Genomic DNA, 57,671 nt, shown 5'->3' with positions numbered 1-57,671 from the left:
TCCACCCCGTCGGCGGCCAGCCAGCGCGGGACCAGGAGCCGGGCGGCGCGCACGTGCGCCATCACGTTCACCTCGAGGGCGGTGGCCCAGGCGGACTCCGGAGTGTCGAGGCCCCGGCCGACGTCGGTGCCGGCGTTCGCGAAGAAGACGTCCACCCGGTCCAGCGCGTTCATCGCGGTCTCGACGAGGAGGGTGACCCCGGCTTCGGAGGCGCAGTCGCCGACGACCGCGACGGCTCCCAGCCCGGTCGCGACCTCCTCGACGGTGGGGTCGAGGTCGGCGAGCACCAGCCGGAACCCCTCGGCCGCCAGGCGGGTCGCGATGGCCCGGCCGATCCCCCCGGCCGCGCCGGTCACGACGGCGGTCGAGCCCGACGCATACACCTCAGACGCCGCCCGTCATGGTGAGGCCGCCATCCAGGACGAGGGTCTGTCCGGTGACCCAGGAGGCGTCCGAGGACAGGAGGTAGGCGACGGCGCCGGCCACGTCAGCGGGCACGCCGAGGCGCTTGAGCGGGTACGTCGCCGAGACCTGTTCCTCGCGCCCCTCGTAGAGCGCGGTGGCGAACGCCGTCTTGACCACGGCGGGGGCGACCGCGTTCACCCGGATCGTCGGGCCGAGCTCGACCGCCAGCTCCTCGGTGAGGTGGATGAGCATCGCCTTGCTGGCGCCGTAGAACCCGATGCCGGGGGCGGGCTTGAGCCCGGCGATCGAGGCGACGTTGACCACCGCGCCGCCGTGCTCGCCCAGCCACGCCGCATACGCCTGCTGCACCCACGAGAGCGCGGCGATGCAGTTGACCTCGACGATCTTGCGAGCCGCGCCGAGGTCGAGCTGCATGAGCGGTCCGTATGCGGGGTTGATGCCGGTGTTGTTGACGAGCAGGTCGAGGCGCCCGAACGTCTCGACGGTGCGGGCCACGGTGTCGCGCTGGTGCTCGACATCGTCGGCCTTGCCGGCGACGGCCATCGCGTGCTCGGGTCCGCCGAGCTGCTCGACCGCCGCGTCGAGCGCGTCCTGGCGGCGCGCGGTGACGCAGACCCTGGCGCCCTCGTCGACCAGTCGCTGGGCGATGCCCAGGCCGATGCCCCGGCTCGCGCCGGTGACGAGCGCCACCGACCCGTCGAACCGTCCCATCCGGGCCTCCTCCGTCGACGTCACTCAGGTAAGCGCTTGCTTACCTTGGCTTACCCGAACCGTCCCGTCAACCGCGTGCGTGCCGTCCCCGAGGGCGTCCGCCGGGCAGCCGCCGCAGGAGCTGCGCGAGCAGGTCGCCGACCTCCGGGACCCGCATCAGGAGGGTGAGCCCGAAGTAGACGAGGGAGAACACCACACCTCCGAGGGCGAGCTCGACGAAGGCCGACCATCGACTCGTCGGCCCGTCGCGCAGCGGCGTGGTGGCGAGGTAGGCCAGCGCCGAGGCGGCCAGGCAGGCGGCGATCATCCGGACCCAGCTGGACCCCACCTCGCCGAGCCCGATCCGCCCGACCCGCCGCCGGACGAACCACATCCCGAAGGCGGCGCTGCAGACATTGCTGAGGACCAGGCCGATCGACACCACCGCCACGGTGATCTCCGGACGGAAGGTGAGTGCGAGCAGCGCAACTCCCGACGCGACGACGGTCAGCACGACCTGCTCGAAGAAGACCATCCGGCCGTCGTCGTGGGCGTAGAAGAACCGCTGGTTCAGCACGTCGATGCCGAACGGAACGATGCCCGGCGCCATGACGGCGAGGACCAGGGCCATGGCGGGAAGCTCGCGAGGGTCGCGGGAGGAGAAGAGCAGGGTCACGACGGGGAGCGCGAAGACGACGAGGGCGAACGTCGCGGGGATGGTGAGGACCGTGGGAAAGACGAGCCCGCGGCGGTACTCGGTGCGCAGCAGGTCCACGTCGTGGTCCTGGGCCGCCCGGGAGAGCCGCGGGTAGATCGCCGTGATGATCGAGAGGGTCACGAACCCGTGCGGCACCATGAAGATGAAGAAGGCTGAGGCGTACACCGAGATGCCGGCGACGAAGTCGGTGCTCGGCTGCTTGGAGGCGTGCCAGATGACCTGTGACGCGACGAGGTAGCTCAGCTGCGAGACCAGCAGCGCGATGAACGCCCAGCCCGCCACCTTCGAGGTCGTGCGGAGGCCGACTCCCCGGATCCCGAACCGGGGCTGCCACCGGAACCCGGTGCGCCACAGCGCGACGACGAGCACGAGCGCCTGCGCGACGATGCTGAGCGTCGCGCTGCCGGCGAACAGCCACACCATCGGCGCGGTCCACTCACCCGGGCTGACGTGGCCGTCGTAGAGCGCCATGAACGACAGCAGGCCGGCGATCGCGAAGACGTTGGCGACCGCCGGTGCCCACGCGAAGGCGGCGAACTGGCTCCGCGCGTTCAGCACCTGCCCGAGCACGGCGTAGAGGCCGTAGAAGAAGATCTGCGGCATGGTCAGGACGGCGAAGAAGGTGGCGAGCGCCCGGTCGTCCGGGGCGAGGTTCCCGGCGTAGAGGAAGACGAACCAGCCGGCCGCTGCGGTGCATGCGGCGGTCACGACGAGCATGCCGGCCGTGGAGAGGGTGATGATCCGGTCGGTGTACTCGCGACCACCGTCCGGCAGCCGCATGGCCTTGACGATCTGCGGGACGAGGACGGAGTTGAGGACCCCGCCGGCGATGAGCATGTAGATGACGTTCGGCAGGTTGTTCGCCGTCTGGAAGGCGTTCCCGACCAGGCCCTGGCCGATCGCGAGCACGATGAGCGACTGGCGCACGACGCCGAGGAGGCGCGAGGCCATCGTGCCGGCGGCGAGCGTCAGGCTCGACCGGGTGAGGCTCGGCGTGGAGGTGCTCATCGGCTCGATTGTCCCTGCGCCGTGGCCAGCGCGGTGATCGCCGCCGCCGTGGCGCGCCGCCGTGACCGGTCGACCCGGGCCTCGACCACTCGCATACCCCGTGGTTCGTCGGCCAGTGCTCGGCGCAGGCTCGACACGCTGTCGACTCGCGTGTATGCCGTGCCAGTCGCCCGGCAGAGGGCCCCGAGGTCGACGCCGTGGGGGGTGCCGAAGACCCGCTCGAACGCCGCGCCGTAGGGGTCGGAGCCCTGCTCCAGGGTCGCGAAGATCGAGCCGCCGTCGTCGTTGACGACGACCAGGGTCAGGTCGGGGCGAGGCTCGTCCGGTCCGAGGACCAGGCCGTTGGCGTCGTGGAGGAAGGTCACGTCGCCGAGCAGGGCCAGGGTGCGGGACGCGTCGCGGCGGCCGAGGGCGATCCCGACGGCGGTCGAGACGGTGCCGTCGATGCCGGACAGCCCACGGTTCCCGACGACGAACCGGTGCCCGTGCGGGGGGTACGGCGTGGTCATGAGGTCGAGGTCGCGGACGGGGTTCGACGAGCCGGCGACGAGGGTGGCGTGGGGGCCGACCGACGCGGCGACCTCGCGCGCGACGTGGAGGCCGTCGAGCTCGGGCAGCTCGTCGACGAGGAGGTCGAGTCGCGCCGAGAGGTGGCGGTCGGCGGCGCGCCATTCCTCGAGCCAGGCGGTGTCGTCCGCGGTGGGCCCGGCGTCGTCGACGGTGGGGAGGTCGCCGAGGTGGCGAGCCACCCGGCCCGGGTCGGTGACCACCCCGCCGGGTCCGGGGGCGGCGAGGACCTCGACGTCCTGGCTCGAGATGAGGCGGGCCACCGGGCGGGAGAGGGTCGGGTGGCCGAGGACGACGACGCGCTCGACCTCGTCGGCGAGCGGGCCGCCCAGGAGCAGCCGGTAGGTCCGGATCGCGTTGGCTCCGACCCGCGCCCCGGACGTCGGTTCCGCGAGCAGTGGCCAGCCGGCGCGCTCGGCGAGGATCCGGGCCTCCGAGCCGGCGTCGTCGCCCGCGACCACGACCGTGCGCTTCCCGCGCCGGAGCACCTCCACGCCCGCCCTCCGCCGGAGCACCTCGCCCCCCCGCCGGGCCCCGATGTCTGCGCTGGCGGAGGTGGCGTCGGAAAAGGTGGCGGGGGTGGTGTCGGAGGAGGTGGCGGAGGAGGTGGCGGGGGGCCACCACGGCTCGGACTCGGGCAGCAGCGGTTCTTCGAGCTGGACGTTGAGATGGGTCGGTCCGCGGCGCCGGGTCGCGACCGCCGCCGCCGCGGCGAGCTCCTCCGACGACGCGTCGACGCCGAGGTCGAAACAGGGGGCGAAGACCCCGAAGATGCCGTCCTGGCGGGTGGTCTGGTTGGCCCCGCTACCGCGCATCGCCGCCGGCCGGTCGGCGGCGAGGACGACGAGGCGTCGACCCGAGTGGGACGCCTCCATCACCGCCGGCAGCAGGTTCCCGACCGCTGTACCGGAAGTCGTCACCACCGCGACCGGCGTCCGCGACCCCGCGGCCAGCCCGAGCGCCAGGAACCCCGCCGTCCGCTCGTCGACCCGTACATGGAGCCGAACGTCACCGGCGGCGTCCGCCGCATACAGCGCCAAGGCCAGGCCGGCGGAGCGTGAACCGGGTGCGAGGACGACCTCACGGACCCCACCGGAGACGAGCGCGGCGAGTAGGTGTGCCGCGCGCTCCGAAGACCTCACGGCGCCATCACGACGCCGAGTATGCCTGCCGCCCACCTCCCGGACCGGACCACGGCCACGCTCCGACGCGTCGATAGCGTGGGTGGTGTGACCTCGGCGACCTCGACGACCTCGACATCGGTGACCTCCGACCGCGACTGGTGGCGGCAGGCGGTCGTCTACCAGATCTACCCGCGCAGCTTCGCCGACGCGAACGGCGACGGCATCGGCGACCTGCGCGGGATCATCGACCACGCCGGCCACCTGGTCCGGCTCGGTGTGGACGCCGTGTGGCTCAGCCCGTTCTACCCGTCGGCCCTGGCTGACGGCGGCTACGACGTCGACGACTACCGAGCCGTGGCGCCGGAGCTGGGCACCCTCGACGACTTCGACGAGCTGGTCTCCGTCCTCCACGGCGCCGGGATCAGGCTCATCGTCGACATCGTCCCGAACCACACGTCGAACCGGCACGCCTGGTTCCGTGAGGCCCTCGCGTCGCCGCCCGGGTCCGCCGCGCGGAACCGCTACGTGATCCGGCGCGGCACCGGTCCCGACGGGGCGGAGCCGCCGACCGACTGGCGGTCGTTCTTCGGCGGCCCCGCGTGGGAGCCGATCGGCGACGGCGACTGGTACCTCCACCTCTTCGCCCCGGAGCAGCCGGACCTCAACTGGGCGTTGGACGAGGTCCGGGAGGACTTCCTCACGACGCTGCGGTTCTGGTCGGACCGTGGCGTCGACGGGTTCCGGATCGACGTTGCGCACCTGCTCGTCAAGGACGCGTCCGTGATCGGTGGCGCGGCCGCCGACCTGCCCACGCAGGAGCGGATCCAGGCCGGGTTCCCGGACGGACAGCACCCGTTCGAGGGCCGCGACGAGGTCCACGAGATCTACCGGACCTGGCGCGCCCTGTTCGACGAGTACGACCCGCCTCGGATGGCCGTGGCCGAGGCCTGGGTCGCCGCCCACCGTCGGGTCGCGTTCGCGCGACCGGAGGGTCTCGGGCAGGCGTTCAACTTCGACCTGCTCCTCACGCCGTGGGACGCGGCGGCGTTCACCAAGGTCATCACCGAGAACCTGGCGCTGTCGGCCGAGGCGGGCGCGTCGTCGACGTGGGTGTTCTCGAACCACGACATGGTCCGCCACGTCACGCGCTACGCCGTGCCGAACGGCACCGACCTCGTGGCCTGGCTGCGCGCGGGTGGTCACGACCCGGAGCCGGACCTCGAGCGCGGCCTGCGTCGAGCTCGGGCGGCGACGCTCCTGGCGCTCGCGCTCCCGGGCTCGACCTACGTGTACCAGGGCGAGGAGCTGGGCCTGCCCGAGGTGACCGACCTGCCCGCGGACGTGCTCCAGGACCCGACGTTTGTCCGGACGGAGGGCGCCGAGAAGGGCCGCGACGGCTGCCGGGTCCCGCTGCCCTGGACCGAGACGGGTGAGTCGTTCGGGTTCGGCCCCGGTACCGCCTCCCATCTGCCCCAGCCGGAATGGTTCGGCGCCTACGCCGTCGAGCGGGAGCTGAACGAGCCGGCGTCGACGCTGCACTTCTACATCGACGCGCTCGCCGCTCGCCGCTCCCTGCAGGGCGCCGAGGAGCTGTCGTGGCGCACCTCGACCGCCGACGTGGTCGCGTTCGAGCGGCCCGGCGGGTGGGTGTCGGTGACGAACTTCGGTGAGCACCCGGTGCCGATGCCTGAGGGGCGCGTGGTGATCGCCAGCCGCGCCGTCGACGCCCTCGAGCTCCCCGCCGAGACCACCGTGTGGCTGCAGACCACGGGGGCGTGATGGACCTCCGGATCTTCACCGAGCCGCAGCAGGGGGCGAGCTATGACGAGCTCCTGACCGTGGCGCGGCGTACCGAGGAGTGCGGCTTCTCGGCGTTCTTCCGCTCCGACCACTACCTGGCCATGGGCGGTGACGGCCTGCCCGGACCGACCGACTCGTGGGTGACGCTCGCGGGACTCGCGCGTGAGACGTCGACGATCCGCCTCGGAACCCTGGTCTCGTCGGCGACGTTCCGGCACCCCGGCCCGCTCGCCATCAGCGTCGCCCAGGTCGACGCGATGAGCGGCGGTCGGGTCGACCTGGGGCTGGGCGCCGGCTGGTTCGAGGAGGAGCACGCCGCATACGGGCTGCCCTTCCCGGACACCAAGGAGCGCTTCGACCGGTTCGAGGAGCAGCTGGCGGTTATCACCGGGTTGTGGCGTACGCCGGTCGGGGAGCGGTTCTCGTTCGATGGCGAGCACTACACGGTCACCGACTCGCCGGCACTGCCCAAGCCGATGGCACCGGACGGGCCGCCGATCATCGTCGGCGGCCACGGCAAGCGCCGCACCCCGAGGCTCGCGGCGACGTATGCGGCGGAGTTCAACGTCGGGTTCTCCTCGGCCGACGTCGTCGGGGCGCAGTTCGTGCGGGCGCAGGAGGCCTGCGACACGGTCGGGCGCGCGGCGGACACGCTGGTCTACTCGGCGGCGCTCACTGTCTGCTGCGGCCGCGACGAGGCCGAGGTCCGGCGTCGGGCCGAGGCCATCGGGCGCGACGTCGACGACCTGCGGGCCAGCGGGATCGTCGGTACGCCCGCCGAGTGCGTCGAGACGATCGGCCGGTATGCGTCGGTCGGCACCGGGCGCCTCTACCTCCAGGTCCTCGACCTGGCCGACCTCGACCACCTCGATCTGCTGGCCGCCGAGGTCCTGCCCCGGGTGTGACCCCGGCGGCACCGTGTCGACCCGCCCGCCGCGACCTTGCCTTCCGAGGACGGGATCGTGGGAACACGTCGACCCCAGGGGGTCAGCTTCTTCCCACGATCAGCTCCCGCGACCGCTCCGGGAACCCGTCAGGTCGCCGTCAGGGCGTCGCGCATCGGGAGGAACTTGGCCTCGGCCTCGGCCGCCTCGGCCTCCGGGTCCGAACCGGCGACGATCCCGCACCCAGCGAACAGCCGCATCGCGCTCGGGTCGGCCTGGTCGAACCGGCCGCAGCGCAGCGCGATCCCCCACTCGCCGTCGCCGGACGCGTCCATCCATCCCACCGGCCCGGCGTACCGGCCGCGGTCCATGCCCTCGAGCTCGCCGATGAGGGGGACCGCCACGTCGGCCGGCGTCCCACCGACCGCCGCGGTCGGGTGCAGCGACGCGGCGAGAGCCAGTGACGTGGCGTGGTCGGCCGCGACCCCCGCGATGTCGGTCGCCAGGTGCATGACGTTGCTGAGGTGCAGCACGAACGGCGTCTCGGGCACGTTCACCGAGGAGCAGTGCGGGGCGAGCGCCTCGGCGACGGAGCGAACCGCATACTCGTGCTCCTCGAGGTCCTTGCTGGACCGCGCGAGTGACGCCGCCAGGGCCAGGTCTCGCGCGTCGTCGCCGCTGCGCCGAATGGTGCCGGCGAGCACCCGGGAGAGGACGAGTCCCTGGTCGCGGCGGACCAACAGCTCGGGAGTGGCCCCGACCAGCCCGCCGACCGCGAACGTCCACGTGCGGTCGTACCTCTCGGCCAGCTGCCGCAGCAGCCACCTCGGGTCGATCGGCGCGTCCGCCTGCACGCGCAGGTCGCGGGCCAGCACCACCTTGTCGAGCTCGCCCCGGCTGATCCGCTCGACCGCCTTGCTCACGGCCCGCTTCCAGTCGCCCGGCGTGAGCGCTCCGTCGGTGAAGCGCACGTCGGCCGGAGCGTCGCCCGGCACCGACGGACCCAGCGAGGGGATCGGCGGGAGGTGCGAGTCGTGGCCGATCGTCGTGACCCACCAGCGGTCGGCACGCCGGCCGACGACCACCTCGGGGACCACCATGAGTCCCTGTTCGGTGGAGTCGTCGGCGAACGGTAGAGAGCCGAAAACCACCGGCCCAGAACCCGGTTGGCGCACCTCGTCACGAACCACCGCGTGCGTCACCACGTCCCGCCACCACTGGTCGGCGAGCGCGAACCGGTCCGGTCCCGACACCTCGAACGTCGCCGCACGGCCCCAGCCGACCAGGCCCTCGCCGTGTCGGACCCACGACACCAGCTCAGCCGGCTCGGTATGCGGCAACAGCTCCAGCAGCGCTCCCGGGTCCGGGATGGCGTGTGTACGGACCACCAACGGCGACCCGCTGGGCAGGGGGGTCGGCGTGGCGGCGGTCCCGGGGAGGGTGGACATCGCGGTTCACTCTACGGCCGCGTGTGGGGGTCCCCGCGACTCGGGACCCCGACGGCGCTGCGACACAATGGCGCCGTGAACCGCGCCAGCCTCGACAAGGACCCGTCCGACGTGGCGCTGATGTTCGACGACGTGGCCGCGCGCTACGACCTCACCAACGACGTGCTCTCGCTCGGCCAGGACCGCCTCTGGCGCAAGGCGACGATCACGGCGCTCGGCAGCAAGCCCGGGGACCGCGTCCTCGACATCGCCGCCGGCACGGGGACCAGCTCGGAGCCGCTGGCCGACGCCGGCGTCGACGTCGTGCCGGCCGACTTCTCGCTCGGCATGCTGCGGGTGGGCCGCCGCCGTCGTCCCGATATGCCGTTCACGGCGGCCGACGCGATGCACCTGCCGTTCGCCGACGCGTCCTTCGACGCCGTCACGATGTCGTTCGGGCTGCGCAACGTCGCCGACCCTGCCGTTGCCCTCGCCGAGTTCCGTCGGGTCACCAGACCCGGTGGCACCCTGGTCGTCTGCGAGTTCAGCCGCCCGGTGAACGGCGCGTTCCGCGAGGTCTACCTCCGCTACCTCATGGCCGCGCTGCCCCGGGTCGCCCGCCGCGTCTCGTCGAACCCCGACTCCTACGTCTACCTCGCCGAGTCGATCCAGGCGTGGCCCGCGCAGCGCGACCTCGCCCGGACCATCCAGGGCTCCGGTTGGCATGACGTCGCCTGGCGGAACCTCAGCGGCGGCATCGTCGCGCTGCACCGCGCGACCGCCTGAGAGCGTTTCGGCAGGCCTCCGCCGGGTTAGGTATGCCTCAGCAGACAGGTCTCTGTACGCGGGCATAGAGTGTCGCGGAGTTCGTGAACATCTTCACAAGCACTCTGACGGACGGAATGATGGGCCCCATGGACGCAGCCGCGCAGTCGGCCGCTGAGCCGGTCGCCGGGTCGGTCACCGCCACCGCCGACGTCATCGTCGTGGGGGCCGGACCGGGTGGTTCGGCGACCGCCGCGTACCTGGCGATGGCCGGTCTCGACGTCCTGCTCCTGGAGAAGACGACGTTCCCCCGCGAGAAGGTCTGCGGCGACGGACTGACCCCCCGGGCGGTCCGCGAGCTCATCACCTTGGGCATCCCGCACCCCGAGAACGACGGCTGGGTCCGCAACAAGGGGCTGCGGATCATCGGTGGCGGGCTGACGCTCGCTCTCGACTGGCCCGAGACCTCCGAGTTCCCGCCCTACGGGCTGGTCCGCACCCGGATGGACTTCGACGACATCCTCGCCCGCCACGCCGTGAAGCACGGCGCCCGCCTGCTCGAGGCCACCAACGTCACCGGACCGGTGGTCGACGGCTCGGGCCGGATCGTCGGCGTCACGGCGCGAACCGTGGACGAGAACGGCCGTAGCGCCGGACCGGTGCTGACCTACCGAGCCCCGCTCGTCGTCGCGGCCGACGGCAACTCCTCGCGGCTCTCGCTCTCGATGGGCCGCCAGAAGCGTGACGACCGACCCATGGGCGTCGCCGTGCGCACCTACTACACGTCGCCCCGCACGAACGACGACTACCTGGAGTCCTGGCTCGAGCTCTGGGTGAACGACCCGAAGAACCCCGGTGAGCGCGTCCTCCTCCCCGGCTACGGATGGGTGTTCGGGGTCGGCGACGGCACCTCCAACCTCGGCCTCGGGATCCTCAACACCTCCAAGGCGTTCGGCAACGTCGACTACAAGGACGTCATGCGCCGGTGGGTCGCGACGATGCCGGAGGAGTGGACCTACAACGACGACACGATGGTCGGCCCGATCCGCGGCGCCGCCCTCCCGATGGGCTTCAACCGCCAGCCACACTACGCCGACGGGCTGCTGCTCGTGGGCGACGCCGGCGGCATGGTCAACCCGTTCAACGGCGAGGGCATCGCGTATGCGATGGAGTCCGGCCGGCTCGCGGCGGAGGTCGTGGCGCAGGCCTTCGCGCGACCGGACGACGCCGGGCGTGAACGGGTCCTTTCCTCCTACCCCACGGTCATGAAGGATGCCCTCGGCGGCTACTACACCCTGGGCCGCTGGTTCGCCCGAGCCATCGGCAACCCCGAGGTGATGCGGCTCGCCACCACGTACGGACTGCCCCGCACGACCCTGATGCGGTTCCTGCTCAAGATCATGGCCAACCTGCCCGAACAGCACGGTGGGCGCGCCGGCGACCGGATCATCCAGGCCCTGTCCACGATGGCTCCGGACGCCTGATCGAGGCCGACCCTAGGATGGGAAAGACCTGCTACGTGAGAGCTGCGGGACGCCACCGCAGTGACCATCGGAAGGGGTACGCGCCATGACCAACTCTTACGTCCCGCTGCTGTTCCTCCTCGCTCTCGGTCTGGCGTTCGCGCTGCTCTCCGTGGGCACGAGCCTCGTCGTCGGCCCCAAGCGCTACAACCGCGCCAAGATGGAGGCCTACGAGTGCGGGATCCAGCCGACGCCGCGCCCCGAGGGCGGCGGTCGCTTCCCGATCAAGTACTACCTCGTGGCGATGCTCTTCATCGTCTTCGACGTGGAGAGCCTCTTCCTCTATCCCTTCGCGGTGGCCTTCAACCAGCTCGGCCTGTTCGCCCTCGTCGAGATGGTCCTGTTCATCGTCACCGTCTTCGTCGCCTACTCCTACGTGTGGCAACGCGGCGGGCTCGAGTGGGACTAGCCGCTAAATCTTCTAGCATCCGGTAACGAACGCGAGGCATACGACATGGGGATCGAAGAGAAGCTGCCGGCAGGCTTCCTGCTGTCGACGGTCGAGGGTCTGGCCGGCTACATGCGCAAGAGCTCCATGTGGCCCGCGACCTTCGGCCTGGCCTGCTGTGCGATCGAGATGATGGCGGTCGGCACCCCCGACTACGACATCGCGCGGTTCGGGATGGAACGGTTCTCGGCGACGCCGCGGCAGGCCGACCTGATGATCGTCGCGGGTCGGGTCAGCCAGAAGATGGCGCCGGTCGTCCGTCAGGTCTACGACCAGATGCCGAACCCCAAGTGGGTCATCTCGATGGGCGTCTGCGCGAGCTCCGGCGGGATGTTCAACAACTACGCGATCGTCCAGGGCGTCGACCACATCATCCCGGTCGACATCTACCTACCCGGCTGTCCGCCGCGACCCGAGATGCTCCTCAACGCGATCATCACGCTGCACAAGGAGATCCAGGCGATGCCGCTCGGGGTCAACCGCGACAACGCCGCCCGCGCAGCGGAGATCGCGGCCCTGAACGCCACCCCGACGCACGCGATGAAGGGCCTGCTGGCGTGAGCGACGCGACGACTCCGGGAGGCAAGACCCCCGAGGGGGAGGGACAGCAGGGCGGCCAGCAGGCGACCGAACAGTATGCGGCGAACCTTCCGGCCCCACCCGGCACCAACCCCGACCCCGTCGTCATCGGTGAGCGGTTCGGCATGTTCGGGGCCTCGAACGGTCAGGACACGACGGGCTACGGCGGTCTGCGCAGCCCGATCCTGCTGCCCGGCGCGTCGCAGCGGCCCTACGGCGGCTACTTCGACGACCTGGCCGACGCTCTCGAGCGCGCCCTGGTCGGCGGCTCCGCCTCCTACTACGAGGCCGTCGAGCGGGTCACCATCGACCGTGGCGAGATGACGGTGTTCGTCCGCCGCGAGCACCTGCTCGCCGTGGCGCGGGCCCTGCGGGACGACCCCGACCTGCGGTTCGAGCTGTGCCTCGGCGTCTCCGGCGTCCACTACCCGCACGAGACCGGCCGCGAGCTGCACGCCGTCTACCACTTTCTGTCGATCACCAACGACTACAACCGGATCCGCATCGAGGTCACGTGTCCTGACGCCGACCCGCACGTCCCGTCGATCGTTGCGGTCTACCCCGCGAACGACTGGCACGAGCGGGAGACGTGGGACATGTTCGGGCTCCAGTTCGACGGCCACCCGGCCCTCACGCGGATCCTCATGCCGGACGACTGGCCCGGCCACCCGCAGCGCAAGGACTACCCGCTCGGCGGCATCCCCGTCGAGTACAAGGGCGCGACGATCCCGCCGCCCGACCAGCGCAGGAGCTACAACTGATGAGCACAACCCAGCGCGCCAGCGACCCGTACGCGACGTCCGGAGCCGACGAGTCGGCCGCCGAGGGGGCCTTCGTCCTCAACACCTCCGGCGGTGACTGGGACGACCTCATCGACGAGGCGACGTCCCTCCACGAGGAGCGCATCGTCGTCAACATGGGGCCGCAGCACCCGTCGACGCACGGCGTGCTCCGCCTCATCCTCGAGCTCGACGGCGAGACGGTGACGGAGACCCGCGCGGGCATCGGCTACCTGCACACCGGCATCGAGAAGAACATGGAGTTCCGCAACTGGACGCAGGGCGTGACGTTCTGCACCCGGATGGACTACCTCACGCCGATGATGCAGGAGGCGGCCTACTGCCTCGCCGTCGAGAAGCTGCTCGACATCACCGACCAGATCCCAGAGCGCGCCTCCACCATCCGCGTCCTCATGATGGAGCTGACCCGGATCAGCTCCCACCTCGTCGCGCTCGGCACCGGCGGCATGGAGATGGGCGCCACGACGGTGATGACCGTCGGGTTCCGCGAGCGCGAGCGGGTGCTGCGGATCATCGAGATGATCACCGGCCTGCGGATGAACAACGCCTACATCCGACCCGGTGGCGTGGCGCAGGACCTGCCTCGCGGCGTCTACAACGACATCCGCGACATGGTCCCCCAGGTACACCGCGGTCTGAAGGAGCTCGAGGCGCTCCTCAACGAGAACCCGATCCTCAAGGGCCGCACCGTGGGTGTCGGCTATCTCGACCTCACCGGCTGCATGGCCCTGGGGATGACCGGCCCGGTGCTCCGGTCGGCCGGGCTCCCCCACGACCTGCGCAAGGCCCAGCCCTACTGCGGCTATGAGAACTACGACTTCGACGTCCCCACTCGCGACACCTGCGACGCCTACGGGCGCATCCGGGTGCGGATCGACGAGATGTACCAGTCGCTGCGGATCATCGAACAGGCCACCGACCGCCTCCAGGCCGACGAGCCGGGCTCCCCGGTCATGGTGGCCGACAAGAAGATCGCGTGGCCGGCTCAGCTGGCCATCAGCGGCGACGGCATGGGCAACAGCCTCGACCACATCCGCGAGATCATGGGCGAGTCGATGGAGGGCCTGATCCACCACTTCAAGCTGGTCACCGAGGGTTTCCGGGTCCCGCCGGGCCAGGCCTACATCGCGGTGGAGAGCGCCAAGGGCGAGCTCGGCTGCCACGTCGTGTCCGACGGCGGCACTCGGCCCTACCGGGCACACTTCCGGGACCCGTCGTTCAACAACCTGCAAGCCGTGGCGGCGATGTGCGAGGGCGGCCAGGTCGCCGACGTCATCGTCGCCGTGGCCTCGATCGACCCCGTCATGGGAGGTGTCGACCGCTGATGTCCGGCGACTTCGCGACCGCTGGCGCGCACGCCTCCGGCCACTTCACGGTGAGCCAGGAGAGCAAGACGCCCTACCCCGACGACGTTCTCTCCCAGCTGCACACCGACGCCGACGCCGTCATCGCGCGCTACCCGCAGGCGCAGTCCGCCCTGCTGCCGCTGCTGCACCTCGTCCAGAGCGTCGACGGCTTCGTCTCGGGCCGCGGGATCGCCTTCTGCGCGGAGAAGCTCGACCTCGAGACGGCCGAGGTCAGTGGCGTCGCGACGTTCTACACGCAGTACAAGCGGCACCCCAACGGCGAGTACACCGTCGGCGTGTGCACCAACACGCTGTGCGCGATCATGGGCGGCGACGCGATCTGGGACGCCGTCAGCGACCACCTGGGTGTCGGGCACGACGAGACGACGTCGGACGGGAAGATCACCCTCGAGCGCGTCGAGTGCAACGCGGCCTGCGACTACGCCCCGGTCGTCATGGCCAACTGGGAGTTCTTCGACAACCAGACCATCGGGTCGACCAAGCAGCTCGTCGACGACCTGCGCGCCGGGAATTCGGTGAAGCCGACCCGGGGCGCCGACACCGTGGCGACCTTCAAGGAGGTCTCGCGGGTCCTGGCGGGGTTCGACGACGGGCGCGCCGGCGAGGGCGTGGGTGCGGGGGAAGCCTCCCTGATCGGCCTGCGGCTGGCCCACCGGCGCGGCTGGACCGCACCGGGCGAGCAGGGACGAACCGACGGTGAGATCGCCCCGGACGCCGACGACAACGGCCCCGGCCTGGCGCCTGGTCGGCAGTCGTCCGCTGACAGCACGGCCAACGCACCCGACAAACATCCGGCCGACGCCACCGCTGCCACACCCGCGAGCAACGGCGACGACGGCACCGCAACGAAGGGTGGGACCGCGTGAGCGTCCAGCTGACCCCGATCCTCACCAAGTTCTGGGACCACCCAGAGTCCTGGACGATGGCCACCTACGAGGACAACGAGGGCTACCAGGCGCTCAAGCGCGCCGTCGGCATGACTCAGGCCGAGCTCGTCGACATGGCCAAGGACTCGGGTCTGCGGGGCCGGGGTGGGGCCGGGTTCCCCACCGGGCTCAAGTGGTCGTTCCTGCCGCCGCCGGACGGCGGCCCCCGCTACCTCGTCGTCAACGCCGACGAGTCCGAGCCGGGCACCTGCAAGGACATCCCGCTGATGATGGCCGCGCCGCACTTCCTCATCGAGGGCGTGGCCATCACCTCGTTCGCCATCGGCTGCAACCACGCGTTCATCTACCTGCGCGGCGAGGTCGTCCACGTCTACCGGCGGCTGCTCCGCGCGGTCGAGGAGGCGTATGCGGCGGGCTACCTCGGCAAGAACATCCTGGGCACCGGGTTCGACCTCGAGGTCACGGTGCACGCCGGCGCCGGCGCATACATCTGCGGTGAGGAGACCGCCCTCCTCGACTCGCTCGAAGGCCGTCGCGGCCAGCCCCGCCTGAAGCCGCCGTTCCCGGCCGTGGCCGGGCTCTACGCGCGTCCGACGGTCGTCAACAACGTCGAGAGCATCGCCTCGATCCCGCCGATCCTGTTGCACGGTGCGGACTGGTTCAAGGGCATGGGCAGCGACAAGTCGACCGGGTTCGGGATCTTCAGCCTGTCCGGACACGTCCGCCGTCCGGGCCAGTTCGAGGCCCCGCTGGGGATCACCCTGCGCGAGCTGCTCGAGATGGCCGGCGGGATGCGCGACCCGCAGCACAAGCTGAAGTTCTGGACTCCGGGGGGCTCCTCGACGCCGTTGTTCACCGACGCCCACCTCGACGTACCGCTCGACTTCGAGTCGGTGGCCGCGGCGGGGTCGATGCTCGGCACCCGCGCCCTGCAGATCTTCGACGACACCACCTGCGTGGTGCGCGCGACCGAGCGCTGGACCGACTTCTACAAGCACGAGTCCTGCGGCAAGTGCACCCCGTGCCGTGAGGGCACCTGGTGGCTGGCCCAGATCCTCGAACGCCTCGAGCACGGGCAGGGCGACGAGGAGGACATCGAGAAGCTCGTCGACATCTGCGACAACATCCTCGGCCGGTCCTTCTGCGCCCTCGGCGACGGGGCCACCTCGCCGATCACGAGCAGCGTCCAGTACTTCAGGGACGAGTACCTCGAGCACCTGCGGCTCGGTCGGTGCCCCTTCGACCGTGACGCCTCGACGCTGTTCGCCACTGGGACGACCAGTGGCTCGACCGAGGTGAAGGAGCCGGCGTCGGCATGACCACCACGATCGATCCGACCATCACGAGCCCCAGTGCGGGCGGCAACGCCGTCAGCACCGGCGGCGACGCCCGGCGCCCCAAGGGCCCGGACGACATCACGCTGACCATCGACGGCATCGAGACCTGGGTACCCAAGGGCACCCTGATCATCCGGGCTGCCGAGGAGATCGGGATCCAGATCCCCCGGTTCTGCGACCATCCGCTCCTCGAGCCGGTCGGCGCCTGTCGTCAGTGCCTCGTCGACGTCGCCACGCCGGGGCCGGACGGTTCGATGCGTCCGATGCCGAAGCCGCAGGCATCGTGCACCATCACCGTGACCGAGGGCATGCAGGTCAACACCCAGCTGACGTCGGCCGTCGCCGACAAGGCGCAGCAGGGCGTCATGGAGCTGCTGCTCATCAACCACCCCCTCGACTGCCCGGTCTGCGACAAGGGCGGCGAGTGCCCGCTGCAGAACCAGGCCATGAGCAACGGCCGCGGCACGTCGCGGTTCGAGGACGTCAAGCGGACCTACCCCAAGCCGATCAACATCTCCAGCCAGGTGCTGCTCGACCGGGAGCGGTGTGTGCTCTGCGCGCGCTGCACGCGCTTCTCCGACCAGATCGCCGGCGATCCGTTCATCGCGCTCGTCGAGCGCGGCGCACTGCAGCAGGTCGGCATCTACGAGGACCAGCCGTTCGAGTCGTACTTCTCCGGCAACACCGTGCAGATCTGCCCGGTCGGAGCGCTGACCGGCGCCGCGTACCGGTTCCGGTCGCGGCCGTTCGACCTGCTGTCGACCCCGAGCGTCTGTGAGCACTGCGCCTCGGGCTGTTCGATCCGCACCGACCACCGACGTGGTGTGGTCCTGCGCCGAATGGCGACGAACGACCCGGACGTCAACGAGGAGTGGAACTGCGACAAGGGTCGCTGGGCCTTCCAGTACGCCACGCTGTCCGACCGCCTCGAGGTCCCGTTGGTCCGTGACGGCGACGGCGAGCTGCGCGCGGCGGGCTGGCCGGAGGCGCTTGCGAAGGCGGCTGAAGGCCTTCGCAAAGCGAAGGGAGCCGGGGTGCTCGTCGGCGGCCGGGTCTCGGTGGAGGACGCCTACGCATACGGAAAGTTCGCCCGAATCGCCCTGCACACCAACGACATCGATTTCCGGGCCCGGCCGCACTCGGTGGAGGAGGCCGATTTCCTCGCCCGGCACGTCGTGGCCACCGGTCCGGACGGCGGCGCGGTGACCTACGCCGACCTCGAGGACGCCAAGGCCGTCCTCCTCGTCGGGTTCGAGCCGGAGGACGAGTCGCCGATCGTCTTCCTGCGGCTCCGCAAGGGCGTGCGACGCCACCGGACGCAGGTGTTTGCGGTCGCGCCCTACGCGTCGCGCGGCCTCGACAAGCTGGCGGCGCGGCTGCTGCCGACCCGTCCCGGCAGCGAGACCATGGTGCTACGCGACCTCGGCGGCTCCAAGGCCGGCCGCTCAGCGTTGGAGGCGCTCCAGGACGGCGGAGTCGTCCTCGTCGGTGAACGACTCGCGACGGTACCCGGCGCCCTGACGGCGGTCGCCGCCCTCGCCGAGAGCGCCGGCGCCAAGCTGGCGTGGATCCCGAGGCGGGCCGGCGAGCGCGGTGCCCTCGAAGCCGGGGCGCTCGGCGCGCTGCTGCCGGGCGGCCGTCCGGCGGGGAGTGCCCAGGCCCGCACCGAGGTCGCCGAGGTCTGGGACGTCGTCGGGCTGCCCGACACCGTGGCCCGTGACACTGACGGCATCATCGAGGCGGCCTGCTCCGGCGAGATCGACGCCCTCGTCATCGGCGGTGTCGACCCGGCCGACCTCAGCCACCCCGGCGTCGAGGAGGCCCTGGCCAAGACCTTCGTCGTCTCGCTGGAGATCCGTGACTCCGCGGTGACCGCGGTGGCCGACGTCGTCCTTCCCGTGGCGCCACAGGCCGAGAAGGTCGGCGCGTTCGTCAACTGGGAGGGCCGGGTCCGGCCGTTCCAGGACGCCTTGGACAGCAACGCGATGAGCGACCACCGGGTGCTCGACATGCTGGCCGCCGAGCTCGGGTACTTCCTCGAGACCCGGACCCAGGAGCAGGTCCACGAACAGTTCACGGCACTCGGTCCGTGGACCGGCGACCGCGGGGTGGGCGACGGGGCCGCAGCATCCCCGGACGCGCGGACGCCGGACGCCCGCGGCCGGTTCGTCCTCGCGACCTGGCCGACCCTGCTCGACGCGGGACGCCTGCAGGACGGCGAGCCGTTCCTCGCAGGCACCGCGCCACGGGCCGTGGCTCGTCTGTCCGCGACCGACGCCGAGCGCCTCGGCGTCGTCGACGGCGACGAGGTGACGGTGTCGAGTGCCCACGGTGCCGTCACCGTGCCGGTCCTCGTGACCGAGCGGATGGTCGACGGCGTGGTCTGGCTACCGACGAACTCGGTCGGCTGTGCCGTCCGCACCGAGCTGCGCGACGGGGCCGGTGCGCCGGTCGACGTGGCCCGCAGCGCCGAGCCGACTGGCGAGACACGGGCTGTGACCACCTCCCCGTCGGCGGCCACCTCGGCGTCGAACCGGGCTTCCATCGCCGGCACCGTCCCATCCGGTGGCGGATTCGACGAAGGACTGCCGCAATGACGACGCTCTTGACCGTCCTGCCCGACCTGGCCGTCCCTGCGCTGGACAACCCCAAGGCCGACTTCTCCGACACGCCCTGGTGGCTGTCCCTGATCAAGGCCGTGCTGATCTTCGTCTACCTGCTGATCAGCACGCTCCTGGTGATCTGGTTCGAGCGGCGCGTCATCGGTCGGATGCAGCAGCGTCCCGGCCCCAACCGTACGGGGCCGTTCGGTCTGCTGCAGACCCTGGCCGACGGCATGAAGTCCATGCTCAAGGAGGACGTCACCCCGGCGGCGGCCGACCGGCTGATCTTCACCCTCGCTCCGCTGATCGCCGCGACGATGGCTTTCGTCTCCTTCGCGATCATCCCGTTGGGCGACCGGGCCTCGATGTTCGGCCACCTGACCCCGCTGCAGCTGGCCGACTTCCCCGTCGCTGTGCTGCTCGTCCTCGCGGTCGCCTCCGTCGGCGTCTACGGCATCATCCTCGCCGGCTGGTCGTCCGGCTCCACGTACCCGCTGCTCGGCGGGCTGCGGTCGACGGCACAGGTGATCTCCTACGAGATCGCCATGGGGCTCGCCCTGGTCGCCGTGTTCATCTACAGCGGCTCGATGTCGACCTCGCAGATCGTGGCGGGACAGGCGTCGCTCTGGTACATCGCGCCCGGCCTGTTCTCGTTCGCCGTCTACGTCGTGACGATGGTCGGCGAGACCAACCGGCTGCCCTTCGACCTCGCCGAGGGCGAGGGCGAGCTGACCGGCGGGTTCCACACCGAGTACGGCTCGATGCGCTTCGCGATGTTCTTCCTGGCGGAGTACATCAACATGTTCACCGTCTCGGCGCTGGCGACCACGATGTTCCTCGGCGGCTGGCAGGCCCCGCCGCTCGTCTCGCTCATCAACGACAACATGTTCAGCGGCGGCTGGTGGGGCGTGCTGTGGTTCACGGCCAAGATGTGGGCCTTCATGTTCGTCTTCGTGTGGCTCCGCGGCTCGCTGCCCCGCACGCGGTACGACCAGTTCATGCGCTTCGGGTGGAAGTTCCTGATCCCCGTGACTCTGCTCTGGGTCGTCCTTGTGGCCTTCATCCGTGGTGCCCAGAACGGCTGGTTCGGCGACAGCATCGTGACCATCGCCGGCCGCAACTTCCCGGTCCCCATCCTCGTGGCGATCGCGGTCATCGCGATCCTGGCGCTCGGCGGCTCCTGGCTCTACGACACGCGCCGCGCCGACAAGGAAGAAACGGAGGCGGCCACCGGTCCACCGAATGTCGTCGACCCGTTCGCGGGTGGATACCCTGTCCCGCCGCTACCCGGGCAGACGCTCAAGGAGCCGGAGCGACGACCCGTCGCGGTCGGTGCCCGCACCGGCGGTACGTCAGGTGCCGACCCGCATACCGAGGAGGAACCCCGTGGCTGACGACACGAAGGGGCGCGACTTCTCGCAGCCCCAAGGCGCTCAGCCTCGCTCCGAGGGCGGTCCCTCCACCACCGGGACCGGCTCGCCCACCCCGGCGAAGCGGGTCCCACCGCGTGCCCCGGCTCGCCCGACCCCGACCGAGCGTCGCTCCGAGGACGAGCCCGGTTTCGTCCAGAGCCTCTTCGCACCCGTCGCCGGGTTCGGCGTCACCTTCGGGACGATGTTCCGCAAGGTCCTCACCGAGGAGTACCCCGAGGAGAAGCGCCCCACCGAGGCCCGGTTCCACGGTCGTCACCAGCTGAACCGGCACCCGGACGGCCTGGAGAAGTGCGTCGGCTGCGAGCTCTGCGCATGGGCGTGTCCCGCCGACGCGATCCTCGTCGAGGGCGCCTCCAACGACGACAGCGAGGGCGGCACCGGCCGCTTCTCGCCCGGCGAGCGCTACGGCCGCGTCTACCAGATCAACTACCTGCGCTGCATCTTCTGCGGCCTCTGCATCGAGGCCTGTCCCACCCGGGCCCTGACGATGACCAACTTCTACGAGCTGGCCGACAACAACCGCGCCGACCTCATCTTCACCAAGGAGCAGCTTCTCGCCCCGATCCAGGAGGGCATGCTCCCGGCGCCGCACCCGATGGTCGCGGGCATGGAGGAACGCGACTACTACCAGGGCAAGGTCACCCGGGCGACGGACGAGCAGGAGGAGTGGAGCCGCTCGCACAAACGTCAGAACGAGGAGCTCACCGGCACCGCCGGTGACGTCAGCGAGGACGCCGTCGGGCTGGGCAACACCGGCACCCGTGGGGCCTCGCCGACCGAGGACGCCGGCGGCGTCGTCCAGACCGGCGCCGTGAGCGCGCCGTCCGCGTGGATCGGAGAGTCGCGATGACCTCGACCGGCGAAGCGGTCATCTTCTGGATCCTCGGGCCGCTCATGGTGATCGCCGCGCTCGGCCTGCTGTTCGCCCGCAAGGCCGTGCACGCCGCCCTCAGCGTCGCGTTCGTCATGGTCAACCTCGGCGTGCTCTACATCGTCCAGCAGGCCGACTTCCTCGGCATCGCGCAGGTGTTCGTCTACACGGGCGCCGTGATGATGTTCTTCCTCTTCGTCCTCATGCTCGTCGGGGTCGACTCGTCCGACTCGCTCATCGAGACGATCCGCGGGCAGAAGGCCGCGGCGATCGTGCTGTGCCTCGGCCTCGCGCTGGTCATGTTCTTCGCGCTGGGCTCGATCACGCTGCCCGAGCCCAAGTTCCTCGACGCCGTCAACGAGGACCCGGGCAACGTCAGCGGGGTCGCCGAGCTGATCTTCGGCAAGTACGTCTGGATCTTCGAGCTGACCTCCGCGCTGCTCATCACCGCGGCCGTCGGGGCGATGGTCCTCGCTCACCGGCAGCGGATCGGGGAGAAGCGCTCGCAGAAGGACTGGTCGCAGCGCCGGATCCGCGAGAACGAGTTCGTCTCGGGTCTGCCGGTCCCCGGTGTGTATGCGCGGCACAACGCCGTCGACACCCCGGCCCTGCTCCCGGACGGCACACCGACCCCGCTGTCGGTGTCGCGGGTCCTGCAGTCTCGTGACCAGATCGGGACACCGGACACCTACCACGCCGCCGAGCAGGCCATCGAGAACGAGATCGAGGAGGGGTCGCAGCGATGAACCTCGTCCACTACATCTACCTCTCGACGATCCTCTTCGCGATCGGCACGGCTGCGGTCCTGTTGCGGCGCAACGCGATCATCGTGTTCATGGGCGTGGAGCTGATGCTCAACGCGACGAACCTCGCCTTTGTGACGTTCGCCCGCGTCTACGGCAGCCTCGACGGCCAGGTCATCGCCCTGTTCGTCATGGTCGTCGCGGCCGCCGAGGTCGTCGTGGGCCTGGCCATCATCATGGCCATCTTCCGATCCCGCCGGTCGGCCTCGGTCGACAACGCCAACCTCCTGAAGCTCTAAGAGGAGCCACCTGTGCTGACCCTCGCCACCGCTGAAGGAGCGGCTGCCGCCGCGACCGGCGTCACGGCATACGCCTGGCTGCTCATCGTCTTCCCTGCGTTCGGTGCTCTGCTCCTGCTCGTCGGTGGCAAGCGCACCGACCGGTTCGGCCCCATCCTCGCCGTCTGCCTCTCCTGGGCGTCCTTCCTCCTCGGCGTCGTCATCATCGTCGCGATGGTCGGCCGCGACACCGCCGACCGGGCGATGGACCTGCAGCTCTACGACTGGCTGCCGGCGGGGCAGTTCCAGCTGTCGGCGGGCCTGCTCATCGACCCGTTGTCGATGACCTTCGTCATGCTCATCACCTTCGTCGGGTCGCTGATCCACGTGTACTCGTTGGGGTACATGGCCCATGACCCCGACAAGCGACGCTTCTTCGCCTATATGAACCTCTTCGTCGCGGCCATGCTGGTGCTCGTCCTCGCCGACTCGTACCTCTTTCTCTACGTCGGGTGGGAGGGCGTGGGTCTGGCCTCGTACCTGCTCATCGGGTTCTGGAACTACAACCCGGCGTTCGCGTCCGCGGCCAACAAGGCGTTCGTGGCCAACCGCGTCGGTGACGTCGGGCTCTCCGTCGCGATCATGATCATGTTCTGGCAGTTCGGGAAGGTCGACTTCGCGTCCGTCAACGCGGGCGTCGGCCAGGCCAGCCAGGGTGCGGTCACCGCCCTCGGTCTGTTCCTCCTGCTCGGTGCCTGCGGCAAGTCCGCGCAGTTCCCCCTCCAGAGCTGGCTCGGCGACGCGATGGCCGGCCCGACACCCGTCTCGGCGCTGATCCACGCGGCGACCATGGTCACCGCCGGCGTCTACCTCGTCGTCCGCAGCAACGTCATCTACAACGCCGCGCCGACCGCCCAGGTCGCCGTCGCGATCGTCGGTGCCATCACCCTGCTGTTCGGGGCGATCGTCGGCTGCGCCAAGGACGACATGAAGAAGGCCTTGGCGGCGTCGACGATGAGCCAGATCGGCTACATGATGCTGGCCGCCGGGCTCGGCCCGGTCGGCTACGCCTTCGCGATCTTCCACCTGCTCACCCACGGCTTCTTCAAGGCCGGGATGTTCCTCGGGGCCGGCTCGGTCATGCACGCCATGAACGACCAGGTCGACATGCGACGGTTCGGTGCCCTCTGGTCGGTCATCCGGATCACGGCGATCACCTTCGGCCTCGGCTACCTCGCCATCATCGGCTTCCCGTTCCTGGACGGGTTCTGGAGCAAGGACAAGATCATCGAGTCGGCGTTCACCGGCGAGGGCTGGCACCCGTGGGTGTTCGGCGGGGCCGCGCTCATCGGCGCCGCGATCACCGCGTTCTACATGTCTCGCCTCTTCTTCATGACCTTCCTGGGGAAGAAGCGCTGGACCGACGACGTGCACCCGCACGAGTCTCCACTCACGATGACCATCCCGATGATGGTGCTCGCCGTCGGCTCGGCCTTCCTCGGCCTCATCCTCGGCCCGACGAACTTCATCGCGAACTGGCTCAACCCCGTCTTCGGCATCGACGAGGCACCGGAGGAGCACCCGGTCATGGCGCCGACGGTCATCACCGTCGTGACCCTGCTCCTGGTCGCTGCCGGCGCGGCCCTGGCCTGGGTGCTCTACGTGCGCGACGAGGTCCCGAAGACGGCACCGGCCGGCAGCCTGGTCACGCAGGCCGCGCGCAAGGACCTCTATCAGGATGCCGTCAACGAGGGCCTGTTCATGCGGCCCGGCATCCACCTCACCCGCGCGCTCGTCTTCGCCGACAGCGCCGGCGTCGACGGCGCCGCGACCGGAATCGCACGGCTCATCGGCGGGACATCCGGACGCTGGCGAAAGCTGCAGAACGGGTATGCCCGCTCCTACGCCCTGACGATGCTCGTCGGAGTCGTCGTCATCCTCGGCGCCGTGTGGGTGATGCAGTGATGACGAACGTGCCCTGGCTGACCATCGTCGGCGCCATCCCGCTCGTCGGCGCCATCGTCGTCTGGCTGCTCCCGTCCGGGGTGGCCGCTCGCGCCAAGCAGGTTGCCCTCGGGTTCTCGCTGCTCACCCTGGTCGCCGGCATCCTCGCGACCGTGGCCTTCGCCGGTTCGGACTCCACCGGTCAGTTCCGGCTCGAGGAGCAGCACCAGTGGATCCCGCAGTTCGGGGTCAGCTACGCGCTCGGCGTGGACGGGATCGCACTCGCGCTGATCCTCATGTCGCTCATCCTCACGCCGATCTGCCTGCTCGCCGCATGGCGTGACCTGCCCGCCAGCGGCGAGGGACCGGACCCGCGGGAGAAGAGCTACTTCGCCCTCATGCTCGTCCTCGAGACGTTCATGGTCGGCGTGTTCGCGGCGACCGACGTGTTCCTCTTCTACGTCTTCTTCGAGGCGATGCTGATCCCGGTGTACTTCCTCATCGGGCAGTACGGCGGCCCGCGCCGGCAGTACGCCGCGGTGAAGTTCCTCGTCTTCTCGCTCGTCGGCGGCCTCATCATGCTGGCGTCGGTCATCGGCCTCTACACCCAGGGCCCCGGCGGTTCCGACGGCTTCCTCGTGGAGAACCTGACCGGGCTGAGCCTCGACCCGACGACCGGCCGGCTGCTGTTCCTGGGCTTCTTCATCGCGTTCGCCGTGAAGGCGCCAATGGTGCCGGTGCACACCTGGCTGCCGGACGCCGCCACCGAGGCCACACCGGCCACGGCCACGCTGCTCGTCGGCGTGCTCGACAAGGTCGGCACCTACGGGATGATCCGGTTCTGTCTGCAGCTGTTCCCCGAGGCCTCCCAGTGGGCCACGCCCGTGGTCATCGCCCTCGCGGTGATCTCGGTGCTGTACGGCGCGCTGCTGGCCATCGGTCAGACCGACGTCATGCGCCTGATCGCGTACACCTCGATCAGCCACTTCGGCTTCATCGTCCTCGGCATCTTCGCGATGACCTCGACCGGCTTCGCGGGCTCGACGCTCTACATGGTCAACCACGGGTTCACCACGGCGGCGCTGTTCCTCATCGCCGCGATGATGGTCAGTCGCCGTGGCAGCAAACGGATCTCCGACTTCGGTGGCTGGCAACGGGTCACACCGGTCCTCGCGGGGTCGTTCCTCGTGGCCGGTCTGTCCGGCTTGGCCCTGCCCGGGCTCGGCGCGTTCGTCGCGGAGTTCCTCACCCTGGTCGGGACGTTCCAGCGATACCCGATACCGGCGGTCATCGCGACCCTCGGCATCATCCTCGCCGCCCTCTACATCCTGCTGCTGTACAAGCGGATGGCGACCGGACCGGTCCCCAAGAGCGCTGCGGGAACCCGTGACCTGGGCAGCCGGGAGAAGTGGGTGGTGGCCCCGCTCATCGCCCTGTTCCTCGTCCTCGGCTTCTACCCGAAGCCGGCCCTCGACATGATCAACCCGGCGGTGTCGACCACGCTCGGCTACATGGGAGTCGTCGACCCGGCGCCCATCGTCCCCGTCAACGCGGAAGGGGGCGCGAAGTGAGCGCCATTGCTCTCCCCGAGCTGCCCGCGCAGTTCGTCGCGGCGACGCTCAACTACGGCGCGCTCCTGCCGCTCCTCATCGTGTTCGGGTTCGCCCTCATCGGGGTGCTCGTCGAGGCCTTCGTCCCCAAGGAGACCCGGTATGCGGTCCAGGTCGCCATCACCCTCATCGGGCTGATCGGCGCCTTCCTCGCCGTGGTGCTCGTCGCCGTGAACAACCAGACGTCCACGGCCGGGCTCGCGTCCGGCACCGGCGTCAAGGGATCGGTCGTCATCGACGGCCCGGCACTGTTCCTCCAGGGCGCGGTCCTCGTCCTGTCGTTCATGGGCGTCCTCACGATGGCCGAGCGTCTCGGCGGCGTCGGCTCCGACGCGTTCACGCCGATGGGGGCCGCAACCCCGGGCTCGGGCCAGGAGGCGCTCGCCGTGCGGGCCGGCCTGGCCACCTCCGAGGTGTTCCCGCTCGCCCTGTTCTCCATCGGCGGCATGATGCTCTTCCTCGCGGCCGGTGACCTCATCACGATGTTCGTCGCGCTCGAGGTCCTCTCGCTGCCGCTCTACATCCTCGTCGGACTGGCCCGGCGACGCCGGCTGCTCTCGCAGGAGGCGTCGCTCAAGTACTTCCTGCTCGGGTCGTTCTCCTCGGCGTTCTTCCTCTTCGGCACGGCGCTGCTGTTCGGCTACTCCGGCTCGGTCTACCTGAGCGACATCGCCGACGCGATCACCAACGGCCAGTCGATGATGAACGGCCTCCTGGTGCCGGGTGTCCTGCTAGTGGCGGTCGGCCTGCTGTTCAAGATCGGCGCCGTGCCGTTCCACGCGTGGGTGCCGGACGCCTACGAGGGCGCACCCACCCCGGTCACCGGGTGGATGGCGGCCGCGACGAAGCTCGCGGCGTTCGGTGCGATCCTGCGCGTGGTCTACGTCGGCATCGCCGGCGACCGGTGGGACTGGGCTCCGGCCGTCACCGTCGTCGCGATCCTCACGATGATCGTCGGCTCGGTGCTCTCGGTGACCCAGACCGACATCAAGCGGATGCTCGCGTACTCGTCGATCGCCCACGCCGGGTTCATCCTGGTGGGAGTCCTGGCCTTCGACCGGGGCGGCGTCAGCGGCGTGATGTTCTACCTGGTCTGCTACGGCCTGATGACCATCGCGGCGTTCGGCATCGTCGGCCTGGTCCGCGACCAGGGGAACCAGTCCGAGGCGACCCGACTCACCCAGTGGGCGGGTCTCGGCCGTCGACACCCCCTCACCGCGGCGATCTTCGCCTTCCTCCTGCTGGCCTTCGCCGGCATACCGTTGACCTCGGGGTTCACCGCGAAGTTCGCGGTGTTCGAACCGGCGCTGCGCAGCGGCGGAGCAGGCACGGTCATGGTCATCGTCGGCCTGCTGTGCAGCGCGATCACCGTCTTCGTCTACGTCCGGGTGATCGTGCTCATGTACTTCAACGACCCCCAGGGCGACACGGTCGGGGTGGTCACGCCGTCGGCGCTGACGCAGCTCGCCATCGGTGCCGGAGCCCTGCTCACCCTCGTGCTCGGCGTCGCTCCGTCGTCACTGCTGCTTCTCGCGGATAACGCATCCCAGTTCCTGAGATGACCTCACCGCCTGAGATACTGGCTGGATGAAGGCCTCACCACCCGTTCTCGCCATCCCGGGCCTCGCGCCCGACCTGGCGGCGCGGGTCCAGGACGGGCTGACCCGCGTGGACGACCTCATCCTGGCGACGGTCGACCACGAGGACCCGCTCGTCGCCCAGGCCTCGGCCCACCTCGCCGAGGCGGGTGGGAAGCGGTTCCGGCCGCTGCTCACGCTGCTCGCGTCGGAGCTCGGCACGGGAGTCTCTGACGAGGTTGTGGCGGCAGGGGCCGGGGTGGAGCTGACCCACCTCGCGTCGCTCTACCACGACGACGTCATGGACGAGGCCGAGGTGCGCCGCGGGGTACCCAGCGCCAACGCGAAGTACGACAACTCGACGGCGATCCTCGTCGGCGACCTCCTCTTCGGGAAGGCGTCCGAGCTGGTCGCGGGGCTGGGGGCCGAGGCGGTCCTCATCCAGGCGCGGGCGTTCGTGCGGCTCTGCGCCGGGCAGATCCGGGACGACCGCCCCTGCCCGCCGGGCCAGGACCCGGTCGTCTACTACCTCGGCGTGCTCCACGACAAGACCGGTTCGCTGATCTCGACCGCGGCACGCTACGGCGCGATGTTCGGCGGCAGCCCCGACGACGTCGTCGAGCTGATGGCCGCCTACGGCGAGAAGCTCGGGGTGGCGTTCCAGCTGGCCGACGACCTCATCGACATCTCCTCCGACGCCACCGAGACCGGCAAGACGCCCGGCACCGACCTGCGCGAGGGCGTCGACACCCTGGCGGTGCTCTACGCGCGTCGCGGCGCCGACCCGGCGGACGCACGGCTGCGCGAGCTGCTGGCCGGCGACCTGCGCGACGACGACCGGCACGCCGAGGCACTCGGCCTGCTGCGGGCCAACCCGGCCCTCGAGCAGGCCCGCGAGACCACCCGGGGCGTCGGCGCCGAGGCGGTGGCGCTGCTGGCCCCCCTGCCGGAGTCGGAGGCCAAGGCGGCTCTGGCCGCGCTCGTCACCTCCGTCGTCGACCGGGTCGGCTGACCAACCCGTCGTGGCGGTCCTCCTCTCGGTCAACCTCGGCCGGCTCCGGCCCCAGGCGGGCGGGCGGCGCCACCGCCTCACCGGCATCGACAAGCGCCCCACGGCCGATGCCGTCGAGGTCCGCGCGCCCGGCGGGAAGCTCACCGGGCTGGGCAGCGGCCTCGTCGGCGACGAGATCGGGGACCACGGTCACCACGGCGGCGACGAGCAAGCGGTGTATGCCTACGCGCGCGAGGAGCTCGACGACTGGGAGCAGCGGCTCGGCCGGGAGCTGCGCAACGGCACGTTCGGCGAGAACCTCACGACCCGCGGCCTGGTAGTCAGCGACGCGGTCATCGGGGAACGCTGGCAGATCGGCGACGCCGTCCTCCAGGTGACCGGACCGCGGATCCCGTGCGGCACGTTCCGTGACCAGATGGCCGAGCAGGGCTGGCTGCGGACGTTCTCGGTGACGGCCAGGTCCGGCGCCTACCTCATGGTGGTCACACCGGGCACCGTGCGCGCCGGCGACGAGGTCACCGTCGTGCACCGACCGGACCACAGCGTCACGTCCCGGCTCGCCTTCCGGGCGCTGACCCTCGAACGCGAGCTGCTGCCCGACCTGCTCGCGGCCCGCGGCGACCTGCCCGAGGAGCTGCGCGAGATGGCGGAGGCCGGCGAGACCTACCGCCTGTCCTGACCAAGCGTCATTGTCCCCGCCACGGTCGGACACCCCTCGGCTTCAGAGGTCAATGCAACAACTGACACGGCCGTCGACTTGGGGTGGCCGATCGGTCCGATGCGCCGCAAGGAGTGACACCGTTCTCAGTTGTTGCGGCCGACCGGCTCGGACCTGGCGTCCGGCTCGAAACGGGCGATCACCGCGATGCGGTCACCCCGGACGGTCAGGACGAGCAACTGCGTGACCCGCCAGGGGCCGCGGTCCGCGCGCGGCTGTGGACCGGCTGCTGGCTGTTGGCTGCCGTTCCGCGACACGGCCGGCTGACGCCCTCAGGGGGCCGGTTCGCAGACGCCGTCGTCGGCGGCGTCGCGAAGTCGACGCTGTCGCACGCCGACCAGCGAGTCGATCGTCAGCACCAGCAGGGCGACCCACACGATCCCGAACCCGACCCAGCGTTGCGTCGACATCCGCTCCCCGAGCAGCACCACGCCGCACAGCAGCTGCATCACCGGCGTGACGAACTGGAGGAGGCCGATCGTCACCAGCGGCACCCGTCGGGCTGACGAGGCGAACAGCAGCAGCGGCGCGGCGGTGACGACGCCGGACAGCACGAGCAGCGCTGTGTGCGTGGGGCCCTCGGTGGTGAAGGTCTGGGTCCCGGTGACGCCGAGCCAGATCACCAGCCCGACGGCGACCGGGGTGAGGACCGTCGTCTCGACGGCCAGGCCGTGCAGGGCGGGCAGCGTCGCCCCGAGCCGCTTCTTCAGCAACCCGTAGAGCGCGAAGGACCCCGCGAGGGCCAGGGCGATCCACGGGACGCGACCGGCGCCGAGGGACAGGTAGAGCGCGGCGACGAGGCCGACGGCGACGGCCACCCACTGCAGCGGCCGCAGTCGTTCGCGGAGCACAACGACGCCGAGAGCGACGGTGACGATCGGGTTGAGGAAGTACCCGAGGGCCGCCTCGGAGACGTTGCCCGAGACGACCGCAGCGACGTAGAGGACCCAGTTCACCGCGATGAGGACCGCGGCGACGGCGATGCCCCCGAGGAACAGCGGACGGTGCAGTAACGGCCGGATCCATGACCAGTCGCGGCGGATCATGAGCAACAGCAAGCAGAACGCGAAAGTCCACAGGATTCGGTGGGCGAGGATCTCCCAGGCTCCGGAGGGCTCCAGGGCGTGGAAGTACAGGGGGAACAGGCCCCAGAGCAGGTAGGCACTGAACCCCTGGATGACCCCTCGCCGCTGCTCGTCGAGGGGTGCCTCGTTGGTCGCCGCCGGCCGGGTGTCCGCCTGGTCGGTCACGCCTTCCCGGCTGTTCCGACCATCCACGAGTCCCGACCGGCGAGCAGGTCGGCGATGTCCTGGTCGGAGGCGGGTCCGCCCGCCCCCGAGACGGTGCCGTCGATCTGGGCGCGCACCAGGTCGTCGTAGGTGGAGCGCTCCACGTCGCGGAAGATCCCCATCGGGACGTGCGCCAGGCTCGGGTCGTCGAGGCGGGAGAGGGCGAACGCCAGGGACGGGTCGTCGGCGTGGGCGTCGTGGCGCACGATCCGGGCCGGGTCGGCCTCGTCGCGGGGCAGCACGTCGAGGCTGCCGTCGTCCCGGCGGACGACGACGTTGACCCCGGCGGCGATCTCCTCGCCATGGGTGAGATGGAGGATCCGGGCCTCACCCTCGGAGCGGTCCTTCAGCACGTCGAACACGCCGTCGTTGAAGATCGGGCAGTTCTGGTAGATCTCGACGAGCGAGGTGCCGCGGTGGGAGGTGGCGGCCCGCAGGACCTCGGTGAGGTGCTTGCGGTCGGAGTCCATGGTCCGGGCCACGAAGGTCGCGTCGGCGCCGAGAGCGAGGCTGACCGGGTTGAACGGGTGGTCCACGGAGCCCAACGGGGTCGACTTGGTGACGAGACCGACCTGCGACGTGGGGGAGTACTGCCCCTTGGTCAGACCGTAGATCTGGTTGTTGAACAACAGGATCGTGAGGTTGACGTTGCGCCGCATGGCGTGGATCAGGTGGTTGCCACCGATCGACAGCGCGTCACCGTCGCCGGTGACGACGAACACCGACAGGTCCGGTCGCGAGGTCGCGAGACCGGTGGCGATGGCCGGCGCGCGGCCGTGGATGGAGTGCATGCCGTAGGTGTCGAGGTAGTAGGGGAACCGCGACGAACAGCCGATCCCCGACACGAAGACGACGTTCTCGCGGCGCAGGCCCAGCTCCGGCAGGAAGCCCTGCACGGCGGCGAGGATGGCGTAGTCGCCGCAGCCGGGGCACCAGCGGACCTCCTGGTCGGAGGTGAAGTCCTTGCGGGTCTGCGGCGTGGCGTCCTCGGGAAGGGTGGGTACCCCGTCGAGCCCGTGGCCCGGCATACCGAGCTGGATGGCGGTCATTCGGTCACTGCCTTCTGGATGACGTCCTCGAGATCGGCGGCGCTGAACGGCAGCCCTCGCACGGACGTGTGCGACTGGATGTCGACGAGGAACGTCGCGCGCAGCAGCATCGAGAGCTGCCCGAGGTTCATCTCGGGGACGATGACGTGCCGGTATGCGGTGAGCACCTCACCGGTGTTGGACGGGAACGGGTTGAGGTGGCGTAGGTGGGCCTGCGCCACCGGGAACCCTTGGGCCCGAAGGGATCTCGCCGCAGCGGCGATGGGTCCGTAGGTCGAGCCCCAGCCGAGCACCAGGACCTCGGCGTCGCCGTCGGGGTCCTCGACCTCGAGGGGGGCGACCGTGGCGGCGATCCCGTCGATCTTCGCCGCCCGCAGCCGGGTCATCAGGTCGTGGTTGTCGGGGTCGTAGGAGATGTTGCCGGTGATGTTGGCCTTCTCGATGCCGCCGACGCGGTGCTCGAGACCCGGCGTGCCGGGAACCGCCCACGGCCGGGCCAAGGTCTCCGGGTCTCGCAGGTAGGGATGGAAGACGTCGTTGCCGTCGGCGTCGATCCCGTTGCGCTTCGTGGCGAGGCGCACCTGGAGGTCGGGCAGGTCGGCGACGTCCGGGATATGCCACGGCTCCGAGCCGTTGGCGAGGTAGCCGTCGGAGAGGATCAGGACCGGCGTCATGTAGGTGGTGGCGATGCGCACCGCCTCCAGGGCGATGGCGAAGCAGTCGGCGGGGGAGCGCGGGGCGACGATCGCGACCGGCGACTCGCCGTTGCGTCCGAACATCGCCTGCAGCAGGTCGGCCTGCTCGGTCTTGGTCGGCAGGCCGGTCGAGGGCCCGCCGCGCTGGATGTCGCAGACGACCAGGGGGAGCTCGAGCGACGTGGCCAGCCCGATGGTCTCGGCCTTGAGGGCCAACCCCGGACCCGAGGTCGTCGTCACCCCGATCGCCCCGCCGAACGCCGCACCGAGGGCCGCACCGACGCCGGCGATCTCGTCCTCCGCCTGGATCGTCGTCACGCCGAACCGCTTCAGCCCGGCCAGCGTGTGGAGGATGTCCGACGCCGGGGTGATCGGGTAGGACCCGAGGACCAGGGGGCGCCCGGCGCGGTGCGATGCCGTGACGAGCCCGTAGGCGAGGGCGACGTTCCCGGTGATGTTGCGGTAGTGGCCCTCCTTCATCGGGGCCGGCCCGACCTCGTAGCGGTGGGCGAAGTCCTCGGTCGTCTCGCCGTAGTTGAACCCGGCTCGCAGCGCCGCGAGGTTGGCCGCCAGGAGCTCGGGCTTGGCGCCGAACTTGGTGGTGAGGAACCGCTCGGTCAGGGAGATCGGCCGGGTGTAGAGCCACGAGAGCAGGCCCAGCGCGAACATGTTGGTGGAGCGTTCCTTGTCCTTGCGCGTCAGGTCGAACGGCGCGAGCGCCTCGACGGTGATCGACGTCAGCGCGAGCGCGTGCACGTGGTAGCTCTCCAGCGTGCCGTCCTCGAGGGGGTTGCTCGGGTAGCCGACCTTCGCAAGGTTGCGCTTGGAGAACTCGTCGGTGTTGGCGATGATCGTCGCGCCGCGCGGGACGTCGGCGAGGTTGGCCTTGAGGGCGGCGGGGTTCATCGCCACGAGGACGTCGGGCTCGTCGCCGGGCGTGAGCACGTCGTGGTCGGCGAAGTGGAGCTGGAAGCTCGAGACACCGGGCAGCGTCCCCTGGGGCGCGCGGATCTCGGCCGGGAAGTTGGGCAGCGTCGACAGGTCGTTGCCGAGGAGGGCCGAGTCAGTCGTGAACCGGTCGCCGGTCAGCTGCATCCCGTCACCGGAGTCGCCGGCGAAGCGGATGACGACCCGGTCGAGCTTGACGGTGTCTGGAGCGGAGGTTGTGGACATCGGGGTGGGCATTGCTGGGATCACCAGAATTCGTGGGGCACCTGGATACGGCCACGACGATGTGGCCTCTTCAGCATCGTATGTCGCTGGTGAGGATGCGCGTCGGAGGCTCCCGAGAACATCACCGCTTCGTGAGACGACAGGGTCGCTCAGCCGGTTCGACCGGACTCCGTGAAGGCCGCTCCGGTGCCCTCGACCGAGGCCAGCGCGGCGTCCACGCGACGCGCCGTGTAGTCAGCCGCCCGCGCGTGGACCTCGACCGTCGAGATGAACGCGGCCGCGCGGATCTCGCGCGCCTGCAGCACGACGCCGTCGAGGACCGACGCGGGATGGACGCCGGCGTCGAACACGAGGCACAGCGCGTCGTCCCAGCCGCCCCACGGCGGCATCCAGTCGGCGAGGACGAGCCGCCCCAACGGCAGGCTCAGCCCGAGCTCCTCCAGCACCTCGCGCGCGGCGGCCTCCCGCGGTGACTCGCGCACCTCGACGACTCCGCCCGGGAGGTCCCAGTCGTCCTTGTAGGTGGGGTGGCACATGAGGACGCGTCCCGACTCGTCGCGGACCAGCGCCTGCGCGATGACCCGCTTCCGCGGCAGGAACGAGTTGAGCAGTGCCCGGAAGCCACCCCGTTCCGACGGCGACGGATCGTCGCGCAGTCGGGCCAGCAGGGCGTAGTCGTCGGCGCCGACGTCGAGAGCCACGCGGACGACACCCTCGTTGCGCAGTCCGGCCCGGCGCGCGACCCGGACCGCAGCGACGTTCTCCGTCCCGACACGGGCCTGCACCCGGCCGAGGCCGAGCTCGCCGAACGCGTACTCGACGAGGAGGCGAACGGCACGCGTCGCATACCCCTGACCCCGCGTCGAGCTCTCCAGCGCGTAGGTGATCTCACCGGTGGACTCGCCGATGTCGCGCAGCCCCACCGAGCCCACGACCCGACCGCCAGCCTCCACCGCGAACGCGTCGCCGCTCGGGCGGAGGGTCACGACGCCGTCGGTCAGCGGGCGCTCAGCCGTCATCGGGCTCGCCGACCTCGGGGGTCTCGTGCCCGGCGCGCTCGTCGCGCTCCGCCCACTCGAGCAGCTGGTCGAGGCGGTAGGCGGTGTCGTCGATGGCCGCGTGCAGGTCGCCCTTCTCGGCGAACCGCGGAGGGACGGTGGCGATGGTGAAGTCGCCGGGCAGCACGTCGTCGATCTCGTCCCAGAGGATCGGCGTGGAGACCGTCCCGTCGGGGACGCCGCGCACCGAGTAGGCGCTGGCGATGGTGTGGTCGCGGGCGTTCTGGTTGTAGTCGACGAAGACCACGTCCGGCTCGCGGTCCTTGCGCCACCACGTCGTCGTGACGTCGCCCCCGGCCCGCCGCTCGACCTCGCGGGCGAAGGCCAAGGCCGCGCGGCGCACGTCCTGGAACCCCCACTCGGGGACGATGCGGACGTAGATGTGCAGTCCCTTGCCACCGGACGTCTTCGGAAAGCCGGTCGCGCCCAGGTCGGCCAGCACCTCCTGCGCCACATGGGCAACACGACGGACCGTGGCGAAGTCGCACTGAGGCATGGGGTCGAGGTCGATGCGCCACTCGTCCGGGACCTCGGTGTCGGCGCGCCGCGAGTTCCAGGGGTGGAACTCGACGGTCGACATCTGGACGGCCCAGATGACGCTGGCCAGCTCGGTGACGCAGAGCTCGTCGGCGGTGCGGTTCCACCGCGGGAACGTCACGCGCACCGTCTCCAGCCAGGGAGGAGCGCCGTGCGGGACCCGCTTCTGGTGGACCTTGTCGCCGGCCAGGCCCTCCGGGAAGCGGTGCATCATGCACGGCCGCTCGTAGAGGGCGCGGACGATGCCGTCGCCGACGCGGAGGTAGTAGTTGACGAGGTCGAGCTTGGTCCACCCCGTCTTCGGGAAGTAGACCCGGTCGGGGTTCGTCACCCGCACGGTGTGCGGCCCCACCTCGAGCTCGACGGCGGGAGTCGTCCCCTTCGCGGCGGCCATGGATCTCAACCTAACCGGAGCGCGGTGACGTTGCCGCGTGGAGAGTGCCCGGCCGGCGGCGGAGTCCGACGCGATCCGGGCTCAGATGGCGTCCCTCCACCCGTTGGGTCGGGTGGGCGAGGTCGACGAGGTCGCGGAGGTGGTCGCGTGGCTACTCTCGGACGGCGCCTCCTTCGTGACCGGCGCGTCATCCCGCTCGACGGCGGCCTGGTCGGCCCGCGGCGCCGACCCGGAAGAGCGGTGACCCCATCCCGCAGACCCGCACGGCATACGGTGGCGGCATGGGCGCCCTCGAGCCGCACCGCGGGGACTTCTACGCATACGAGACCCTGCTGCCGCCCGACGAGCAGGCGATGGTGCTGCGCCTGCGGACGTTCCTCGACGAGCGGGTGCGCCCGGTCGCCGACGACTACTGGGCGCGTGCGGAGTTCCCGATGGAGCTCATCCCGGGGCTGGCGGAGCTGGACATCGTCGGTGCGGCGTACGAGGGGTTCGGGGGGCGTGAGCGCGCGGCGTCGCGGCTGTTCAGCGGGTTCGTGTCGCTGGAGATGTCGCGCGTCGACCCGTCGTTCGGGACGTTCTTCGGGGTGCACGCCGGACTGGCGTTCGCGAGCATCTACCACTGCGGTTCGCCGGAGCAGCGCGAGCGCTGGCTGCCGGGAATGGCCGACCTGACGAGTATCGGGGCGTTCGCCCTGACCGAACCGGACCACGGGTCCGACATCGCCGGCGGGCTGGAGACCCGTGCCCGGCGGGTCGGTGACGGCTGGGTGCTCAACGGCAAGAAGCGCTGGATCGGGAACGCCACGTTCGCCGACCTCGTCGTGGTCTGGGCCCGCGACGTGGAGAGCGACGAGGTGCTCGGGTTCGTCGTGGAGCAGGGGACGCCGGGGTTCACCGCGACGAAGATCGAGGGCAAGTTCGCCCTGCGCAGCGTGCAGAACGCCGACATCACGCTGGAGGACGTGCACCTCGACGACGACCACCGGCTCGCCGGGGCGGGCAGCTTCAAGGACACCGCCAACGTCCTGCGCATCACCCGGGGCGGGGTGGCCTGGGGCGCCGTGGGTCTGCAGATGGGCGCGTACGAGACGGCGCTCGCTTACGTGCTGGGCCGTGAGCAGTTCGGCCAACCCCTCAGCAGCTTCCAGTTGGTGCAGGACCACCTCGCGACGATGCTCGCCAACACGACCCTGTCCCTCGGCATGGTCGTGCGCCTTGCGCAGATGCAGGACGCCGGGATCGAGGCCGACGAACACGCCGCGATGGCCAAGGCATCCGCGTCGACACTCATGCGCAAGACCGTCGGCCTGGCTCGGGAGGTCATGGGCGGTAACGGGATCGTGCTGGAGCACGGCATGGTGCGCTACTTCGCCGACGCCGAGGCGGTCTACTCCTACGAGGGCACCCGCGAGGTGAACCAGCTGCTCGTCGGCCGGGCGATCACCGGGACGGGTGCCTTCGTCTGAGCCCGCCCCGGTCAGGGGACGACGACCAGCTTCCCGCGGGTATGCCCGGTGAGGCCTTCGCGGTGCGCCTCGGCGGTGTCCTCGAGCGGGTACGTCGCCTGGATGGGCAGCGTCAGCTCGCCGGACGCGAGCAGCCGGGCCACCTCGGGGCGGGCCGCGTCGCGGATCTCGGTGCCGGGGTCGCCACCTCCGCCGATGAGGACGATGCCGGTGTCGCGCCGTCGATACCCGGCGATGCTGACGATCCGGTGGGGGTCGCCGACGAGGGCCAGCGAGACGTCGATCGCCTCGTCGGTGCCGACCGTGTCGATGGCGGCGTCGACGCCGTCCGGCGCGAGGGCGCGCACCCGGTCTTCGAGGCCCTCGCCGTAGGCGACCGGTTCGGCGCCCAGGGACCGCAGGTAGTCGTGGTTCCGGGCGCTGGCCGTGGCGATGACGCGAGCGCCGCGCCGCCGCGCCAGCTGGACCACGAGACCGCCCACACCGCCGGCAGCTCCGTGGACGAGGACCGTCCCGCCCTCTCCGACGCCGGCCGCCTCCACCGCGTGGGCGGCGGTGCCGCCGGCAACCGGGACACTCGCAGCCAGCTCCCACGACAGGCCCTCGGGCTTGGCCAGGAGGCCCGCCGCGGGAACCACCGCCTGGTCGGTGTAGCCGTTGCCCGGCACCTGCGTGGCGATCACCTCGTCACCTGGCGACCAGCCGGTGACGCCCTCGCCGACCGCGTCGACGACGCCGGCCAGCTCGAAGCCGATGCCGCCCAGCGCGCGCGGGTCGCGGCTCATCACGCCGCTGTAGATCTTCCAGTCGATCGGGTTGACCCCGATGGCGCGGACCGCGACGCGGACCTCGCCGGGACCGGGTTCCGGGGTCGGGACCTCGGTGAGCACGAGCTGCTCTGGGCCGCCGAAGTCGGCGGGCGCGACGATGCGAGTCATGCGTCGGTCAACGGCGCCGGACCGGTGTCGATTCCCCGGTCCCGATCAAGCCGGACGACGTCAGGGTGAGGCGGGACTGAGTTTCTGCGCCGCCCACGGCAGCGCGTCCTTCAGCCCGGCTGACCAGTAGGTGTACTCGTGCGCTCCGGGCAGCTGTCGGAACTCGACCGTGAAGCCTCGGGCCTGCAGCGTGGGGAGGATCGCCTGCATCTGGGCGATGATCGGCGCATCGCCGGAGCCGCTGCCGAGGTAGATCGCCGGACCCTTGCGGCCGTCGAGCGTCGACACGTACTTGATCGGGCTGTTCGCGTCGGCCTTCGCCTGCCAGTCCGCCCCACCGTAGAGCGCCTGGTTCCCACCGGGAAGGGTGTCCGGCTCCGACGCCGTCTCCCCCGACAGGTCGATGACGACCGAGTAGAGATCGGGGTGCTTGAGGCCGAGGTTGAGGCCACAGAACCCGCCCATCGACAAGCCGCCGATACCCCGCCCCTTGGCGTTGGTGATGGTGCGGAGCTTGTCGTCGATAGCCGCCACCACGTCCTTGGTGATGTACGTCTCCGCGTTGCCCTGTGCGGGGCTGTCGACGCAGAGGCTGTCCCCCGTGAGGTTGTTCTGGATGTCCTCGGGCATGACGACGATGACCGGGGGGCCGCCCTGGGCGACGCTGAGAAAGGTGGCCGCACCTCCGGCCGCCGTCAGCCAGTCGGTCGGCTGGCCCGGGTTTCCGTGCAGCAGGTAGATGACGGGGAAGTGCTGTCGCGGGTTGCTGAAGTACTGCGGAGGCAGCCAGACCTGAGCGTCGAACGTACCGAACTTGCTCGCGGAGTCCGGCACGCTGACCTGGGTCACGGCGCCGTTGGGCTGCGGCTGGACCTCGGGACCGCTGGCAGTGCCGTCGACGGTCGGGTAGGTCGGGATGCCCAACAGGTCGGCGGCGTTGTCGTAGTAGGCGAACTTCGTGTTGACGTAGTCACCGACGGCACCGACGCCGAACACGAGGAACAGCAGGACGAACACCCAGCGCCAGACCTTGTGGCCCCGCCAGAGAAGAACGGCGATGATGAGGCAGCTGACGGCGATAGCAGCGATCGTGAGGATCGGCCCCCACCCCACGAGGGGGATCTTGGAGAGCACGTCAGTCACGCCAACCTCTTCCACTTGACGCCGTCATCTCGCAGGCTGGGCTCACGGTACGGCCGAAAGAGCGAACAAGAGGCAATCGCCGCCGAACCGATATCTGCTGCTCCCACCGTGGGCGAACACAGCGACGAGATCCGCGCCACGGGCATACCCGTCGGCGGCCTGCGCGCTCGCTAGGGTGGCTCGCATGACCGGGACTCACGGCCGCAGGCTGCCGGGCTGATGGGCGGCTACGTCGTCGTCGGCGCCGTCGTCCTGGCTGGCATCCTCCTGGTCGTCGCGGCCGGGCTGGCCCGCCGGATGTTCGCGCCGCGCGCACCCACGAACGCGAAGCTGACGACCTACGAGTCCGGTGTCGACCCGGTCGGCTTCGGCTGGGCCCAGACCACGGTCCGCTACTTCGTCTACGCCTACCTCTACGTCATCTTCGCCGTCGACGCCGTCTACCTCTTCCCGTGGGCGACCGTGATCCGCGATGCCAACCTCGGACTCGCGAGCCTGGTCGAGATGGGCATCTTCATCACCGTCCTCGTCGTCGGCCTGGCCCACGCGGCCCGCCGCGGTCTGCTGCGATGGGTGTGACGTGACCGTCGACCTGCCCGCACCCCGCGTGGGACCACTCGCCGAGCACGCACCCGAGCCGATCAAGGTCGTCCTCAACTGGGGCCGGCGCTACAGCCTCTGGGTCTTCAACTTCGGACTGGCATGCTGCGCTATCGAGTTCATCGCCGCGTCGATGGCCCGACACGACTTCATCCGGCTCGGTGTCATCCCCTTCGCGCCCGGTCCCCGACAGGCCGACCTCATGGTCGTCTCGGGCACGGTCACCGACAAGATGGCGCCCGCCGTCCGCCGGCTCTACGACCAGATGCCCGAGCCGAAGTACGTCATCTCGTTCGGTGCCTGCAGCAACTCCGGCGGGCCCTACTGGGACTCCTACTGCGTCACCAAGGGCGTCGACACCATCATCCCCGTCGACGTCTACGTGCCCGGATGCCCACCGCGGCCCGAGGCCCTGCTCCAGGGGATCGTCCGGCTCCAGGAGAAGATCGCCGGCGAGTCCTTGTCGGGTCGGGAGATCCAGCGCCGGTATGCCGGTGGCCGGGTCGCGTCGGCCGGCGAGGTCCAGCGGGCGCTCGTGACGGCGGGGTCGATACCGGGGCGCGGCGACGCCCTCGTCCCGCGTCCGGGCCAGCCGGTCCCCGAGCCGGTTCCCGAGCCGGTTCCCGAGCCGCGGCCGGCGGCGGTGGCCCAACCGATGCCGGAGTCCAGGGGGCCCGAGACCGTCGCCATCCCCATGACCGCTGCGCCGGTTGGGACGTTCGACCCCGAGACCGCCTTCTTCACACCAGTACCCGAGGACCCCGAGGCCCCTGACGAACGCGCCTCGTCCGCACCGTCGTCCGGGCCGGAGACCACGGTGATCCCCTCGGTGGTCCCCGCGGTGGTCCCGCCCCCGGCGCCCGTCGGCGACCCGACGACGTCTCCCACCCCACCTGCTGCACCGGACCCGCGTCGCGGCAACGGTGCCCCCGACGCCGACCGAGGCCGCGGCCGGACCGGACGTCACCGCCCGGACCACACCCTCGCGGATGACATCTTCGATCTCGGGGACGACGACGAATGACCGAGCCCGCCTCCGTGCCGCCGGCCGGGTTGGACCAACCGGCCGGTGACGAGCCGTGCCTCGACGTCAGCGCGTCGGAGTGGCGCGGCGCCGCCCGCGAGCTGGTGTCCCAGGGCTTCACCTTCTTCGACTGGCTGACGGCCGTGGACCAGACCGACGACGAGAGCGACCCGCCTGGGACGCCGGGGTTCGACGTCGTGCTGCACGTCCTCGACATCTCCACCCCAGGTGCCCTGCGTGGGCACCTGCTGCGCACTCGCATACCGGACGGCGGCGCCCTCCCCAGCCTCACCGGACTGTTCGCCGGAGCCGCCTGGCACGAGCGGGAGACGCACGAGATGTTCGGGATCGACGTCGAGGGTTTCGACGACGGGACCGGCCTGGGCCTCCGGCCGCTGCTGCTCCCCGAGGGGTTCGAGGGAACCCCGCTGCGCAAGTCGTTCATGCTCGCCGCCCGCGCATCCAAGCCGTGGCCGGGGGCCAAGGAGCCCGGAGAAGGTCATGGAGAGGGCCTCCGCGGGGGGTCCGGCCGGCGCCGGGTCCAGGCGCCCGGGGTCCCGCCGCCGGAGTGGGGGCCGCGATGACGGTGCTCGAGGTCGTCATCCGGACCGTCGCCGTGCTCGCGGCGTTCCTCGTCCTGCCGCTGCTCGTGGGGCAGACCGAGCACAAGGTGATGGCCCACATGCAGGGCCGGCTCGGCCCGATGTATGCCGGTGGCTTCCACGGCTGGGCGCAGCTCGTCGCCGACGGGGTCAAGTTCGTCCAGAAGGAGGACGTCGTCCCGGTCGCCGCGGACCGGTGGGTGTTCCGGCTCGCGCCGGGTGTGGCTCTGGTTCCGTACCTCGTCGCGATGAGCGTCATCCCGCTGTCGCCGACCCTGGTCGCGGCCGATGTCGACGCCGGCGCACTCTTCGTCGTCGCCCTGGCCGGCATCGGGATCCTCGGCACCCTGATGGCCGGCTGGTCGAGCGCCAACAAGTACTCGCTCCTCGGGGCCATGCGGTCGGCCGCGCAGCTGCTCAGCTACGAGCTGCCGATCGTCCTGTCCGTGGCGTCGGTGGCCCTGGCCGCGGGGACGCTCTCGCTGAGCGGCATCGTCGGCCAGTGGAGCTGGTGGTGGCTCCTCTGGCAGCTGCCGGGGGCGATCGTGTTCCTTGTCGCGGCGCTGGCCGAGCTGCAGCGCCCACCGTTCGACATGCCGGTCGCCGACTCCGAGATCGTCTTCGGGCCCTACACCGAGTACACCGGGCTGCGGTTCGCGTTCTTCCTGCTGTCGGAGTATGCGGGCATCGTGCTCATGTCGTTGCTGTTCGCGGTGCTGTTCCTCGGCGGCTGGCGCGGGCCCTGGGCCGAGTCCGTCGGCTGGGTGTGGACGCTGCTCAAGGGTTTCGCCATCGCGGTGATCATCGTCTGGCTGCGGGTCGCCTGGCCCCGGATGAGGGAGGACCAGCTGCAGCGTCTCGCGTGGGTCTGGTTGGTACCGCTCGCGATCGCCCAGGTCGCGCTCACCGGAGTCGTCGTGGTGGTGGCCGGATGAGCCCCGAACCGCGCCACCTCGGACTGCCCGGGCTGATCAAGGGGCTCGCCACCACCGCCCGCACCTTGTCGCGTCCGACGCATACGGCCGAGTACCCCGACACGAAGCCGGCTCTGCCGCCTCGCTCCCGCGGCGTCATCGCGCTCACCGAGGAGAACTGCACGTCGTGCATGCTCTGCGCCCGCGAGTGTCCCGACTGGTGCATCTACATCGACTCGCACAAGGAGACGCTGCCGGCGACCACCGAGGGCGGTCGCGAGCGGCAGCGCAACGTGCTCGACCGGTTCGCCATCGACTTCTCGCTCTGCATGTACTGCGGGATCTGCATCGAGGTCTGCCCGTTCGACGCGTTGCACTGGAGTCCGGAGTTCGAGTACGCCGAGACCGACATCCGCGACCTGCTCCACGAGAAGGAGCGGCTCGGCCAGTGGATGCAGACGGTGCCGCCGCCGCCTGCCCTGGACCCCGCCTCCGCCGAGCCGGCCGAGCTGGCCGCGGCGAACCGTCCGCCGCGGGCGGCGGGGGGACTGCGCGAGCGCCCTGCTCCGCGCACCGCCCGGGCAGCGAAGACCGCCGAACCAGCCCCGGCGCAACCCGAGGCCCCGGCCCAACCCGAGGCCCCGGCCGAACCGGAGGCGACCGCTGGGCCCGAGGCGCCTGAGGCGGAGTCGTGACCACCCGCGACATCGTCTTCGCCGTCATCGGCGTCATCGCCTCGGCGAGTGCCATCCTGGCGGTGACGACCCGGAACCTCGTCCACGCCGCCCTCTGGCTGGTCGTCTGTCTCGGGACGATCGCCGGCTGCTACGTGGTCCTCGGCGCCGAGCTGGTCGCCCTCGTCCAGGTGCTCATCTACGTCGGCGCCGTCGTCGTCCTCGTGCTCTTCGCGCTGATGCTCACCCGCTCCCCGGTCGGACCCAACAGCGAGCTGGCGAGCCCGTGGTGGCAGCGCATCCTGGCCGCCGTCCTGGCCGTCTCGGTGGCGGTGCTGCTGGCCGTCAGTCTCGTCCCCCTGGTCGGCGAGAACGCCCTCGAGTCGAAGAACGGTGACACCAAGGCGGTCTCGGCAGCGGTCTTCGGAACGTGGGTCTGGCCGTTCGAGCTCCTGTCCGTGCTGCTCCTGGCCGCGCTCATCGGCGCCTTCGCCCTGGCCAAGATCGCGGGCGCCGGCCTGGTCCGCACACCGAAGCGAACAGCGACCCGCGAGGGCAGCGCGCCGTGATGCACCTCTGGCTGCCGATGCTCCTGGCCAGCGTCCTGGCCGGCGCGGGCACCTACGGCGTGCTCGCCCGGCGCAACGCCGTGCTCGTCCTCATCGGCGTCGAGCTGATCCTCAACGCCGCCAACGTCATGCTCGTCGGACTGGGCGCCGCCGATGGCTCACCGCTCCAGACCGGCCAGTCGCTGACCCTGTTCATCATCACCATCGCCGCCGCGGAGATCTGCGTCGCGCTCGCCGTGATCCTGGCGATGTTCAAGCTCCAGGGGCACATCGACCTGTCAGCGCCGCCGCTGCTGACCTCGCCGGACGACGAGGAGGCGAACCGGTGACCGTCCTCACCACGACGACGGTCCAGCTGCTCGTGCTGCTCCCGGCGCTCGGTGCGCTGGCCGGTCTGCTGCTGCGCCGGCGCCGGGCGTTCTCCGGGCTGGTGGCCGTTGCGGCGGCCGCACTGGCCTTCGTGCTGTCGGTGTTCCAGTACGCCGAGACGGCCGGCCGCTCGGACGTCGTGCCGACGTTCGGCCCGCTCCCCGTGGGCGAGCTCCAGATCCCCTTGAACCTGCTCGCCGACCGCACCTCGGCGGTCATCGCCGTCGTCGTCGCGATCGTCGGGCTGGCGGTGCAGGTGTTCTCGGTCTGGTACCTGCGCGACGACTCCCGGTATGCCGTGTTCGCGTCCACGGTCTCCCTCTTCCTCGCCGCCATGCTCCTCGTCGTCCAGTCCAACGACCTCGTGCTCACCCTGGTCGGCTGGGAGGTCATGGGCTGGTGCTCCTACCTCCTCATCGGACACGTCAGCGCCCGCGAGTCGGCGAGGCGAGCCGCCTACAAGGCATTCCTCGTCACGCGGGCGGCCGACATCGGGTTCGTCGTCGGCCTGGTCATCCTCGCCGTCGGGGCGGGCAGCACTGACATCGGCACGGTCATCGCGCACTGGGCGGGCCAGCAGGGCTCGGCGGCCGCCGCGCTGGTCACCGGCAGCCCGGTGCTGACCGCCGCGCTGATCCTGCTCCTCGCCGGAGTGGCGGGCAAGTCGGGCCTCATCCCCTTCCACGACTGGCTCCCCGACGCCATGGAGGGCCCGACCCCCGCCTCCGCGCTCATCCACGCGGCCACCATGGTCGCGGCCGGTACCTACGTCGTCGCGCGCCTCCACCCCATGTTCGCGATCTCCGACACCGCTCGCATCGTCCTGGGCGTCCTGGCTGCGCTGACGATGGTCTGGGCCGCGCTGCTCGCCTTCGCCCAGAGCGACATCAAGCGGATGCTCGCGTACTCCACGCTCAGCCAGATCGCTGTCATGATCAGCGCGCTGGCCTTCGTGCTGGGTCCGGACGAGGCGCCAGACCTGGCCCTCGGCCACCTCTTCTCGCACGCCTTGTTCAAGTCGCTGCTCTTCCTCGCGGTGGGCTGGCTGTCGGTCCTCGCCGGCGGCACCGCCTTTGTCGCCCTGCGCGGACGGGCTCGGGGCCGTGGCGCGTTGTACTGGTCCCTCGCGGTCGGCCTCGCGTCGCTCGCGGGCCTGCCGCCGCTGGTCGGGTTCTTCTCCAAGGAGGGCGTCCTCTTCGCCGCCGAGGAGTCGCTGGGCGGCCACGACGCGGGCCTGGCCTGGTTCGTCCTCCTCGCGCTGGTCGTCACCTCGGGGCTCACGGCTGCCTACTGCACCCGGGCGTGGCTGTTGCTCACCACCGAGCGGGAGGGCGGACTCGTCGAGCTCGAGGCGGAGCGGGCCCACGGCGAAGCCGGGGAGGGGCAGGACGAGAGCAGCGAGGAGGCGGCACCGGCCGGTGACGAGGCCGCGACTGGTGCGCACTGGGCCCACGGCGGAGCCGGCGAGGCCCGGCCGGTGACGATGGCGGCGGCGCTCACGGTGTCGGCCCTTGCCGTGTTGACGGTCGTCGGCGGACTGCTGCTCATCCCGGTCAGCAACGGGATCCACCTCGGCCTGGTGATGACGGTGATCTCTCTGCTCGTCATCGGTCTGGCGTTCCTCGGGGTCCGCGCGATGGCCGCGGCCGGCCACGATCCCGCGCGCCGGCTCGGCCCGGCCGTCGCCGACCTCAGTGACCGGGGGTTCGGCTTCGACGCCGTATACGTCGCAGCCGGCCGCGCGGTCATCGCCGTCGCCCGGCTCGTCGTCCGGCTCGACCGGGACGTCGTCGACGCCTACCCGCGGGGTGCGGCGTCCCTGACCGGGATCGCCGGCCGGGTTGGCGAGAAGGCCCACCGCGCGGCGCCCTCCACCGGACTGCTCGCCGTCGTGGTCGGTGTCGTCCTCATCGCGGTCGCGGGGGTGACGGTGTGGCACTGACGCTGACCCTCGTCGTTCCCGCCGTCGTCGCGGTCTGGCTGCTCGCCGCCGGTCGCCGGTATGCGCCGCGCACGGCTCGCGGGCTCGCCCTCATCGCCAGTGTGGTGACCTTCCTGCTCACGCTCGTAACCGTCGTCCTGCGTACTGAGGTCGACGCCCCGTGGGTCACCTCGATCGGGCTGCGCTGGCACTTCGCGGTCGACGGCGTGACCATCCCGCTCGCGCTGCTCACCGCGGCCCTCGGCGTCGCGGTCGTGGTCCACGCCCGCGGACGCGAGCCCGGTCGACCCGGCGGCGCCGTCGGGCCAAGCGGCGGCAACTCGGCCGCGACCTACTACGCCTGCCTCCTGCTCGTCGAGTTCGGTGCTCTCGCCACCTTCTTCGCGCGCGACGCCATCCTCTTCTTCGTCGCGTTCGAGGTCGTGCTCGTCCCGATGTGGGTGCTCATCAGCCGGTTCGGGGACGACCACGCCACCGAGCGGGCCCGGACCGACGCGTCCAACCGGTTCGTCCTCTTCACGGCCCTCGGGTCGACGCTGATGCTCCTCGGCATCCTCGTCCTCGTCGTCCAGAGCGGCACCTCCGACCTCGGCCGGCTCGCCGCCGCCCACGGCGCCGGGCTGTCCGCCCCGAACCAGGTACTCGTCGCGACCCTCCTCGTCATTGGCCTCGGCATCAAGGTGCCCCTGTGGCCGGTCCACACCTGGCTCCCCCCGGCCCACACCATCGCCCCAACGGCCGGGTCGGTGCTCCTGGCCGCCGTGCTGCTGAAGATGGGGACCTACGGCATCATCCGGCTGGCCATCCCCACGGTGCCGGAGGGCTTCCACGTGGTGGCGCCGTTCCTCGCCGCGAGCGGCGCGATCGGGATCCTCTGGGGAGGCCTGGCCTGCCTGGTCGAGCGCGACCTCAAGCGCCTGGTCGCCTACAGCTCGGTCGCGCACATGGGCTTCGTCGCGCTCGGCCTCGCGTCCGGCACCCAGACCGGTATGCAGGCGGCGCTCTTCGGGAACGTCGCCCACGGGCTCGTCTCGGCGCTGCTGTTCTTCGTCGTCGGCGGGCTCAAGGAGCGCTGGGGGAGTGCCGACCTCACCGTCGCCCGCGACGCCCTGCGCGACGTGTCCCCGCGGATGGGGTTCGCCCTCGTGGTCGGCTTCGCCTCGGCGCTGGGCCTGCCGGGGCTGGTCGGGTTCTGGGGGGAGTTCCTCGCCGTGTACGCGTCGTGGACCCCGGCCGAGGGTCTCCCCGTCCCGCTGTTCCGGATCTGCGCCGTGGCCGGGGTGGTCGGGATGTCCCTAGCCGCGGGGTACTCGCTCCGCGTGCTCCGCCTCGTCTGGGCGGGCCACCAGAACTGGACCGGACCGGTCGGCCCCGCTCCGCGCCGCTCCCGCCGCGACGACGCGCACGGCGCCGAGCTGCTCGTGGTGCTGGCGCTCGTCGCGCTCGTGATCGGCCTCGGCGTCGTCCCGAAGCCGCTGCTCCGCGCCACCGAGACCGACGTGACCGTCCTCGTCCCTCGCAGCAGCCCGGCCGGGTCGGCGACCTCGGCCGGCGGCGGCACCACCGTGGAGGCGATCGGGCCGTGATCACCTTCGACGTCGGCACCCTGTTGCCCGCCCTGTCCCCGCTGATCGGCGCGGTCGTCGTGCTCGTCCTCGACGTCCTCGACACCAGGGGCCAGCGGGTGCACTACGCGGTCGCCTTCATCGCGTTGGTCATCGGCATGTTCGGGACGTTCGGAGCGCTGGGAGCGCCGAGCGGCGACGAGCTGCGTACCCTCTGCCTGCCGAACGGCGGCGCCTGCTTCTACTCCGCCACGGCGCTGTCGACGACGCTCCAGCTCGCCGCACTGCTCGCCGCAGCCGTCACCCTGCTGCTCGCGTGGCCGTCCGAGCGCGCCGACGAGACCGGCCGGACCGCCGTCACCGTCTCCCTGCTCCTCGCCGCGACCGGCGGGGCCGTCGGGGTCGCCGGCGCTCGCGACCTGGCCTCCTGGCTGGTCACCCTCGAGCTGGCCACGCTGCCGGTCGTCGCTCTGGCCGCACTGCCCGGTACCCGACGGGCCCTCGCGGGAGCGGTCCAGCTGGTCACCACCTCGCTCGTCTCGTTCGCCATGCTCGCCCTCGGGGCCGCGTGCTGGTACGGGGCGACCGGCTCGCCCGAGCTCGGTCCCGGTCCGGCCCTGGCCGCGGCCTCGACGCCGCAGCGCGGGCTGCTCGCCCTTGCGGTCGTCCTGGTCCTCGGCGGCGTCGCCTTCAAGCTCTCGCTGGTGCCCTTCCACGCCTGGACCCCCACGACGTATGCGGGTTCGCCGCTGCCGATCACGGTGTTCCTCGCCGGGGTGTCCAAGGTGGCCGCGCTGGCCGCGCTGCTCGTGGTCGTCCAGGCGGTCACCCAGCTCGGCCGGTCGGCGCTCATCGCCGTCGCGGTTCTCGCGATCGCCAGCATGACGCTCGGCAACCTCATGGCTCTGCGTCAGAACGACGTCGTCCGGCTGCTGGCCTGGTCGACCGTCGCGCAGGCCGGGTGGGTCGTAGTCCCGCTCCTGTCGGTCTCGTCGTTCGGGGCTCGAGCCTCCGCGGGCTACCTGCTCACCTACGTCGTCGCCACCCTGGTCGCGTTCACCGCGGTGATGATGACCGTGTCGGTCGTCGGCGCCCGGCGCGGCCGGGACCTCGCCGCCTACACCGGGCTCGTGCGCACCCACCCCTGGGCCGGCGGGGCGCTACTGCTGGCCCTGACCTCCCTCGCCGGGCTCCCGCCCGGTGTGCTGGGGCTGGTCGGCAAGATCGTGGCGCTGCGCCCGGTCCTGGCCGAGGGCTGGTGGGTCGTCGGTGTGCTCGCGGCGGCCAACGCCGTGCTCGGTGTCGCGGTCTACCTCCGCTGGGTGCGGGTGCTCCTGCAGCCGGCGCCGGTCGACCAGTCCACGCAGGAGGCCATGGAGCAGGGCGGCGCGGGCACCGTCACCACGGTCACCCGGGTCCGGACGCATCCCAGCCACCTCGTGGCCCTCGGTATCGGCAGCGCCGTCCTCGTCCTCGGTTCAGTGCAGCCGGAGCTGCTCCTCGGGCTGCTCGGGTGAGGTCCGCCACGGCGGACCGCCGACGGGCAACAGTCGGGAACGCCGGTGGACAACCTGACGTTTTGCTGACATGCCCCCCTTGCACCGCCACTACAACGGCCTGAAGACCGCTGCACTGTTCGGCGCGATCTGGGCCCTCCTGCTCGGGATCGGCGCACTCGTCGCCGGGGGTCGTTTCATCTGGTTCTTCGCCCTCATCGGGCTCGCCACCACGTTCTACGGCTACTGGAACAGCGACAAACTGGCCATCCGCGCCATGCACGCCTACCCCGTCAGCGAGGCGCAGGCGCCCGCGATGTACCGGATCGTCCGCGAGCTGTCGACCAAGGCGGGGAAGCCGATGCCGCGGCTCTACATCTCGCCGACCGAGGCCCCGAACGCCTTCGCCACGGGACGGAACCCCCAGAACGCCGCTGTCTGCTGCACCGAGGGGATCCTCCAGCTGCTCGACGAGCGGGAGCTGCGCGGGGTGCTCGGCCACGAGCTCCAACACGTCTACAACCGCGACATCCTCACCGGCTCGGTGGCCGCGGCGATCGCCGGTGTCATCACCGCGGTGGCTCAGATGGCCATCTTTGCGAGCATGTTCGGCGGCGGCGACGACGAGGAGCGCGGAAACCCCATCGCCCTCCTGCTGCTCTCCCTCCTTGCGCCGTTCGCCGCGACGGTGATCCAGCTGGCCATCAGCAGGACCCGCGAGTTCGACGCCGACGAGGACGGCGCGGCGCTCACCAGCGACCCGCTGGCCCTGGCCTCCGCGCTGAGGAAGCTGGAGGCCGGCGTGGCCCGCGCGCCGCTCGCCCCTCAGCAGCAGATCGTCAACGCGAGCCACATGATGATCGCGAACCCGTTCCGGGCGCAGGATGTCTCGAGGCTCTTCTCCACCCACCCGCCGATGCCCGAGCGGATCGCCCGCCTCGAGTCGATGGCGACCGGCTACCTCGGGCGCTGACCGCCCGGCCCGTCCCCGACCGGCGCGCCGCATACCGGCCCGCGCGGATGTCAGCGCCGACCGGGCGGCGGGATCTCGCCCGAGCCGCGGACGACCAGCGTCGGGATCGACACGATCCGGTGCGGGGCTGAGGCGTCGCCCTCGATCCGCGCGAACAGCAGCTCGGCGGCTTGGCGCCCGATCTCCCGCACGTCCTGTCGGACGACCGTGAGCGACGGCGTCATGAGGTCGGCGAGCGGGAAGTCGTCGAACCCCACCAGGGCGACCTCGTGCGAGAGGCCCAGCTCGCGAAGGGCCCGGATGGCCCCGATGCTGAGGATGTTGCGGCAGGCGAACACCGCCGTCGGCGGGTCGGGACGGGACATCATCGCCGTGAGCGCCTCCTGCGCCTCCTCGGTGGTGCGCAGACCCATGACGACGAGAGCCGGGTCGGGCTTGATGCCCGCGGCCTTGAGCGCCGCCTCGTACCCCCCCAGCCGGGCCGCGGCGGTGGGGATGCTCGTCAGGTCGACGAGCGCGGCGACGCGGGTATGCCCTACAGCCAGCAGGTGCGAGACGGCCTCCCTCGCGCCCCGCCGGTTGTCGACGAGGACGCTGTCGGACTCGACCCCGCGTGGCGGGCGGTCGACGAAGACCGTGGGGAGGCCGGCCCGGACCTCCGAGGCGAGGTAGGACTGGTCCAGCGTCGACGGCATGAGGATGAGACCGTCGACTCGCCGGGCGACGAGGTCGGCGACGAGCGCGCGTTCGCGGTCGGTCTCCTCGTCGATGCTCGCGGCCAGGACGACGCACTGGCGCTCGCGGGCGGCGTCCTCGAGGCTGCGGAGCAGACCAACCGAGAAGCTGTTGCTCACGTCCTGTACGAGGACGCCGATGACTCCGGTCCGCCCGTGGCTGCGACGGAGGTTGCTCGCGGTGAGGTTGTGGGTGTAGTCCAGTCGTCCGACGGCACGCTCGACCCGTTCGCGTAGGTCGTCGGACACTCCGGCCTCCCGGTTGACGACCCGGGAGACGGTCTTGAGGCTCACTCCGGCGAGAGCGGCGACGTCGCGCATCGTCGCCCGACCCAATCTGGGTGCGGGCGACTCCGACGTTGACATCGTTGTCATGGCCACGGCGTCAATTAGGTCACAGACGTTGACTCCAGCGCAAGACCTCCGCTATACATGCTCCTGACAACGTTGTCACACCAATGGAGGTCAGACATGAAGTCAGCCATCGCCCGCAATCGGCGCACCCGCGCCGTCGCGTTGGCATCGGCCGCCGGGGTCGCGTTGACCCTGGGCGCGTGCAGCAGCAGCAGTGGGGGGAGTGGAGGCGGCTCGACAGGCGCCAGCGGCGAGAAGATCGGCGTCAGCCTCATCACGAAGGACTCGAACAACCCCTTCTTCGTCACGATGCAGACCGGCGCGAAGGCGTTCGCCGAGAAGCAGGGCAACATCAACCTGACCATCGCGTCGGGCAAGCAGGAGGGCGACGACCAGGGCCAGATCGACGCGATCGAGGCGTCGATCGCCAAGGGCGACAAGGGGATCCTCATCACCCCGATGTCGACCGGCGTGAACTCGGCGATCAAGAAGGCCCGGGACGCGGGCCTCTACGTCATCGCGCTCGACACCCCGCCCGACCCGGCGAACACGGTGGACATCACGTTCGCGACCGACAACTTCAAGGCGGGCAAGCTCATCGGTCAGTGGGCCCAGGTTCAGATGGCCGGAAAGCCGGCGACGATCGCCATGCTCGACCTGTTCAACGACAAGGTCGTCTCGGTCGACTACAACCGTGACCAGGGCTTCCTCACCGGGATGGGCATCCCGGTCAACGACCCGAAGAAGAACGGTGACGAGGCCAAGACCGGCAACTACAACGGAGGCACCTACACCATCGTCTGCAACGAGGCCGGGAACGGCGCGGCCGACGGCGGACGCTCGGCCATGGAACGGTGCCTGACCAAGAACCCCGACATCAACCTCGTCTACACGATCAACGAGCCCACCGCGGTCGGCGCCAACGCCGCGCTCAAGGCGGCCGGTAAGACGGCGACGATCGTCTCGATCGACGGCGGCTGCGCCGGCGTCGCGGCGGTGAAGGCCGGCGTTATCGGTGCCACCGCGCAGCAGTACCCGCTGAAGATGGCGGAGCTGGGCATCCAGGCCATCGCCCAGATCGCCACTGGTGGTGCCAAGCCGAGCAACTCGCAAGGCCTCGACTTCTACGACACCGGTGTGGCGCTGGTGACCGACAAGAAGGCCGGCGACATCACCGTCATCAGCAGCGACGACGGCTCGAAGATCTGCTGGGGCAGCGCCTCATGAGCACCACCACCACGACGGGCGGCGCTCGACAGAGCGCCGCCCAGGCGGAGCTGTCGCGAAGGGCGCAGACCCCCGCCCAGCGGGTCCAGCACCTGCTCCACGGGAACCCGTGGCTCAGCCCGCTGGTCCTGCTGATCGTGACGATCATCGTCTTCTCGATCGTCAACCCGCGGTTCATGCAGGCGAACTCGATCTCCCTGCTCGTGCAGCAGACCGCGGTCGTCGCCGCCCTCGCGCTGGGTCAGACCCTCGTCATCCTCACCGCCGGCATCGACCTCTCGTGCGGCGCCATCTGCGTCCTGTCGATGATGATCATGGCCTCCCTCGCCGCGAAGAACGGGCTCCCGGGGCCGTTGGCCCTGGTCATCGGGATCGCCGCCGGCCTGCTGGCCGGGTACATCAACGGGCTCCTGGTGACGAGGCTCAACCTGCCACCGTTCATCGTCACCCTGGGCACGCTGAGCATCTTCACCGCGATCGCGCTCCTGTACTCCGGCGCCGAGAGCATCCAGGACAACCGGCTCCCGGACATCCTCAACTGGACCGGGAACAGCTTCTCGATCGCCGGCTTCCGGGTTACGAACGGGGTTCTCCTCGTCATCATCATGTACGCCGTCGTCGGCTTCGCGCTGAGCCAGACGGCCTGGGGCCGGCACCTGTACGCGGTGGGTGACGACTCCGAGTCGGCCCGCCTCAGCGGCATCGCGAGCAAGCGGGTGCTTCTTTCCGTCTACTCCGTCGCCGGCCTGATCTTCGGCGTCGGCGGCTGGGTCCTCATCGGCCGATCCGGCGGTGCCACGCCCAACGCGATCCCCACCGGCAACCTCGACAGCATCACCGCCGTCGTCATCGGAGGCACCAGCCTGTTCGGTGGTCGTGGAGGGGTGGTCGGCACCGCCATCGGAGCGCTGATCGTCTACGCGTTCACCTTCGGGCTGTCCCTCGCCGGTGTGGACCAGCAGTACCGGATCCTCGCCGTCGGCGTGCTCGTCATCGTCGCCGTGGCGATCGACCAGTGGATCAGGAAGGTGAAGTCGTGACGGTCCAGGACGCGGAATCTCAGGAGCGCACCACGGCCGGCGGAGCGCCGAAGTCCGCGGACGGGCGAACGCCCGTCCTCCAGGGCAAAGGCATGATCAAGACGTTCGGCCGGGTCATCGGCCTCGACGGCGTCGACATCGAGCTCTACCCCGGTGAAGTCCTCGCGGTCATCGGCGACAACGGTGCCGGCAAGTCGACGCTCATCAAGTGCCTGTCCGGGGCGTACACCCTCGACGGTGGCGAGATGCTGCTCGACGGCAACCACGTCGCTTTCAAGAGGCCGCAGGACGCCCGCGACGCCGGCATCGAGACGGTCTACCAGACCCTCGCGGTCATCCCGGCACTCGACATCGCGAGCAACCTCTACCTCGCTCGCGAGGAACGGCGGCCGGGGCCACTCGGCTCCGTCCTGCGGATGCTCGACAAGAAGGGCATGCGAGAGCGGGCCAGCGACGCGGTCCAGAAGCTCGGCATCCAGACGATCCAGAACATGGGTCAGGCCGTCGAGACCCTGTCCGGTGGCCAGCGTCAAGCAGTGGCGGTGGCCCGCGCAGCGGCGTTCGGGAGCAAGGTCGTCATCCTCGACGAGCCGACCGCCGCCCTCGGTGTCAAGGAGGGCAACGCGGTCCTTGACATGATCAAGCAGCTGCGCGAGAACGGCGTGCCGATCATCCTCATCAGCCACAACATGCCGCACGTGTGGGAGGTGGCCGACCGCATCCACATCCAGCGCCTGGCCCGCCGGGCCGGGATCATCACGCCCCAGTCGCACACGATGCAGGAAGGCGTGGCGATCATGACCGGGGCGGTCACCCTCGACCAGGGCGCTCAGAAGGAGGCCTCGTGACGGTCGTCGTCGGCTACCTCCCCACCCCGGAGGGCTCGGCGGCGGTCGACCACGCGATGGAGGAGGCGCGACTCACCTCCTCCCGCGTGGTGGTCGTCAACACCGGTCACTACGGCGACTTCTCGCACCCGAACTACGCCACGGCCGAGGACATCGACGCGCTCGATGCCCAGCTGACCGCGGCGGGGCTCGACCACGCGATCCATCGGTCGCTGGAGAGCACGTCCGCTGCGGAGGCCATCCTCCAGGCGGCGACCGACGCCTCGGCGGACCTCATCGTCATCGGGGTCCGCCGGCGCTCGCCGGTCGGCAAGCTGTTCGCCGGCAGTACCGCCCAGCACGTCCTGCTGGACGCGGACTGCCCCGTGCTCGCGGTCAAACCCCGGTAAACCACCCCGCCGCCTCTCTCCGCCCGCGAGGCCGAACAGTCGCCGACGACGCGACTGTTCGGCCTCGCGCGTGTCACGCTGGTGCCGTGCCGAGCCTGACCCGCGACGAGGCCCGTACCCGGGCAGCCCTCGTGGAGGTCCTGTCGTACGAGGTGGGGCTCGACCTCGACCGGGGCCCGCGGACGTTCGAGAGCACCAGCACGGTCCGCTTCCGGTCCCGTGAGGTGGGCGCGACAACGTGGCTCGATATCGCCCCGGTGGTGCTGCACGAGGTGCGGCTCAACGACCGGACGCTCGACGTCGCCGAGCTGCTCGACGGACGGATCGAGCTGCCTGACCTGGCCGCGGACAACGTCGTGGTCGTCCGCGCGACCATGGCCTACAGCCGCGACGGCCAGGGCCTGCACCGTGCCGAGGACCCGGCCGACGGCGAGGCGTACCTCTACGGTCACGCCTTCCTCGCCGCCGCGCCCCGGATGTTCGGGTGCTTCGACCAGCCCGACCTCAAGGCGCCCTACACCGTCTTCGTGGCGGCCCCATCGCACTGGACCGTCGTCGGCAACGGCGCGGCGACGCATACCGGCTCGGGAGCATGGTCGCTGGCGACCACCCCGCCGCTGGCGACCTACTTCGTCACGGTCTGCGCCGGCCCCTACGTCACCCGCCGTACCGAGCACGACGGCATCCCGCTCGCGCTGCACGCACGGCGCTCGTTGGAGGGGCCGCTCGACCGGTGGGCCGACCAGATCTTCACCCTCACCCGCCAGGGCCTGGACCGCTACCACGGCCTGTTCGGCATCCGGTACCCCTTCGGCGAGTACCACCAGGTGTTCGTCCCGGAGTTCAACGCCGGCGCGATGGAGAACCCCGGCTGCGTGACCGTCCGCGACGACCGACTGTTCCGCGGAACGGCGACCGACGACGCCCTGCTCATCCGGGCCCGCACCATCGAGCACGAGCTCGCGCACATGTGGTTCGGCGACCTCGTGACCATGCGGTGGTGGGACGACCTGTGGCTCAACGAGTCCTTCGCCGAGTACATGGCCACGACGACGCTGGTGCACGCCACCGAGTTCCACGACGCGTGGACCTCGTTCGGCATCGTCCGCAAGACCTGGGGGTATGCGGCGGAGCGCCGCCCGAGCACCCACCCGGTCGCGGGGTCCCCGGCGCTCGATGCCGCCGCGGCGCTGCAGGACTTCGACGGGATCTCCTACGCCAAGGGCGCGTCGGTGATCCGACAGCTTGTCGCCTACCTGGGTGAAGACGCCGCGACCGCCGGCGTCGCCGCCTACCTGCGCGAGCACGCCTACGGCAACGGCGCGTTCGACGACCTCGTCCGCGCCTTGGAGGTGGCGGGGGATCAGGAGCTCGGCGCCTGGTGCGAAGCGTGGCTGCGGACGGCGGACCGCGACCGGCTGAGCGTGGAGACGGAGGTGGAGGAGGGCGTGATCCGCGCCGCCCGCCTGCGTCGCCGGGTTCCGCGACGGCATCCGGCCGACCGGGTCCACGTCGTGGACGTCGTCGGATGGACCGACGGGGTGGAGCAGCTGCGCGCGGTCGTGCGCACCGCCGGGGACGTGACCGACCTGCCGGAGCTCGTCGGGAGCCGTCAGCCGGCGGTCCTCGTGCCCAACGCCTCCGACCTGACGTGGGCCGGCGTCGACCTCGACCCCGCCACGGTCGCCGCCCTCCCCGGGCAGCTGTCGCGGATCCCCGAGGGGCCCGCGCGCGTCGTCGTCTGGTCCGCGCTGGTCGACGCGGTGTCGGGAGGTGCGATGGATCCTCGCCCCGTCCTCCGGCTGCTCGAGTCCGAATGGGTGAGCGAGGCGTCGCCGCTGCTGCTCGAGCGGCTCGCGGCCACCGCCGTGCGTCGCTTCGTCCCCGAGTTCCTGTTCGAGAGGGAGCACGAGGCGGCCTGGCAGGAGCTCGCCGATGCCGGCGACCTCCTGCTGGCCGGCTCCGAGGAAGGGTCGAACCACGCCGTCATCGCGGCCCGGACCGTCGCGGAGTGCACCGGTGACGAGGCGCTCCTGCGTCGCTGGCTCGCCGGCGCGGACGTTCCCTCCGGCCTGCGCACGGACACCGACTTCCGCTGGCTGCTCCTCGGCAACCTCGCCCGGCGCGGCCTGGTCGAAACGGCCACCCTCGACGACGCGGAGGAGGCCGACCCCACCTTCGGCGGGCGGCTCGCGGCGCTCCAGGCGCGGGCCGCGCAACCCACGGAGGCAGCGAAGGCCTGGGCCTGGAGCCAGGTCGTCGAGGAGGGCTCGACGCGGTCCAACCACCAGCTGGTGGCGCTGTTACAGGGTTTCTGGTCGACGCCGGACCTCGACCTCGTGCGGCCGTACGTCAGCCGGTTCTTCGCGGAGGTCCCGCGGCTGTCGGGATGGCTCGGCGACGACGCGCTGGCCCGGGTGGTGCGGTTCGGCTTCCCGCGCGTGGTGGAGCGGGCGACGCTGCGGCTCGCCGAGGAGGCCCTCGCCGGAGTGGCTCTGTCGCCCGCGACACGCCGCAATATCGTCGACGGCGCGTCCGCGCTCAGTGAGGCGGTCGCCTCCCGGGAGCGGTATGCGCCGGGGCGCGTCCCGCTCGGAGGGTCGTCTAGCGGTAGTTGGTGAACTGCAGTGCGGTGTCCAGGTCCATGCCGCGCAGCATCGTCTGGATCGACTGAAGGTCGTCGCGCGACTTGCTGGTCACGCGCAGCTCGTCACCCTGGATCTGCGACTTGACCGTCTTCGGTCCCTCGTCGCGGATGATCTTGGCGATCTTCTTGGCCGTCTCCTGGTCGATGCCCTCCTTGAGGGCGATCTCGAGGCGGTACTCCTTGCCCGAGATGCGAGGGGTGGGCTTCTCGTCCTTGCCGCCGTAGTCGAGGTGCTTCAGCGAGACCTTCCGCTTGACCAGCCACGTCTGGAACACGTCGAGGACGGCCAGCGCGCGCTCTTCGGTGTTGGCCTTGATGAGCACCGCGTGCTCCCCGGAGAAGGCGAGCGAGGCGCCGACCCCCTTGAAGTCGTACCGCGTCGAGATCTCCTTCGACGCGGTGTTGAGGGCGTTCGCGACCTCCTGCTTGTCGATCTTGCTGACGATGTCGAACGACGAGTCGGCCATGTGCTGCTAGCTCCTGGTTCCAGCCTGGGGAGGCGGTGCCCACCGATTCGGGGCACCGCTCGTTGCTTGCTATCCTTCCATGCGCGTCACGGCAGGTTGCCCGAGCGGCCAATGGGAGCGGACTGTAAATCCGTCGCGAAAGCTTCGAAGGTTCGAATCCTTCACCTGCCACCACCAGCACAAAGAGCCCCTGACCTGCGGAAACGCGAGGCGGGGGCTCTTGTGGTCTGTCCGGCCGTCACCGGCTGTGCGCGGCCGTCTACGGCAGTCTGTGCAGAATGCGTGCAGAAATCCGGGCACTCAGCCGTCCCTGCCCAGGCTGCCGGCGGACTCGAGCGCGGCTTGGACCCGTT

At 70.7% G+C, this 57,671-nt stretch carries 51 protein-coding genes, 1 tRNA gene and 1 pseudogene (1 of these 53 running past the window's edge); 39 read left to right on the top strand and 14 right to left on the bottom strand.

The genetic code is table 11. The features are described 5' to 3' along the window. The 4 genes from VIG79_RS07405 to menD all read right to left on the bottom strand — a co-directional run. Positions 1–356 carry the start of an SDR family oxidoreductase gene (locus VIG79_RS07405; RefSeq protein WP_331884072.1) on the bottom strand. Its footprint begins 436 nt before the window's first position, so 356 of the gene's 792 nt are visible here — the first part of the coding sequence; the start codon lies at positions 354–356; the stop codon falls past the left edge of the window. Positions 357–384: 28 nt separating this feature from the next. Then, the gene (locus tag VIG79_RS07400) at positions 385–1,137 is read right to left on the bottom strand and encodes an SDR family oxidoreductase (protein WP_331884069.1); all 753 of its coding nucleotides are present in this window, start codon (positions 1,135–1,137) and stop codon (positions 385–387) included. Positions 1,138–1,204: 67 nt separating this feature from the next. Then, positions 1,205–2,842 carry a murein biosynthesis integral membrane protein MurJ gene (murJ, locus tag VIG79_RS07395; protein ID WP_331884067.1) on the bottom strand — a complete coding sequence of 546 codons (1,638 nt, stop codon included), beginning with the start codon at positions 2,840–2,842 and terminating at the stop codon, positions 1,205–1,207. Next, a complete protein-coding gene (gene menD / locus VIG79_RS07390; protein WP_331884064.1) occupies positions 2,839–4,551 on the bottom strand; it encodes a 2-succinyl-5-enolpyruvyl-6-hydroxy-3-cyclohexene-1-carboxylic-acid synthase in 1,713 nt (570 codons plus the stop codon). The genes murJ and menD overlap by 4 nt, the downstream gene beginning before the upstream one ends. 87 nt (positions 4,552–4,638) lie before the next feature. On the opposite strand from menD, the gene VIG79_RS07385 reads away from it, so the two are divergent. Both VIG79_RS07385 and VIG79_RS07380 read left to right on the top strand, forming a co-directional pair. Beyond that, positions 4,639–6,312 (top strand): glycoside hydrolase family 13 protein, encoded by a 1,674-nt coding sequence (locus VIG79_RS07385; RefSeq protein ID WP_331884062.1) that lies wholly within the window; start codon positions 4,639–4,641, stop codon positions 6,310–6,312. Further along, positions 6,312–7,238: an LLM class F420-dependent oxidoreductase gene (locus VIG79_RS07380; protein WP_331884059.1), complete on the top strand. Its 927-nt coding sequence runs from the start codon at positions 6,312–6,314 to the stop codon at positions 7,236–7,238. The genes VIG79_RS07385 and VIG79_RS07380 overlap by 1 nt, the downstream gene beginning before the upstream one ends. A 128-nt stretch (positions 7,239–7,366) precedes the next feature. On the opposite strand, the gene VIG79_RS07375 is transcribed toward VIG79_RS07380, so the two are convergent. After that, a complete protein-coding gene (locus VIG79_RS07375; RefSeq protein WP_331884056.1) occupies positions 7,367–8,665 on the bottom strand; it encodes an isochorismate synthase in 1,299 nt (432 codons plus the stop codon). A gap of 75 nt (positions 8,666–8,740) precedes the next feature. Here VIG79_RS07375 and VIG79_RS07370 point away from each other — a divergent pair, with 75 nt between their 5' ends. The 18 genes from VIG79_RS07370 (at position 8,741) to VIG79_RS07285 (ending at position 29,100) form a co-directional block, all read left to right on the top strand. After that, positions 8,741–9,430, top strand: a complete 690-nt coding sequence (locus tag VIG79_RS07370; protein ID WP_331884054.1) for a demethylmenaquinone methyltransferase — start codon at positions 8,741–8,743, stop codon at positions 9,428–9,430. Between the two features lie 128 nt (positions 9,431–9,558). Further along, on the top strand, positions 9,559–10,893 hold the full coding sequence (locus VIG79_RS07365; protein WP_331884052.1) for a geranylgeranyl reductase family protein: 1,335 nt from the start codon (positions 9,559–9,561) through the stop codon (positions 10,891–10,893). Between the two features lie 85 nt (positions 10,894–10,978). Next, a complete protein-coding gene (locus tag VIG79_RS07360) occupies positions 10,979–11,341 on the top strand; it encodes an NADH-quinone oxidoreductase subunit A (RefSeq protein ID WP_331884050.1) in 363 nt (120 codons plus the stop codon). A 45-nt stretch (positions 11,342–11,386) separates the two neighbouring features. Continuing rightward, the gene (locus VIG79_RS07355; RefSeq protein ID WP_331884048.1) at positions 11,387–11,941 is read left to right on the top strand and encodes an NADH-quinone oxidoreductase subunit B family protein; all 555 of its coding nucleotides are present in this window, start codon (positions 11,387–11,389) and stop codon (positions 11,939–11,941) included. Beyond that, positions 11,938–12,720, top strand: coding sequence for an NADH-quinone oxidoreductase subunit C (locus tag VIG79_RS07350; protein ID WP_331884046.1), 783 nt, complete (start codon positions 11,938–11,940; stop codon positions 12,718–12,720). Before VIG79_RS07355 ends, VIG79_RS07350 begins: the two co-directional genes overlap by 4 nt. Then, positions 12,720–14,084 carry an NADH-quinone oxidoreductase subunit D gene (locus VIG79_RS07345; RefSeq protein ID WP_331884044.1) on the top strand — a complete coding sequence of 455 codons (1,365 nt, stop codon included), beginning with the start codon at positions 12,720–12,722 and terminating at the stop codon, positions 14,082–14,084. Before VIG79_RS07350 ends, VIG79_RS07345 begins: the two co-directional genes overlap by 1 nt. Then, complete coding sequence (gene nuoE, locus VIG79_RS07340; RefSeq protein ID WP_331884042.1) at positions 14,084–14,992, top strand: NADH-quinone oxidoreductase subunit NuoE; 909 nt, start codon at positions 14,084–14,086, stop codon at positions 14,990–14,992. The genes VIG79_RS07345 and nuoE overlap by 1 nt, the downstream gene beginning before the upstream one ends. Then, on the top strand, positions 14,989–16,332 hold the full coding sequence (gene nuoF / locus VIG79_RS07335; protein WP_331884041.1) for an NADH-quinone oxidoreductase subunit NuoF: 1,344 nt from the start codon (positions 14,989–14,991) through the stop codon (positions 16,330–16,332). Before nuoE ends, nuoF begins: the two co-directional genes overlap by 4 nt. Beyond that, positions 16,329–18,947 (top strand): NADH-quinone oxidoreductase subunit G, encoded by a 2,619-nt coding sequence (locus VIG79_RS07330; RefSeq protein ID WP_331884039.1) that lies wholly within the window; start codon positions 16,329–16,331, stop codon positions 18,945–18,947. Before nuoF ends, VIG79_RS07330 begins: the two co-directional genes overlap by 4 nt. After that, on the top strand, positions 18,944–20,347 hold the full coding sequence (nuoH, locus tag VIG79_RS07325) for an NADH-quinone oxidoreductase subunit NuoH (protein ID WP_331884037.1): 1,404 nt from the start codon (positions 18,944–18,946) through the stop codon (positions 20,345–20,347). The genes VIG79_RS07330 and nuoH (VIG79_RS07325) overlap by 4 nt, the downstream gene beginning before the upstream one ends. Then, positions 20,340–21,236, top strand: a complete 897-nt coding sequence (gene nuoI, locus VIG79_RS07320; protein ID WP_331884035.1) for an NADH-quinone oxidoreductase subunit NuoI — start codon at positions 20,340–20,342, stop codon at positions 21,234–21,236. Before nuoH (VIG79_RS07325) ends, nuoI begins: the two co-directional genes overlap by 8 nt. Continuing rightward, entirely contained in the window at positions 21,233–22,003 is a 771-nt protein-coding gene (locus VIG79_RS07315) for an NADH-quinone oxidoreductase subunit J (RefSeq protein ID WP_331884032.1), read from the top strand. The genes nuoI and VIG79_RS07315 overlap by 4 nt, the downstream gene beginning before the upstream one ends. Beyond that, entirely contained in the window at positions 22,000–22,299 is a 300-nt protein-coding gene (gene nuoK / locus VIG79_RS07310) for an NADH-quinone oxidoreductase subunit NuoK (protein ID WP_331884030.1), read from the top strand. Before VIG79_RS07315 ends, nuoK (VIG79_RS07310) begins: the two co-directional genes overlap by 4 nt. Positions 22,300–22,311: 12 nt before the next feature. Next, positions 22,312–24,243 (top strand): NADH-quinone oxidoreductase subunit L, encoded by a 1,932-nt coding sequence (nuoL, locus tag VIG79_RS07305; RefSeq protein ID WP_331884028.1) that lies wholly within the window; start codon positions 22,312–22,314, stop codon positions 24,241–24,243. Continuing rightward, entirely contained in the window at positions 24,243–25,793 is a 1,551-nt protein-coding gene (locus VIG79_RS07300; RefSeq protein ID WP_331884026.1) for an NADH-quinone oxidoreductase subunit M, read from the top strand. The genes nuoL and VIG79_RS07300 overlap by 1 nt, the downstream gene beginning before the upstream one ends. Next, positions 25,790–27,394, top strand: coding sequence for an NADH-quinone oxidoreductase subunit NuoN (gene nuoN / locus VIG79_RS07295; protein WP_331884024.1), 1,605 nt, complete (start codon positions 25,790–25,792; stop codon positions 27,392–27,394). Before VIG79_RS07300 ends, nuoN begins: the two co-directional genes overlap by 4 nt. 25 nt (positions 27,395–27,419) lie before the next feature. Then, positions 27,420–28,421, top strand: a complete 1,002-nt coding sequence (locus tag VIG79_RS07290) for a polyprenyl synthetase family protein (protein ID WP_331884022.1) — start codon at positions 27,420–27,422, stop codon at positions 28,419–28,421. A gap of 10 nt (positions 28,422–28,431) precedes the next feature. Then, positions 28,432–29,100: an MOSC domain-containing protein gene (locus VIG79_RS07285; protein WP_331884019.1), complete on the top strand. Its 669-nt coding sequence runs from the start codon at positions 28,432–28,434 to the stop codon at positions 29,098–29,100. A 311-nt stretch (positions 29,101–29,411) separates the two neighbouring features. On the opposite strand, the gene rarD is transcribed toward VIG79_RS07285, so the two are convergent. The 5 genes from rarD to ligD all read right to left on the bottom strand — a co-directional run bounded on the left by rarD (position 29,412) and on the right by ligD (position 35,334). Beyond that, positions 29,412–30,389 carry an EamA family transporter RarD gene (gene rarD / locus VIG79_RS07280; RefSeq protein WP_331884017.1) on the bottom strand — a complete coding sequence of 326 codons (978 nt, stop codon included), beginning with the start codon at positions 30,387–30,389 and terminating at the stop codon, positions 29,412–29,414. Continuing rightward, entirely contained in the window at positions 30,386–31,477 is a 1,092-nt protein-coding gene (locus VIG79_RS07275) for a 2-oxoacid:ferredoxin oxidoreductase subunit beta (protein ID WP_331884015.1), read from the bottom strand. The genes rarD and VIG79_RS07275 overlap by 4 nt, the downstream gene beginning before the upstream one ends. Then, a complete protein-coding gene (locus tag VIG79_RS07270; RefSeq protein WP_331884012.1) occupies positions 31,474–33,345 on the bottom strand; it encodes a 2-oxoacid:acceptor oxidoreductase subunit alpha in 1,872 nt (623 codons plus the stop codon). Before VIG79_RS07270 ends, VIG79_RS07275 begins: the two co-directional genes overlap by 4 nt. A 149-nt stretch (positions 33,346–33,494) precedes the next feature. Beyond that, complete coding sequence (locus VIG79_RS07265) at positions 33,495–34,364, bottom strand: NUDIX hydrolase (protein ID WP_331884009.1); 870 nt, start codon at positions 34,362–34,364, stop codon at positions 33,495–33,497. Further along, positions 34,354–35,334 carry a non-homologous end-joining DNA ligase gene (gene ligD / locus VIG79_RS07260; protein ID WP_331884007.1) on the bottom strand — a complete coding sequence of 327 codons (981 nt, stop codon included), beginning with the start codon at positions 35,332–35,334 and terminating at the stop codon, positions 34,354–34,356. Before ligD ends, VIG79_RS07265 begins: the two co-directional genes overlap by 11 nt. A 37-nt stretch (positions 35,335–35,371) precedes the next feature. Between ligD and VIG79_RS07255 the strand changes: the two genes are divergently transcribed. Together VIG79_RS07255 and VIG79_RS07250 are read left to right on the top strand one after the other, a co-directional pair. Next, positions 35,372–35,578, top strand: coding sequence for an SDR family oxidoreductase (locus tag VIG79_RS07255; protein WP_331884004.1), 207 nt, complete (start codon positions 35,372–35,374; stop codon positions 35,576–35,578). A gap of 37 nt (positions 35,579–35,615) precedes the next feature. Further along, complete coding sequence (locus VIG79_RS07250; RefSeq protein ID WP_331884001.1) at positions 35,616–36,803, top strand: acyl-CoA dehydrogenase family protein; 1,188 nt, start codon at positions 35,616–35,618, stop codon at positions 36,801–36,803. Positions 36,804–36,814: 11 nt separating this feature from the next. Here the strand turns inward: VIG79_RS07250 and VIG79_RS07245 are convergent, their stop codons facing one another. Continuing rightward, positions 36,815–37,741, bottom strand: a complete 927-nt coding sequence (locus VIG79_RS07245; protein WP_331883998.1) for an NADP-dependent oxidoreductase — start codon at positions 37,739–37,741, stop codon at positions 36,815–36,817. A gap of 60 nt (positions 37,742–37,801) precedes the next feature. Next, complete coding sequence (locus tag VIG79_RS07240; RefSeq protein ID WP_331883995.1) at positions 37,802–38,884, bottom strand: alpha/beta hydrolase; 1,083 nt, start codon at positions 38,882–38,884, stop codon at positions 37,802–37,804. 219 nt (positions 38,885–39,103) lie between these two features. On the opposite strand from VIG79_RS07240, the gene VIG79_RS07235 reads away from it, so the two are divergent. From VIG79_RS07235 to htpX, 11 genes and pseudogenes are all read left to right on the top strand, one after another. After that, positions 39,104–39,463, top strand: a complete 360-nt coding sequence (locus VIG79_RS07235) for an NADH-quinone oxidoreductase subunit A (RefSeq protein WP_331883992.1) — start codon at positions 39,104–39,106, stop codon at positions 39,461–39,463. Position 39,464: 1 nt separating this feature from the next. Continuing rightward, a pseudogene (locus VIG79_RS07230) lies at positions 39,465–40,022 on the top strand (NADH-quinone oxidoreductase subunit B); the annotation flags it as partial. A 482-nt stretch (positions 40,023–40,504) separates the two neighbouring features. Next, on the top strand, positions 40,505–41,092 hold the full coding sequence (locus tag VIG79_RS07225) for an NADH-quinone oxidoreductase subunit C (RefSeq protein WP_331883989.1): 588 nt from the start codon (positions 40,505–40,507) through the stop codon (positions 41,090–41,092). Then, positions 41,089–42,045, top strand: a complete 957-nt coding sequence (gene nuoH / locus VIG79_RS07220; RefSeq protein WP_331883986.1) for an NADH-quinone oxidoreductase subunit NuoH — start codon at positions 41,089–41,091, stop codon at positions 42,043–42,045. The genes VIG79_RS07225 and nuoH (VIG79_RS07220) overlap by 4 nt, the downstream gene beginning before the upstream one ends. Then, complete coding sequence (locus VIG79_RS07215; RefSeq protein WP_331883984.1) at positions 42,042–42,719, top strand: NADH-quinone oxidoreductase subunit I; 678 nt, start codon at positions 42,042–42,044, stop codon at positions 42,717–42,719. Before nuoH (VIG79_RS07220) ends, VIG79_RS07215 begins: the two co-directional genes overlap by 4 nt. After that, positions 42,716–43,267 (top strand): NADH-quinone oxidoreductase subunit J, encoded by a 552-nt coding sequence (locus tag VIG79_RS07210; RefSeq protein ID WP_331883983.1) that lies wholly within the window; start codon positions 42,716–42,718, stop codon positions 43,265–43,267. Before VIG79_RS07215 ends, VIG79_RS07210 begins: the two co-directional genes overlap by 4 nt. Next, positions 43,267–43,596: an NADH-quinone oxidoreductase subunit NuoK gene (gene nuoK / locus VIG79_RS07205; protein WP_331884148.1), complete on the top strand. Its 330-nt coding sequence runs from the start codon at positions 43,267–43,269 to the stop codon at positions 43,594–43,596. The genes VIG79_RS07210 and nuoK (VIG79_RS07205) overlap by 1 nt, the downstream gene beginning before the upstream one ends. Next, a complete protein-coding gene (locus VIG79_RS07200) occupies positions 43,593–45,578 on the top strand; it encodes an NADH-quinone oxidoreductase subunit L (RefSeq protein ID WP_331883981.1) in 1,986 nt (661 codons plus the stop codon). The genes nuoK (VIG79_RS07205) and VIG79_RS07200 overlap by 4 nt, the downstream gene beginning before the upstream one ends. Continuing rightward, on the top strand, positions 45,569–47,164 hold the full coding sequence (locus tag VIG79_RS07195) for an NADH-quinone oxidoreductase subunit M (RefSeq protein ID WP_331883978.1): 1,596 nt from the start codon (positions 45,569–45,571) through the stop codon (positions 47,162–47,164). Before VIG79_RS07200 ends, VIG79_RS07195 begins: the two co-directional genes overlap by 10 nt. Then, positions 47,161–48,660 (top strand): NADH-quinone oxidoreductase subunit N, encoded by a 1,500-nt coding sequence (locus VIG79_RS07190; RefSeq protein ID WP_331883975.1) that lies wholly within the window; start codon positions 47,161–47,163, stop codon positions 48,658–48,660. Before VIG79_RS07195 ends, VIG79_RS07190 begins: the two co-directional genes overlap by 4 nt. 79 nt (positions 48,661–48,739) lie before the next feature. Beyond that, a complete protein-coding gene (htpX, locus tag VIG79_RS07185; RefSeq protein ID WP_331884146.1) occupies positions 48,740–49,612 on the top strand; it encodes a zinc metalloprotease HtpX in 873 nt (290 codons plus the stop codon). 50 nt (positions 49,613–49,662) lie between these two features. On the opposite strand, the gene VIG79_RS07180 is transcribed toward htpX, so the two are convergent. Next, entirely contained in the window at positions 49,663–50,667 is a 1,005-nt protein-coding gene (locus tag VIG79_RS07180) for a LacI family DNA-binding transcriptional regulator (RefSeq protein WP_331883972.1), read from the bottom strand. A 150-nt stretch (positions 50,668–50,817) separates the two neighbouring features. Here VIG79_RS07180 and VIG79_RS07175 point away from each other — a divergent pair, with 150 nt between their 5' ends. From VIG79_RS07175 to pepN, 5 genes are all read left to right on the top strand, one after another. Continuing rightward, positions 50,818–51,927 (top strand): substrate-binding domain-containing protein, encoded by a 1,110-nt coding sequence (locus VIG79_RS07175; RefSeq protein WP_331883969.1) that lies wholly within the window; start codon positions 50,818–50,820, stop codon positions 51,925–51,927. Next, positions 51,924–52,967, top strand: a complete 1,044-nt coding sequence (locus VIG79_RS07170) for an ABC transporter permease (RefSeq protein ID WP_331883966.1) — start codon at positions 51,924–51,926, stop codon at positions 52,965–52,967. Before VIG79_RS07175 ends, VIG79_RS07170 begins: the two co-directional genes overlap by 4 nt. 92 nt (positions 52,968–53,059) lie before the next feature. Continuing rightward, positions 53,060–53,815: an ATP-binding cassette domain-containing protein gene (locus VIG79_RS07165; protein ID WP_331884143.1), complete on the top strand. Its 756-nt coding sequence runs from the start codon at positions 53,060–53,062 to the stop codon at positions 53,813–53,815. Then, positions 53,812–54,204, top strand: coding sequence for a universal stress protein (locus VIG79_RS07160; protein WP_331883964.1), 393 nt, complete (start codon positions 53,812–53,814; stop codon positions 54,202–54,204). The genes VIG79_RS07165 and VIG79_RS07160 overlap by 4 nt, the downstream gene beginning before the upstream one ends. 86 nt (positions 54,205–54,290) lie before the next feature. Beyond that, entirely contained in the window at positions 54,291–56,825 is a 2,535-nt protein-coding gene (pepN, locus tag VIG79_RS07155; protein WP_331883962.1) for an aminopeptidase N, read from the top strand. Here the strand turns inward: pepN and VIG79_RS07150 are convergent. Beyond that, positions 56,809–57,318 (bottom strand): YajQ family cyclic di-GMP-binding protein, encoded by a 510-nt coding sequence (locus VIG79_RS07150; protein WP_331883959.1) that lies wholly within the window; start codon positions 57,316–57,318, stop codon positions 56,809–56,811. The genes pepN and VIG79_RS07150 overlap by 17 nt on opposite strands. Before the next feature lie 90 nt (positions 57,319–57,408). On the opposite strand from VIG79_RS07150, the gene VIG79_RS07145 reads away from it, so the two are divergent. After that, positions 57,409–57,492: transfer RNA gene (locus VIG79_RS07145), tRNA-Tyr, on the top strand. Positions 57,493–57,671: the final 179 nt, after the last annotated feature.

The sequence above is a fragment of the Lapillicoccus sp. genome (genome assembly GCF_036559105.1).
GTDB lineage: Bacteria > Actinomycetota > Actinomycetes > Actinomycetales > Dermatophilaceae > Lapillicoccus.
Note: the sequence above shows the minus strand (reverse complement) of the source record. Positions and strands in the feature narration are given on the sequence as shown.

Bases quoted from the DNA above. Each gene is read 5' to 3' on its own strand.
- VIG79_RS07250 (WP_331884001.1), top strand. From the start codon at position 35,616: ATGGGCGCCCTCGAGCCGCACCGCGGGGACTTCTACGCATACGAGACC.
- VIG79_RS07345 (WP_331884044.1), top strand. From the start codon at position 12,720: ATGAGCACAACCCAGCGCGCCAGCGACCCGTACGCGACGTCCGGAGCC.
- nuoE (WP_331884042.1), top strand. From the start codon at position 14,084: ATGTCCGGCGACTTCGCGACCGCTGGCGCGCACGCCTCCGGCCACTTC.
- VIG79_RS07175 (WP_331883969.1), top strand. From the start codon at position 50,818: ATGAAGTCAGCCATCGCCCGCAATCGGCGCACCCGCGCCGTCGCGTTG.
- nuoH (WP_331884037.1), top strand. From the start codon at position 18,944: ATGACGACGCTCTTGACCGTCCTGCCCGACCTGGCCGTCCCTGCGCTG.
- VIG79_RS07180 (WP_331883972.1), bottom strand. From the start codon at position 50,667: ATGCGCGACGTCGCCGCTCTCGCCGGAGTGAGCCTCAAGACCGTCTCC.
- VIG79_RS07225 (WP_331883989.1), top strand. From the start codon at position 40,505: ATGACCGAGCCCGCCTCCGTGCCGCCGGCCGGGTTGGACCAACCGGCC.
- VIG79_RS07265 (WP_331884009.1), bottom strand. From the start codon at position 34,364: ATGACGGCTGAGCGCCCGCTGACCGACGGCGTCGTGACCCTCCGCCCG.
- VIG79_RS07360 (WP_331884050.1), top strand. From the start codon at position 10,979: ATGACCAACTCTTACGTCCCGCTGCTGTTCCTCCTCGCTCTCGGTCTG.
- VIG79_RS07330 (WP_331884039.1), top strand. From the start codon at position 16,329: ATGACCACCACGATCGATCCGACCATCACGAGCCCCAGTGCGGGCGGC.
- VIG79_RS07165 (WP_331884143.1), top strand. From the start codon at position 53,060: ATGATCAAGACGTTCGGCCGGGTCATCGGCCTCGACGGCGTCGACATC.
- VIG79_RS07290 (WP_331884022.1), top strand. From the start codon at position 27,420: ATGAAGGCCTCACCACCCGTTCTCGCCATCCCGGGCCTCGCGCCCGAC.
- VIG79_RS07215 (WP_331883984.1), top strand. From the start codon at position 42,042: ATGAGCCCCGAACCGCGCCACCTCGGACTGCCCGGGCTGATCAAGGGG.
- VIG79_RS07235 (WP_331883992.1), top strand. From the start codon at position 39,104: ATGGGCGGCTACGTCGTCGTCGGCGCCGTCGTCCTGGCTGGCATCCTC.
- VIG79_RS07245 (WP_331883998.1), bottom strand. From the start codon at position 37,741: ATGACTCGCATCGTCGCGCCCGCCGACTTCGGCGGCCCAGAGCAGCTC.
- VIG79_RS07355 (WP_331884048.1), top strand. From the start codon at position 11,387: ATGGGGATCGAAGAGAAGCTGCCGGCAGGCTTCCTGCTGTCGACGGTC.
- VIG79_RS07315 (WP_331884032.1), top strand. From the start codon at position 21,233: ATGACCTCGACCGGCGAAGCGGTCATCTTCTGGATCCTCGGGCCGCTC.
- VIG79_RS07365 (WP_331884052.1), top strand. From the start codon at position 9,559: ATGGACGCAGCCGCGCAGTCGGCCGCTGAGCCGGTCGCCGGGTCGGTC.
- nuoK (WP_331884148.1), top strand. From the start codon at position 43,267: ATGCACCTCTGGCTGCCGATGCTCCTGGCCAGCGTCCTGGCCGGCGCG.
- VIG79_RS07150 (WP_331883959.1), bottom strand. From the start codon at position 57,318: ATGGCCGACTCGTCGTTCGACATCGTCAGCAAGATCGACAAGCAGGAG.
- VIG79_RS07375 (WP_331884056.1), bottom strand. From the start codon at position 8,665: ATGTCCACCCTCCCCGGGACCGCCGCCACGCCGACCCCCCTGCCCAGC.
- VIG79_RS07380 (WP_331884059.1), top strand. From the start codon at position 6,312: ATGGACCTCCGGATCTTCACCGAGCCGCAGCAGGGGGCGAGCTATGAC.
- ligD (WP_331884007.1), bottom strand. From the start codon at position 35,334: ATGGCCGCCGCGAAGGGGACGACTCCCGCCGTCGAGCTCGAGGTGGGG.
- murJ (WP_331884067.1), bottom strand. From the start codon at position 2,842: ATGAGCACCTCCACGCCGAGCCTCACCCGGTCGAGCCTGACGCTCGCC.
- VIG79_RS07300 (WP_331884026.1), top strand. From the start codon at position 24,243: ATGACGAACGTGCCCTGGCTGACCATCGTCGGCGCCATCCCGCTCGTC.
- VIG79_RS07170 (WP_331883966.1), top strand. From the start codon at position 51,924: ATGAGCACCACCACCACGACGGGCGGCGCTCGACAGAGCGCCGCCCAG.
- VIG79_RS07275 (WP_331884015.1), bottom strand. From the start codon at position 31,477: ATGACCGCCATCCAGCTCGGTATGCCGGGCCACGGGCTCGACGGGGTA.
- VIG79_RS07400 (WP_331884069.1), bottom strand. From the start codon at position 1,137: ATGGGACGGTTCGACGGGTCGGTGGCGCTCGTCACCGGCGCGAGCCGG.
- VIG79_RS07270 (WP_331884012.1), bottom strand. From the start codon at position 33,345: ATGTCCACAACCTCCGCTCCAGACACCGTCAAGCTCGACCGGGTCGTC.
- nuoK (WP_331884030.1), top strand. From the start codon at position 22,000: ATGAACCTCGTCCACTACATCTACCTCTCGACGATCCTCTTCGCGATC.
- nuoH (WP_331883986.1), top strand. From the start codon at position 41,089: ATGACGGTGCTCGAGGTCGTCATCCGGACCGTCGCCGTGCTCGCGGCG.